54 protein-coding genes (1 of these 54 only partly in view) are annotated in these 55,056 nt (G+C 69.5%); 21 read left to right on the plus strand and 33 right to left on the minus strand.

Features of this window, described 5'->3' with window-relative positions; genetic code table 11:
- The first annotated feature begins 124 nt into the window (after positions 1–124).
- Positions 125–1,180 carry a diguanylate cyclase gene (locus RTL41_RS16610; protein WP_312166193.1) on the plus strand — a complete coding sequence of 352 codons (1,056 nt, stop codon included), beginning with the start codon at positions 125–127 and terminating at the stop codon, positions 1,178–1,180.
- An 81-nt stretch (positions 1,181–1,261) separates the two neighbouring features.
- Positions 1,262–2,059: an enoyl-CoA hydratase/isomerase gene (locus RTL41_RS16615; protein ID WP_312166194.1), complete on the plus strand. Its 798-nt coding sequence runs from the start codon at positions 1,262–1,264 to the stop codon at positions 2,057–2,059.
- Positions 2,060–2,071: 12 nt separating this feature from the next.
- Here the strand turns inward: RTL41_RS16615 and RTL41_RS16620 are convergent, their stop codons facing one another.
- Genes RTL41_RS16620 through RTL41_RS16660 form a run of 9 tightly spaced genes read right to left on the minus strand, consistent with a single transcriptional unit; the run spans position 2,072 to position 9,313 of the window.
- Positions 2,072–2,473, minus strand: coding sequence for an iron-sulfur cluster assembly accessory protein (locus RTL41_RS16620; protein ID WP_312166195.1), 402 nt, complete (start codon positions 2,471–2,473; stop codon positions 2,072–2,074).
- Between the two features lie 18 nt (positions 2,474–2,491).
- On the minus strand, positions 2,492–2,854 hold the full coding sequence (locus RTL41_RS16625; protein WP_312166196.1) for an SUF system Fe-S cluster assembly protein: 363 nt from the start codon (positions 2,852–2,854) through the stop codon (positions 2,492–2,494).
- Positions 2,855–2,862: 8 nt separating this feature from the next.
- Complete coding sequence (locus RTL41_RS16630) at positions 2,863–4,077, minus strand: cysteine desulfurase (protein WP_312166197.1); 1,215 nt, start codon at positions 4,075–4,077, stop codon at positions 2,863–2,865.
- Between the two features lie 2 nt (positions 4,078–4,079).
- The gene (sufD, locus tag RTL41_RS16635) at positions 4,080–5,111 is read right to left on the minus strand and encodes a Fe-S cluster assembly protein SufD (RefSeq protein ID WP_312166198.1); all 1,032 of its coding nucleotides are present in this window, start codon (positions 5,109–5,111) and stop codon (positions 4,080–4,082) included.
- Entirely contained in the window at positions 5,108–5,854 is a 747-nt protein-coding gene (sufC, locus tag RTL41_RS16640; RefSeq protein ID WP_312166199.1) for a Fe-S cluster assembly ATPase SufC, read from the minus strand. The genes sufD and sufC overlap by 4 nt, the downstream gene beginning before the upstream one ends.
- Complete coding sequence (locus RTL41_RS16645) at positions 5,854–6,228, minus strand: hypothetical protein (protein ID WP_312166200.1); 375 nt, start codon at positions 6,226–6,228, stop codon at positions 5,854–5,856. Before RTL41_RS16645 ends, sufC begins: the two co-directional genes overlap by 1 nt.
- A gap of 26 nt (positions 6,229–6,254) precedes the next feature.
- A complete protein-coding gene (gene sufB, locus RTL41_RS16650) occupies positions 6,255–7,724 on the minus strand; it encodes a Fe-S cluster assembly protein SufB (protein WP_312166201.1) in 1,470 nt (489 codons plus the stop codon).
- Between the two features lie 12 nt (positions 7,725–7,736).
- On the minus strand, positions 7,737–8,870 hold the full coding sequence (locus RTL41_RS16655) for a cysteine desulfurase family protein (protein WP_312166202.1): 1,134 nt from the start codon (positions 8,868–8,870) through the stop codon (positions 7,737–7,739).
- A complete protein-coding gene (locus RTL41_RS16660) occupies positions 8,867–9,313 on the minus strand; it encodes an Rrf2 family transcriptional regulator (RefSeq protein WP_312166203.1) in 447 nt (148 codons plus the stop codon). Before RTL41_RS16660 ends, RTL41_RS16655 begins: the two co-directional genes overlap by 4 nt.
- Positions 9,314–9,493: 180 nt before the next feature.
- Here RTL41_RS16660 and RTL41_RS16665 point away from each other — a divergent pair, with 180 nt between their 5' ends.
- On the plus strand, positions 9,494–10,144 hold the full coding sequence (locus RTL41_RS16665) for an alpha/beta hydrolase (RefSeq protein ID WP_312166204.1): 651 nt from the start codon (positions 9,494–9,496) through the stop codon (positions 10,142–10,144).
- 60 nt (positions 10,145–10,204) lie between these two features.
- Here RTL41_RS16665 and RTL41_RS16670 read toward each other — a convergent pair whose 3' ends face one another.
- Positions 10,205–11,503 carry an amidohydrolase gene (locus RTL41_RS16670; protein ID WP_312166205.1) on the minus strand — a complete coding sequence of 433 codons (1,299 nt, stop codon included), beginning with the start codon at positions 11,501–11,503 and terminating at the stop codon, positions 10,205–10,207.
- Between the two features lie 16 nt (positions 11,504–11,519).
- Positions 11,520–12,632 carry an anhydro-N-acetylmuramic acid kinase gene (locus tag RTL41_RS16675; protein ID WP_312166206.1) on the minus strand — a complete coding sequence of 371 codons (1,113 nt, stop codon included), beginning with the start codon at positions 12,630–12,632 and terminating at the stop codon, positions 11,520–11,522.
- A 189-nt stretch (positions 12,633–12,821) separates the two neighbouring features.
- Here RTL41_RS16675 and tyrS point away from each other — a divergent pair, with 189 nt between their 5' ends.
- The 4 genes from tyrS to RTL41_RS16695 all read left to right on the plus strand — a co-directional run bounded on the left by tyrS (position 12,822) and on the right by RTL41_RS16695 (position 16,538).
- A complete protein-coding gene (gene tyrS / locus RTL41_RS16680) occupies positions 12,822–14,132 on the plus strand; it encodes a tyrosine--tRNA ligase (RefSeq protein ID WP_312166207.1) in 1,311 nt (436 codons plus the stop codon).
- A gap of 69 nt (positions 14,133–14,201) precedes the next feature.
- Positions 14,202–14,666 (plus strand): peroxiredoxin, encoded by a 465-nt coding sequence (locus RTL41_RS16685; protein ID WP_312166208.1) that lies wholly within the window; start codon positions 14,202–14,204, stop codon positions 14,664–14,666.
- A gap of 293 nt (positions 14,667–14,959) precedes the next feature.
- Complete coding sequence (locus tag RTL41_RS16690) at positions 14,960–16,123, plus strand: M23 family metallopeptidase (protein WP_312166209.1); 1,164 nt, start codon at positions 14,960–14,962, stop codon at positions 16,121–16,123.
- On the plus strand, positions 16,104–16,538 hold the full coding sequence (locus tag RTL41_RS16695) for a polymer-forming cytoskeletal protein (RefSeq protein ID WP_409418346.1): 435 nt from the start codon (positions 16,104–16,106) through the stop codon (positions 16,536–16,538). The genes RTL41_RS16690 and RTL41_RS16695 overlap by 20 nt, the downstream gene beginning before the upstream one ends.
- 30 nt (positions 16,539–16,568) lie before the next feature.
- On the opposite strand, the gene RTL41_RS16700 is transcribed toward RTL41_RS16695, so the two are convergent.
- The 4 genes from RTL41_RS16700 to RTL41_RS16715 all read right to left on the minus strand — a co-directional run bounded on the left by RTL41_RS16700 (position 16,569) and on the right by RTL41_RS16715 (position 22,737).
- On the minus strand, positions 16,569–17,276 hold the full coding sequence (locus RTL41_RS16700) for a 2-phosphosulfolactate phosphatase (RefSeq protein WP_312166210.1): 708 nt from the start codon (positions 17,274–17,276) through the stop codon (positions 16,569–16,571).
- Between the two features lie 390 nt (positions 17,277–17,666).
- A protein-coding gene (gene prfB, locus RTL41_RS16705; protein ID WP_312166211.1) for a peptide chain release factor 2 occupies positions 17,667–18,789 on the minus strand; the annotation gives its coding sequence in 2 pieces (ribosomal slippage) (positions 17,667–18,719 and positions 18,721–18,789; 1,122 coding nt in all).
- A 274-nt stretch (positions 18,790–19,063) separates the two neighbouring features.
- Positions 19,064–21,487: a penicillin-binding protein 1A gene (locus tag RTL41_RS16710; protein ID WP_312166276.1), complete on the minus strand. Its 2,424-nt coding sequence runs from the start codon at positions 21,485–21,487 to the stop codon at positions 19,064–19,066.
- 59 nt (positions 21,488–21,546) lie between these two features.
- On the minus strand, positions 21,547–22,737 hold the full coding sequence (locus RTL41_RS16715) for an N-acetylmuramoyl-L-alanine amidase (RefSeq protein WP_312166212.1): 1,191 nt from the start codon (positions 22,735–22,737) through the stop codon (positions 21,547–21,549).
- A gap of 420 nt (positions 22,738–23,157) precedes the next feature.
- On the opposite strand from RTL41_RS16715, the gene RTL41_RS16720 reads away from it, so the two are divergent.
- The 4 genes from RTL41_RS16720 to RTL41_RS16735 all read left to right on the plus strand — a co-directional run bounded on the left by RTL41_RS16720 (position 23,158) and on the right by RTL41_RS16735 (position 29,721).
- On the plus strand, positions 23,158–25,827 hold the full coding sequence (locus tag RTL41_RS16720; RefSeq protein WP_312166213.1) for a ribonuclease E/G: 2,670 nt from the start codon (positions 23,158–23,160) through the stop codon (positions 25,825–25,827).
- 117 nt (positions 25,828–25,944) lie between these two features.
- On the plus strand, positions 25,945–27,348 hold the full coding sequence (locus RTL41_RS16725; protein WP_312166214.1) for a M48 family metalloprotease: 1,404 nt from the start codon (positions 25,945–25,947) through the stop codon (positions 27,346–27,348).
- Positions 27,349–27,387: 39 nt separating this feature from the next.
- Complete coding sequence (locus RTL41_RS16730; protein ID WP_312166215.1) at positions 27,388–28,140, plus strand: DsbA family protein; 753 nt, start codon at positions 27,388–27,390, stop codon at positions 28,138–28,140.
- A 90-nt stretch (positions 28,141–28,230) separates the two neighbouring features.
- Positions 28,231–29,721 (plus strand): FAD-dependent oxidoreductase, encoded by a 1,491-nt coding sequence (locus tag RTL41_RS16735; RefSeq protein WP_312166216.1) that lies wholly within the window; start codon positions 28,231–28,233, stop codon positions 29,719–29,721.
- Here RTL41_RS16735 and RTL41_RS16740 read toward each other — a convergent pair whose 3' ends face one another.
- From RTL41_RS16740 to thiS, 4 genes are all read right to left on the minus strand, one after another.
- Positions 29,722–30,519: an SDR family oxidoreductase gene (locus tag RTL41_RS16740; RefSeq protein ID WP_312166217.1), complete on the minus strand. Its 798-nt coding sequence runs from the start codon at positions 30,517–30,519 to the stop codon at positions 29,722–29,724.
- A gap of 61 nt (positions 30,520–30,580) precedes the next feature.
- Positions 30,581–31,231 carry a DsbA family protein gene (locus tag RTL41_RS16745; protein WP_312166218.1) on the minus strand — a complete coding sequence of 217 codons (651 nt, stop codon included), beginning with the start codon at positions 31,229–31,231 and terminating at the stop codon, positions 30,581–30,583.
- The gene (locus RTL41_RS16750) at positions 31,231–32,019 is read right to left on the minus strand and encodes a thiazole synthase (RefSeq protein ID WP_312166219.1); all 789 of its coding nucleotides are present in this window, start codon (positions 32,017–32,019) and stop codon (positions 31,231–31,233) included. Before RTL41_RS16750 ends, RTL41_RS16745 begins: the two co-directional genes overlap by 1 nt.
- Position 32,020: 1 nt before the next feature.
- A complete protein-coding gene (thiS, locus tag RTL41_RS16755) occupies positions 32,021–32,221 on the minus strand; it encodes a sulfur carrier protein ThiS (protein WP_312166220.1) in 201 nt (66 codons plus the stop codon).
- A gap of 87 nt (positions 32,222–32,308) precedes the next feature.
- Between thiS and RTL41_RS16760 the strand changes: the two genes are divergently transcribed.
- Genes RTL41_RS16760 through aat form a run of 4 tightly spaced genes read left to right on the plus strand, consistent with a single transcriptional unit; the run spans position 32,309 to position 35,313 of the window.
- Entirely contained in the window at positions 32,309–32,758 is a 450-nt protein-coding gene (locus RTL41_RS16760) for a type II 3-dehydroquinate dehydratase (RefSeq protein ID WP_312166221.1), read from the plus strand.
- 10 nt (positions 32,759–32,768) lie between these two features.
- Positions 32,769–33,248: an acetyl-CoA carboxylase biotin carboxyl carrier protein gene (gene accB / locus RTL41_RS16765; RefSeq protein ID WP_312166222.1), complete on the plus strand. Its 480-nt coding sequence runs from the start codon at positions 32,769–32,771 to the stop codon at positions 33,246–33,248.
- Between the two features lie 4 nt (positions 33,249–33,252).
- Positions 33,253–34,605 (plus strand): acetyl-CoA carboxylase biotin carboxylase subunit, encoded by a 1,353-nt coding sequence (gene accC, locus RTL41_RS16770; RefSeq protein ID WP_312166223.1) that lies wholly within the window; start codon positions 33,253–33,255, stop codon positions 34,603–34,605.
- Positions 34,606–34,665: 60 nt separating this feature from the next.
- Positions 34,666–35,313 carry a leucyl/phenylalanyl-tRNA--protein transferase gene (gene aat, locus RTL41_RS16775; RefSeq protein ID WP_312166224.1) on the plus strand — a complete coding sequence of 216 codons (648 nt, stop codon included), beginning with the start codon at positions 34,666–34,668 and terminating at the stop codon, positions 35,311–35,313.
- Here aat and RTL41_RS16780 read toward each other — a convergent pair.
- Together RTL41_RS16780 and RTL41_RS16785 are read right to left on the minus strand one after the other, a co-directional pair.
- A complete protein-coding gene (locus RTL41_RS16780; RefSeq protein ID WP_312166225.1) occupies positions 35,253–35,909 on the minus strand; it encodes a DUF2155 domain-containing protein in 657 nt (218 codons plus the stop codon). The two genes, aat and RTL41_RS16780, sit on opposite strands and share 61 nt — an antisense overlap.
- 2 nt (positions 35,910–35,911) lie before the next feature.
- Positions 35,912–36,310 carry an NADH:ubiquinone oxidoreductase subunit NDUFA12 gene (locus tag RTL41_RS16785; protein WP_312166226.1) on the minus strand — a complete coding sequence of 133 codons (399 nt, stop codon included), beginning with the start codon at positions 36,308–36,310 and terminating at the stop codon, positions 35,912–35,914.
- Between the two features lie 168 nt (positions 36,311–36,478).
- On the opposite strand from RTL41_RS16785, the gene RTL41_RS16790 reads away from it, so the two are divergent.
- From RTL41_RS16790 to RTL41_RS16800, 3 genes are all read left to right on the plus strand, one after another.
- On the plus strand, positions 36,479–38,968 hold the full coding sequence (locus tag RTL41_RS16790) for a ribonucleotide reductase (protein WP_312166227.1): 2,490 nt from the start codon (positions 36,479–36,481) through the stop codon (positions 38,966–38,968).
- 72 nt (positions 38,969–39,040) lie between these two features.
- Positions 39,041–39,529, plus strand: coding sequence for a pentapeptide repeat-containing protein (locus tag RTL41_RS16795; RefSeq protein WP_312166228.1), 489 nt, complete (start codon positions 39,041–39,043; stop codon positions 39,527–39,529).
- 103 nt (positions 39,530–39,632) lie between these two features.
- Positions 39,633–40,505: a pentapeptide repeat-containing protein gene (locus RTL41_RS16800; RefSeq protein ID WP_312166229.1), complete on the plus strand. Its 873-nt coding sequence runs from the start codon at positions 39,633–39,635 to the stop codon at positions 40,503–40,505.
- A gap of 58 nt (positions 40,506–40,563) precedes the next feature.
- Here the strand turns inward: RTL41_RS16800 and aspS are convergent, their stop codons facing one another.
- The 7 genes from aspS to lepB all read right to left on the minus strand — a co-directional run bounded on the left by aspS (position 40,564) and on the right by lepB (position 49,389).
- On the minus strand, positions 40,564–42,393 hold the full coding sequence (gene aspS, locus RTL41_RS16805; RefSeq protein WP_312166230.1) for an aspartate--tRNA ligase: 1,830 nt from the start codon (positions 42,391–42,393) through the stop codon (positions 40,564–40,566).
- A 93-nt stretch (positions 42,394–42,486) separates the two neighbouring features.
- Complete coding sequence (locus RTL41_RS16810) at positions 42,487–43,815, minus strand: serine hydrolase domain-containing protein (RefSeq protein ID WP_312166231.1); 1,329 nt, start codon at positions 43,813–43,815, stop codon at positions 42,487–42,489.
- A gap of 72 nt (positions 43,816–43,887) precedes the next feature.
- Entirely contained in the window at positions 43,888–46,137 is a 2,250-nt protein-coding gene (gene parC, locus RTL41_RS16815; RefSeq protein WP_312166232.1) for a DNA topoisomerase IV subunit A, read from the minus strand.
- 71 nt (positions 46,138–46,208) lie between these two features.
- Positions 46,209–46,940 carry a DNA repair protein RecO gene (recO, locus tag RTL41_RS16820; RefSeq protein ID WP_312166233.1) on the minus strand — a complete coding sequence of 244 codons (732 nt, stop codon included), beginning with the start codon at positions 46,938–46,940 and terminating at the stop codon, positions 46,209–46,211.
- 45 nt (positions 46,941–46,985) lie between these two features.
- A complete protein-coding gene (era, locus tag RTL41_RS16825; RefSeq protein ID WP_312166234.1) occupies positions 46,986–47,921 on the minus strand; it encodes a GTPase Era in 936 nt (311 codons plus the stop codon).
- Positions 47,918–48,616 carry a ribonuclease III gene (gene rnc, locus RTL41_RS16830; protein ID WP_312166235.1) on the minus strand — a complete coding sequence of 233 codons (699 nt, stop codon included), beginning with the start codon at positions 48,614–48,616 and terminating at the stop codon, positions 47,918–47,920. The genes era and rnc overlap by 4 nt, the downstream gene beginning before the upstream one ends.
- Complete coding sequence (gene lepB, locus RTL41_RS16835; protein ID WP_312166236.1) at positions 48,613–49,389, minus strand: signal peptidase I; 777 nt, start codon at positions 49,387–49,389, stop codon at positions 48,613–48,615. Before lepB ends, rnc begins: the two co-directional genes overlap by 4 nt.
- A gap of 245 nt (positions 49,390–49,634) precedes the next feature.
- Here lepB and RTL41_RS16840 point away from each other — a divergent pair, with 245 nt between their 5' ends.
- Complete coding sequence (locus RTL41_RS16840; RefSeq protein WP_312166237.1) at positions 49,635–50,528, plus strand: EamA family transporter; 894 nt, start codon at positions 49,635–49,637, stop codon at positions 50,526–50,528.
- A 109-nt stretch (positions 50,529–50,637) separates the two neighbouring features.
- Here the strand turns inward: RTL41_RS16840 and acpS are convergent, their stop codons facing one another.
- From acpS to pyrE, 3 genes are read right to left on the minus strand one after another with little or no spacing between them, the layout of a single operon-like run.
- A complete protein-coding gene (acpS, locus tag RTL41_RS16845) occupies positions 50,638–51,036 on the minus strand; it encodes a holo-ACP synthase (protein WP_312166238.1) in 399 nt (132 codons plus the stop codon).
- On the minus strand, positions 51,033–51,791 hold the full coding sequence (locus tag RTL41_RS16850) for a pyridoxine 5'-phosphate synthase (protein WP_312166239.1): 759 nt from the start codon (positions 51,789–51,791) through the stop codon (positions 51,033–51,035). Before RTL41_RS16850 ends, acpS begins: the two co-directional genes overlap by 4 nt.
- Entirely contained in the window at positions 51,788–52,372 is a 585-nt protein-coding gene (pyrE, locus tag RTL41_RS16855; protein ID WP_312166240.1) for an orotate phosphoribosyltransferase, read from the minus strand. Before pyrE ends, RTL41_RS16850 begins: the two co-directional genes overlap by 4 nt.
- Before the next feature lie 78 nt (positions 52,373–52,450).
- Here pyrE and RTL41_RS16860 point away from each other — a divergent pair, with 78 nt between their 5' ends.
- Together RTL41_RS16860 and RTL41_RS16865 are read left to right on the plus strand one after the other, a co-directional pair.
- On the plus strand, positions 52,451–53,143 hold the full coding sequence (locus RTL41_RS16860) for a glutathione S-transferase family protein (protein ID WP_312166241.1): 693 nt from the start codon (positions 52,451–52,453) through the stop codon (positions 53,141–53,143).
- 161 nt (positions 53,144–53,304) lie between these two features.
- Positions 53,305–53,676: a hypothetical protein gene (locus RTL41_RS16865; RefSeq protein WP_312166242.1), complete on the plus strand. Its 372-nt coding sequence runs from the start codon at positions 53,305–53,307 to the stop codon at positions 53,674–53,676.
- On the opposite strand, the gene RTL41_RS16870 is transcribed toward RTL41_RS16865, so the two are convergent.
- Together RTL41_RS16870 and RTL41_RS16875 are read right to left on the minus strand one after the other, a co-directional pair.
- On the minus strand, positions 53,673–54,938 hold the full coding sequence (locus tag RTL41_RS16870) for an amidase (RefSeq protein ID WP_312166243.1): 1,266 nt from the start codon (positions 54,936–54,938) through the stop codon (positions 53,673–53,675). The two genes, RTL41_RS16865 and RTL41_RS16870, sit on opposite strands and share 4 nt — an antisense overlap.
- Positions 54,932–55,056: the end of a D-aminoacylase gene (locus tag RTL41_RS16875; protein WP_312166244.1), read on the minus strand. It continues 1,603 nt past the right edge of the window; the window shows 125 of its 1,728 coding nt (coding positions 1,604–1,728); its start codon lies beyond the right edge, outside the window; its stop codon occupies positions 54,932–54,934. Before RTL41_RS16875 ends, RTL41_RS16870 begins: the two co-directional genes overlap by 7 nt.

The raw sequence follows: 55,056 nt of genomic DNA on the forward strand, positions 1-55,056 counted from the left end.
CCCTATGAATCAGACATCTCACATCGTGAGAATCCTGAATGTCGATATCGCCTAGTCTTCGCCACGGGACAGGAGGTTGCTGCGAAAAATTCGCAACACCCTTTGGGATTTCGGGGAAGACAGAATGTCGGGCGATATCGAAACCAAGCTGCGAGGTCCGGGCGCCTATGCCTTGGCCAGGCAGACCATGGACGCCATGGAGGCGCACAAGGTCTGGCCGACGGCAGTGAACTTCGAGCTCTGGACCCATTTCATCGCCGCGCCGGACAGCGCGCTGGGCCGCGAGATCGCCCGCATGCTCTCCTCGGGCGAGGCGTTCACCGACACCGTCGCCGACGAACTGGCCGCCACCTACCTGCCCAAGGCCAAGCTGAACGATCACATCCGCGACGCCGGCGACGCCCTGACCAAGGAACTGGACTCCGTCAGCCGCGCCATCGAATCCGCGCAGAAGTCGAGCGAGGCCTACAGCCAGACCCTGGCGGACGCCTCCAAGTCCCTCACCGCCGCGGGCGACGCCCTCGACCTCCAGGCCACCGTCGAGACCCTGGTGGGCGCCACCAAGCGCGTCCAGCGCGAGAACAAGTCCCTCGAGCGCCGGCTGAGCGAGTCCACCGCCCAGGTCACCAAGCTGCGCGAGCACCTCGAACAGGTCCGGCGCGAAGCCACCACCGACGGCCTGACCAACCTCGCCAACCGCAAGGCCTTCGACGAGGAACTGGAGCGCGCCTGCGCCGACGCCGACGAGCAGTCCCAGAGCCTGACCCTCGCGGTCATCGACATCGACCACTTCAAGTCGTTCAACGACACCTGGGGCCACCAGACCGGCGACCAGGTCATCCGCTACGTGGCCAGCGTCATCGGCCGCGTCGGCGCCCCGCCGCGCTTCGCCGCCCGCTACGGCGGCGAGGAGTTCGCCCTGATCTTCCCGCGCGAAAGCGCCGAACTGGCCGTCGGCGTGCTCGAGGAGATCCGCGAGGAAGTCTCCTCCCGCATGCTCAAGCGCCGCTCCACCAACGACGACCTGGGCGCGATCACCGTCTCGGCGGGCCTGGCCGAGCTGCGCAAGGGCGAAACCGCCCATGGCCTCATGGAGCGCGCCGACAGCGCCCTCTATGTTTCCAAGCGCTCGGGCCGCAATCGCGTCACCAGCGCCGAGAAGACCGCCGCCGCCGCCTGAGCGGCCGGCCGGTGATTTTCCCCTAGCCTGACGCGGCGACATCCGCCTTTAAGTTCCGCCAGGACCTTGAGGGAGGACGCCATGAGCTATTCGAAGATCAAGACCTCGGTGGACGCCGGCGTCGGCGTGATCACCCTGGCCGATCCCTCCACCCTCAACGCCGCCGGCCTCGACCTGATGGACGAGCTGAAGCAGGCGTTCGACGCCATGAAGGCCGACGCCTCGGTCCGCTGCGTGGTCCTCACCGGCGAGGGGCGCGGCTTCTGTTCGGGCGCCAACCTCTCCGGACGCGGCCCGGCCCCCGAGACGCCCGATCCGGAGGGCCCCGACGCCGGCGCCTCGCTGGAAGCCGTCTACAACCCCTTCGTCACCTCGCTGCGCGACTATCCGGTCCCGATCGTGACCGCGGTGAACGGCGTCGCCGCCGGGGTCGGCTGTTCGCTGGCCCTGATGGGCGACATCATCGTCGCGGCCGAGAGCGCCTATTTCCTGCAGGCCTTCCGCCGCATCGGCCTGGTGCCGGACGGCGGCTCGACCTATCTGCTGCCGCGGCTGATCGGCAAGGCGCGGGCGATGGAGATGGCGCTGCTGGGCGACAAGGTCCCGGCCAGGACCGCCCTCGAATGGGGCCTGGTCAATCGCTGCGTCGCCGACGACCAGTTGATGCCCGTCGCCCTGGAACTGGCCAAGGCCCTGGCCACCGGCCCCAAGGCCCTGGGCGCCATCCGCAAGCTGGTCTGGGAGAGCCTGGACCAGGAATGGGCCGCCCAGCTCCACGCCGAGCGCATGGCTCAGAAGTCCGCCGGCCGCACCGAGGACAGCCGCGAGGGCGTCCTCGCCTTCCTCCAGAAGCGTCCCGCCGAGTTCAAGGGACGCTGAGGCCGGCGCGGATCAGGCGTCGGCGGCCTTGGCCGGCTCGATGGTGACGCTTTCGCCGCAGCCGCAGGCGTCGGTCTCGTTCGGATTGCGGAACTGGAATTTCGACGAGAGCTTGGTGGTCACGTAGTCGATCTCGGTGCCGACCAGGAACAGCACCGCCTTGGGCTCGATCAGGATCCTGACGCCCTTGTCCTCGACCACCTCGTCCAGCGGGTCGGCGTCCTCGGCATATTCCAGCACGTACTCCTGGCCCGCGCAGCCGCTGTTCTTCACCCCGACCCGCAGGCCGGCATAGGGCCTCTCGGCCTTGGCCATGATCTCGCGCACGCGCTCGGCGGCCGCGTCGGTCAGGGTGACGACCTTCGGCCGGGGACGGCGCGCCCGAGGCGCGGGTGTCAGGTTCAGATCGCTCATGCTCCCCTCCATATGGGGTCAGAACATGTTGAGTTGAAGCTTGGCCTCGTCCGACATCCGCGAAGGATCCCACGGCGGGTCGAACACCAGCTCGACGCTGACATTGCGGATGCCCGGGATTTCGCGCACCGCGTCCTGCACCCAGCCGGGCATGTCGCCGGCCACCGGGCAGCCCGGCGCGGTCAGCGTCATGTCGATCGCCACGTCCTTGTCGTCGGAGACGTCGACCTTGTAGATCAGGCCCAGTTCATAGATGTCGACCGGGATCTCGGGGTCGAACACCGTCTTCAGTTTCTCGATGAGCTGATCGGTCAGCGCGTCCAGCTCGGCTTGCGAAAGCGGCGTGGTCGCGGTCGGCTCGATGGCGGCGGCGTCATCCATGTTCAAACTCAAGCGAAAAAGGCCTGGGTGCGGGTCAGCGCGTCGACGAATGCGTCGGCCTCCCCTTCCGTATTATATAGGGCGAAGGAAGCTCTGGCGCTCGCGGTCAGGCCGAAACGCCGCATCAGCGGTTCGGCGCAGTGGGTTCCGGCCCGCACGGCCACGCCATAGCGGTCGAGGATCTGGGCCACGTCGTGGGCGTGGGCGCCGTCGACCGTGAAGGCCATGATCGCGCCCTTCCCCGGCGCTTCGCCGATCACCCGCAGCCAGTTGTAGCCCTTCAACCCCTCGCGGACGCGCGCATAGAGCCGCGCCTCGTGCTCGGCCGCGGCCTTGCGGTCGATGGTGTTCAGCCATTCGATGGCCGCGCCCAGGCCGATCGCCTCGATGATCGGCGGCGTGCCGGCCTCGAACCGGTGCGGCGGGTCGGCATAGGTGATGGCCTCCAGCCGCACCTCGCCGATCATCTCGCCGCCGCCCTGGTACGGCGGCAGCGCGGCCAGCGCCTGCGCCTTGCCATAGAGCACGCCGATCCCGGTGGGGCCGTAGAGCTTGTGGCTGGAGAAGACGTAGAAATCGACGTCCAGCGCCTTCACGTCCACCTCCAGGTGGACCACGCCCTGACAGCCGTCGACCAGCACCTGGGCGCCCGCCGCATGGGCCATGCGGGCGATTTCGGCGACCGGATTGACCGTGCCCAGCACGTTGGACATCTGGGTCAGCGCCACGACCTTGGTCCGCGGCGTCAGCAGGTCGGGGATCGCCGCCAGGTCCAGGGCCCCGTCGTCCAGCACCGGAATGAACTTCAGCACCACGCCCTTGCGCTCGCGCAGGAAGTGCCAGGGGACGATGTTGGCGTGATGCTCCATCACGGTCAGCAGGATCTCGTCGCCGGCGGCCAGCCCCGCCCCGATCCCGGACGCGACCAGGTTGATCGCCTCGGTCCCGCCCTTGGTGAAGACGATCTCGTGCTCGCCGGCGTTGATGAACCTCGCCACCGACTTGCGCGCCGCCTCGTAGGCGTCGGTCGTCTCGTTGGCCAGGGTGTGCAGGCCGCGGTGGACGTTGGAGTACGAGCCCTCCATCACCGCGGTCATGGCCTCGATCACCGCCCGCGGCTTCTGGGCCGAGGCGGCGCTGTCGAGATAGACCAGCGGCTTGCCGTTCACCTGACGCTGCAGGATCGGGAACTGCGCCCGCACGGCTTCGACGTCAAAGGCCATGCTCAGACCTCCAGCCGCTGGTCGGCCCAGGCCTGCGCGGCCTCGCGCACGGCCGCGTGCTCGATGCGGTCGATCACCTCACCGACGAAGGCGGCGGTCAGCAGCGCCCGCGCCAGGTCTTCGGGCATGCCCCGCTGCTCGGCGTAGAACAGCGCGTCCTCGTCCAGCGCCCCGACCGTATTGCCGTGCGCGCACTGGACGTCGTCGGCGAAGATCAGCAGTTCGGGCCGGGCGTCGATCTCGGCCTTGTCGGACAGGATCAGCGCGTGGTGGCCCATGCGCGCGTCGGTGCGGTCGGCGCCCTCGGCGACGACGATGCGGCCCTGGAACACGCCGCGCGACTGGTCGCGCACCACGCCCTTGGTGAGCTGGGTGGTGGTCCCGTCGACGCCCTGGTGCTCGACCACGGTGGTCAGGTCGGCGTTGTGCTGGCCTTCCAGCAGATAGGCGCCGTCCAGCCGCAACTGCGCATGGGCGCCCGGATGGGCGACCTTCGTCTCGATCCGCTGGCGGCGCGCGCCATGGGTCAGGACCGTCTGGGCGTAGGCGGCGTCCGCCGCCAGCTCGACGCTGGCGTCCACCACCGACACGCCCTCGGCATGATCGGCCGCGAACACCACGCGTTCGACCTTCGCGCCCTTGGCCAGCTTGATGTTGACCATGGTGTTGGCCAGGTAGCCGCCGGCCGCGCCCTCATAGCTCTCGACCAGGGTCAGCTTCGCGCCCTCGCCCACCGACACCCAGAGCTCGGCGTTGTGCGCGCCGGCCTCGGCCGTGGACAGGAACCGCCAGGCCACGAACCTCTCTTCGCCGGCCGCGACCTCCAGGTCGGTGGAGCCGCGGCCGTTGACCACGGCGACCTCCACCGCGGCCTGGCCCGCCAGCGGGCTTTCCCAGGCCCAGGGGCGGCCCTCGGGCGAGGCGGCCGGCATCTGGCGGATCAGCCCGCGCAGGTCGGTCCAGCGCCAGTCCTCGTCCCGCCGGCTCGGCAGCAGGCTGGCGTCGCCGGAGGTGATGGCCTGCGCGACGCTCACGCGGCCCTCGCGTACTTGTCGTAGCCTTCGCGCTCCAGCTCGAGCGCCAGCTCCGGCCCGCCGGACGCGACGATCCGGCCCGCCGACAGCACGTGCACGCGGTCGGGTTTGATGTAGTCCAGCAGCCGCTGATAGTGGGTGATCACCAGCATGGCGCGGTCAGGCGCGCGCATGGCGTTGACCCCGTCGGAGACGATCTTCAGGGCGTCGATATCGAGCCCGGAATCGGTCTCATCGAGGATCAGGAAGCGAGGCGAAAGCATCGCCATTTGAAAGATTTCCATCCGCTTCTTCTCACCGCCCGAGAAGCCGACGTTCAGCGCCCGCTTGAGCATGTCGAAGTCGATCTTCAGCGACGCGGCCGTCGCCTTGGCCAGCTTCAGGAACTCCGGCGCGCTGACCTCCGGCTCGCCGCGCGCCTTGCGCTGGGCGTTCATGGCGGTGCGGATGAAGGTCAGGGCCGGGACCCCGGGAATCTCCAGCGGATACTGGAAGGACAGGAACATGCCCTTGGCGGCGCGCTCGGCCGGATCCAGGCTCAGCAGGTCCTCGCCGTTCAGCGTCGCGGTCCCGCCGGTGACCTCATAGCCGTCGCGGCCGGTGAGCACGTAGGACAGGGTCGACTTGCCGGCCCCGTTCGGGCCCATGATTGCGTGCACCTCGCCGGCCGGGACGTCCAGCGACAGGCCCTTGAGGATCTCGTTGCCGTCGACTTCGGCGCGCAGGTTGGAAATCGAAAGCATCAGTTGGTCTCGTCGGCCAGGTATTGGGCCATCACTTCCAGCGCTTCTTCGACCGTGCTGACGGTCTGCTGCTTGCGCGGCGCGGCGGTCGCGGTGGTGGCGGTGCGCTTGTCCGCGGCGCGGACGCTGGCGGTCCCCGCTTCGAAATAGGCGTCGATCAGGTAGTCGTCGTGGTTGAGGCTGACCGTGTAGCGGCGCAGCGCCAGGGTCAGGCCCTTTTCGCGCAGGAAGCCCTCGTCCTCGGCCAGCGCGTTGTACAGTTGCTCGGCCCGCGCCAGGTCTTCCTGCTGCTGCCGACGCTCGGCCTCTTCGCGGGCATGGCGGGCCGCGTCGCGGCGGGCGTGCTCGGCTTCGAAGGCGCGGCGAAGGGACATATGGCGGGTCTCTGCGTTTGCGAGGGTCATCCGACGGAGCCCTCCAGGGAGATGGCGACGAGCTTCTGGGCTTCCACGGCGAATTCCATGGGCAGCTCCTGCAGCACGTCCTTGACGAAGCCGTTGACCAGCAGTTGGACGGCCTCTTCCTGCGAAAGGCCCCGCTGCATCGCGTAGAACAACTGGTCTTCCGACAGCTTGGTCGTGGTCGCCTCGTGCTCGAACACGCAACTGCCGTTGCGCGCCTCGACATAGGGCACGGTATGGGCCGCGCAGGTCTTGCCGATCAGCAGGCTGTCGCATTGGGTGAAGTTGCGCGCGCCCTTGGCCTTGGGATGGGCCGAGACCAGGCCGCGATAGGTGTTGGACGACTTCCCGGCGCTGATGCCCTTGGAAATGATCCGCGAGCGGGTGCCCGCGCCCAGGTGGATCATCTTGGTGCCGGTGTCGGCCTGCTGGCGCCCGTTGGTGATCGCGATGGAGTAGAACTCGCCCACGCTCCCGTTCCCCCGCAGCACGCAGGACGGATACTTCCAGGTGATCGCCGAACCGGTCTCGACCTGGGTCCAGGACACCTTCGAGCGCTCGCCCCGGCAGTCGGCGCGCTTGGTGACGAAGTTGTAGATGCCGCCCTTCCCGGTCTCCGGATCGCCCGGATACCAGTTCTGGACCGTCGAGTACTTGATCTCGGCGTCGTCCAGCACGACCAGCTCGACCACGGCGGCGTGCAGTTGGTTCTCGTCGCGCATCGGCGCGGTGCAGCCTTCCAGGTACGAGACGTAGGCGCCCGCGTCGGCGATGATCAGGGTGCGTTCGAACTGCCCGCTGTTCTCGGCATTGATGCGGAAATAGGTCGACAGCTCCATCGGGCAGCGCACGCCGGGCGGCACGTAGACGAAGCTGCCGTCCGAGAACACCGCCGCGTTCAGGCAGGCGTAGTAGTTGTCCGACACCGGCACCACCGAGCCCAGGTACTTCTTCACCAGCTCCGGGTGCTCGCGGATCGCCTCGCTCATCGAGCAGAAGATCACCCCGGCCTCGGCCAGCTCCTTCTTGAAGGTGGTCACCACCGAGACGCTGTCGAACACCGCATCGACGGCATAGCGCGGCGCGCCCTGCACCCCGGCCAGCACTTCCTGCTCGCGCAGCGGGATGCCCAGCTTCGCATAGGTCGCCAGGATGTCGGGATCGACCTCGTCCAGGCTCTTGGGCCCGTCCTTGCCCTTGGGCGCGGCGTAGTAATAGGCGTCCTGGTAGTCGATCGGCGGGAAGTCGACCTTGGCCCAGTTCGGCTCGTCCATGGCCAGCCAGCGCTCGAAGGCGTCCAGCCGCCATTGCAGCATCCACTCCGGCTCGTCCTTCTTGGCCGAGATGAAGCGCACGATGTCGGCCGACAGCCCCTTGGGCGCGAACTCCTGGTCGATCTCGGTGACGAAGCCGTGCTTGTACTTCTCCAGGCTTTCGACGTGTTCGACGGTCTGCTTGACGGCGGCCATACTCTTACCTCCTCACGCCGCCGGCGCGCGGTGACGCGCGGCGTGACGGGAATGAACTTGCTCCCAGGCGGCGACGAACGCCGCCCAGTCTTCCTGCGTGGTGGCCCAGCCGCCGGACACGCGGATCGCGCAGCCGGCCAGGTCGGTCAGGCCCATGGCGGTCAGCACGTGGCTGGCCTTCACCTTGCCCGACGAACAGGCCGAGCCGGCGCTGACCATGATCCCGGCCAGGTCCAGGGCCATGACCTGCAGCTCCGAACCCCAGTCCGGGGTCGCCACGCACAGCGTGCCGGGCAGCCGCGGCGAGGCTTCGCCGATCACCACCGCCCCGGCCGCCTTCAGGCGCTGCGCCGCCGCGTCGCGCCAGCCGGCGTCGATCTCGCGGTCGCGCAGCGCGGCCAGGGCCGCGGCGCCGAAGCCGGCGATCCCGGCGACGTTCTCGGTGCCGGCCCTGCGGCCACGCTCCTGCCCGCCGCCATGCTGGCGGCGCACCAGGGTCGCGCGCGGCCCGAAGGTCAGCGCGCCGACGCCCTGCGGCCCGCCCAGCTTGTGGGCCGAGGCGACCAGGGTGTCCGCGCCCAGGGCGCGGCTGTCGGTCATGATCTTGCCGGCGCTCTGGATGGCGTCGACGTGCAGCCAGCCCTCGGCGGCGCGCACGATCTCGGAGGCCTCGCGGATCGGCTGGATGACGCCGGTCTCGTTGTTGGCGTGCATCAGCGCCACGAACGGGCGTCCGTCCGCCGCATCCCAGCGCGCCAGCCGCTCGGCCAGCCACGCCAGGTCGGCGACCCCGCCCGCGCTCACCGGCAGGTATTCCACCGCCGCGCCGCCGGCCTTGGCGGTCTCCAGCACGCTGTCATGCTCGATGGCGCTGACGATCAGGCGCTTGGATCCCGTCGCCACGGCGCTGTCGATGGCCAGGGCGTTGGCTTCGGTGCCGCCCGAGGTGAACACCACGGTCGAGGCCGGGCCGCCGATCAGGGCGGCGACGGCGTTCCTGGCCTCCTCGACGATGGCCCGCGCGGCCCGGCCGCTGGCGTGCACGGACGAGGGGTTGCCGCCGATCGCAAAGGCGCGCGCCACCGCCTCGGCGGCCTGCGGCCGCACCGGCGCGGTGGCGTTGTAATCCAGATAGACCCCGCTCATGCGGCCGCCTCATGGGGCGCGAAACGGCCGTTCACCAGGTCGGCCAGGCTGACCGAGGCCAGATAGGTGTGCAGGTGCCGGCCCATGTCCTCCCAGAGGTCATGGGTGATGCAGCGCTCGCCCTTCAGCATGCAGCCCTTGCCCTGCATGCCGCAGCGGGTGGCGCGCAGGGGTTCGTCCACGGCCAGGACGATGTCGGCGATGTTGGTTTCGTCGGCGCTCCTGGCCAGCCGATAGCCGCCGCCCGGCCCGCGCAGGCTCTTGACCAGGCCGCGGCGGCGCAGGCGCGCGAAAAGCTGTTCCAGGTAGGAGAGCGAAATCTGTTGCCGCGCGGCGATTTCGGCCAGGGTCACGGCGCGATCGCCCTCCGCCAACGCGGCCTGACGGCGCGCGAGGTCGGCCATGGCCATCACCGCATAACGTCCCTTGGTCGAAAGGCGCATATCGCTCCTTGAAAGCTCTCAGCAGCCCGATTGCTTTTTTTCGAGCATTTGGCGCGGCCCGTATGTTACAGGCCCCGGCTTGTACGGGGCTTGTCGCCGGAACCGGCCGACGGTCGCGATCTAGGAAGACCGAGCGCGTTAGTCAAGTATTTGGACGTCGCGCCTGACGAGAGGAATGGCATGCCAGAAGTGGTTCTGACCGGCGCGGCCGGGCGGATCGAGGGTCGCTACACCCAGGGCAAGAGCCCGACGGCGCCGATCGCGCTGATCCTGCACCCGCACCCCAAGGCTGGCGGGCAGATGAACCACCCGGTGGCGGTGCAGCTCTTCCACCTGTTCATGAAGCGCGGCTTTTCGACCCTGCGCTTCAATTTCCGCGGCGTCGGCCGCAGCCAGGGCGAGTTCGACTCAGGCATCGGCGAACTGGCCGATGCGGCCACCGCGCTCGACTGGCTGCAGGCGACCAACCCGGCCGCCTCGCAATGCTGGGTCGCCGGCTACTCGTTCGGCGCCTGGATCGGCATGCAACTGCTGATGCGCCGGCCCGAGACCGACGGCTTCATCAGCGTCTCGCCGCCGACCAACATGTACGATTTCAGCTTCCTGGCCCCCTGCCCGGCCTCGGGCCTGATCCTGCACGGCGGCGCCGACACCGTCGTCCCGCCGATCGAGGTCGAGCGCGTGGTCTCCAAGCTGCGCACCCAGAAGGGCATCGTCATCGACCACGAGGTCGTCGAAGGCGCCTCGCACTTCTGGGCCGAGCACCTGCCGGAAGTCGAAAAGCGCGTCGGCGCTTATCTCGACAAACGCATCGAAGCCGACCCGATCTGATCGGGCCGCGAGCGCAAGAAGATCAAGGGCCGAGGCTCACGCCCCGGCCTTTTTCTTTGCCTACTTCGCCGCCAGATAGTCCAGCGCCAGCAGCGCCTGCGCCCGCACGCCGGTCTCCATCGCCTTCTCGTCGACGTCGAAGAACGGCGAGTGGTTGCCGCCCTTCGGGTCGCCGACGCCCAGGTGATAGAAGAACCCGGGGATCTCCTTCTGGAAGTAGGAGAAGTCCTCGGCCCCCATGATGTAGTCGATGTCGTCGGCCACCTGGCCCTGGGCCGCGCGGGCCAGGGTCGGCTTCATCTGCGCCGAGAGCGCGCGGTTGTTGTCGGTCACCGGGTTGGGCTGGCCCCAGTCGATCTTGCCGCTGGCGCCATAGCGCTCGGTGATCGAGGCCACCGCCTTGTCGGCCCGCGCCATCACGTCGGTGCGCATGCCCGGATCGAAGGTCCGCAGCGTCCCGGTCATCGCCATGGTCTCGGGGATGATGTTGTAGCGCATGCCGCCCTGCAGGGTGGCGATGGTCAGCACCGTCGGGGTCTTGGAGACGTTGATCTGGCGCGAGGTGATCTGGTTGAAGGCCGTCACGATGTCGGCGGTCAGCGACGACATGTCGATCCCCTGCCAGGGCATCGAACCGTGCGCCTGCTTGCCCTTCAGGTGGATCTCGAAGCGGTCGGAGGCGGCCATCATCGGGCCGGGCCGCCAGACCAGCATGCCCACCGGGCCGGGGAACGCGTGCAGGCCGAAGATCGCGTCGACCTTGGGGCTGGTCAGCACGCCTTCCTTGACCATCAGTTGGGCGCCGCCCTCCTCGCCCGGGGGCGGGCCTTCCTCGGCCGGCTGGAAGATGAAGACCACCGTGCCTTCGATCTGGTCCTTCATGCCGGCCAGGATCTCGGCGGTTCCCATCAGGATCGCCACGTGGCTGTCGTGGCCGCAGGCGTGCATCACCGGCACCGTCTGGCCGAGATACTGGCCCGTGGCCTTAGAAGCGAACGGCAGGCCGGTCTGCTCGGCCACCGGCAGGGCGTCCATGTCGGCGCGCAGGGCGACGACCTTGCCCGGCTTGGCGCCCTTCAGGATCCCCACCACCCCGGTCTTGCCGACACCGGTCCGCACCTCGAAGCCCAGCTTGCGCAGGTGGTCGGCGACGATCTTGGCGGTGCGGACCTCGCTGTTGGACAGCTCGGGATGCTCGTGGAAATCCCGCCGCCAGGCGACCACCTTGGGCTGCAGGGCCGCGGCCTTGGCGAACACCGCCGCGTCATAGGGCTTGGCCGCCGGAGCTTCCTGAGCCGACGCCGTCCCCGTCATCGCCACCGCCGCGGCGACGCCCGCCAGCCAAACCCGTTTCGACATGCTCGCTCCTACAATTCTAGCGGTTCGGGCGGGCGATGCGCCCGCCGGTCATCGGCGCGCTGACGCCGGTTGTCCTGGGAAAAGAGATCGGCAGGCCGCGCACGGTGCGCGCCGCCAGATAGGCGAAGGCCTCGGCCTCGATCGAGTCGCCGCGCCAGCCATGGTCTTCGGCCCTGGTCACCGGGACCGCCAGCCGCTCGGCGAACGCCTGCATCAGCACGGGATTGTGGCGGCCGCCGCCGCAGACGATCAGCTCCGTGGGCGTGCCGCCCATCACGCCGAAGCCCAGCTTCAGCGCCTCGGCGGTGAAGGCCACCAGCGTCGCGGCCGCATCCTCCAGCCGCAGCGCCTCCAGCGGCTCCAGCGAGAAGTCGTAGCGGTCCAGCGACTTGGGCGGCGGCGCCTGGAAATAGGGATGCGCCAGCAGCCCCAGCAGCACGCCCTCGTCCGGCTGGCCGACGCTGGCGTACTTGCCGCCCTCGTCGAAGCGCCCCGCCCCGCGCGACTGCATCAGGAGGTCGATCATCCCGTTGCCCGGGCCGGTGTCGAAGGCCGCGATCTCCTCGCCCCCCGACCAGAAGGTCACATTGGCCACCCCGCCGACGTTCAGCACCGCCAGCGGCGCGGCCATGCCTGCGCTCCTGGCCCGCGCCAGGTGGTAGATCGGGGCCAGCGGCGCGCCCTCGCCGCCCGCCGCCACGTCGGCGGTGCGGAAGTCGTAGGCCACCGGCACGCCCGCCGCGTCGGCCAGCCACTGGGCGTCGCCAAGCTGCACCGTGCGGCCCACGCGCCCCGCCTGCGGCCGCTCGTGCAGCACGGTCTGGCCATGCATGCCCATCAGGTCGATGTCGGACCAGGTCAGGCCGTTCCGCGTCAGGAACCCCTCGGCCGCCTCGAAGTGCTCGCGGGCCACCGCCTCGGCCGCGGCCTTGAACACATCGGGCTCGGGCGCGCCGCGCGGCCAGTTCAGCGCCGCCGCCGTCGCCTCCAGCGCGATCGAGCGGGTCTCCTCGCTCAGCTTGCGCTCGCCGGCCGGCCCGAACGCGAAGATCGTTTCCCCGTCCGTCTCCAGGATCGCCATGTCGCAGGCGTCCAGGGACGTGCCGGTCATGAAGCCCAGAACACGCATGCCAGCTTGACTGCCACGCTCCGCGCGCCGTAGCTAGCGCTCATGATCATCCGCGCCCCCCTCGCCGGCCGCTATTACCGCCTGCCCTGAAAGCAGGCGCGGAACGATCCCTTGCGCCACCCGTAACGGTCGGCGCCCGCATCTCCACGATGAACAGACGGTCTCCGGCCCCCAATAGGAGCCTGTCAGATGCCGTCCGAAGTGCTAGAGCGCCCAGCGCAACATCTTGAGTCAAAGCCCATGTCCGCCGACCAGCCCTTCAAGTCCGAATTCCTGCGCACCATGCAGGAGCGCGGCTACATCCATCAGATCACCCACCCGGTCGAGCTGGACGAAGCCGCCGCCCAGGGCCCGATCACCGCCTACATCGGCTTCGACGCCACCGCCGCGTCGCTGCACGTCGGCCACATGATCCAGATCATGATGCTGCGCCGCCTGCAGCAGGCCGGCCACAAGCCCATCGTGCTGATGGGCGGGGGCACCACCAAGGTCGGCGACCCGACCGACAAGGACGGCCAGCGCCCCCTGCTCACCCACGAGCAGATCCAGGGCAACATCGCCACCATCAAGGGGACGTTCCAGCGCTTCCTGACCTTCGGCGACGGGCCCGCCGACGCGATCATGGTCGACAACGACGAGTGGCTGTCGAAGTTCGGCTACGTCGAGTTCCTGCGCGACTACGGGGTCCACTTCACGGTCAACCGCATGCTGGCCTTCGACAGCGTCAAGGCCCGGCTCGACCGCGAGCAGCCGATGACCTTCCTCGAGTTCAACTACATGCTCATGCAGTCGGTCGACTTCCTGGAGCTGGAGCGCAAGTACGGCTGCGTGCTGCAGATGGGCGGCTCGGACCAGTGGGGCAACATCGTCAACGGGGTGGAGCTGATCCGCCGCGTCGACGCCAAGCCGTCCTTCGGCCTGACCACGCCGCTGCTCTCGACCGCCTCGGGCCAGAAGATGGGCAAGACCGTCGGCGGCGCGGTCTGGCTCAACGCCGACATGCGCAGCCCCTACGACTACTGGCAGTTCTGGCGCAACACCGAGGACGCCGACGTCGGCCGCTTCATGCGCCTGTTCACCGACCTGCCGATGGACGAGATCGCCCGCTACGAGGCGATGCAGGGCGCCGACATCAACGAGGCCAAGAAGGTGCTGGCCAACGAGGCCACCCGCATGCTGCACGGCGAGGAAGCCGCCGCCGCCGCCGCCGAGGCCGCCCGCGTGGCCTTCGAGGTCGGCTCGGTGTCCGGCGACATGCCGACCCACGAGATCGACGCCGCCGAGCTGGAAGCGGGCGTCATGCTCGCCGCCCTGGCCGCCGACGCCGGTCTGGCGGGCTCGCGCGGCGAGGCCCGCCGCCTGGCCCAGGGCGGCGGCCTGCGGGTCAACGACAAGGCCGAGGCCGACGCCGGCCGCACGATCACCAAGGCCGACCTCGTCGACGGCGTGATCAAGCTCGCCGCCGGCAAGAAGAAGATCGTCCTGGTGAAGCCCGTCTGACCTCTGATCGTCATGGCCGGGCTCGTCATGGCCGGGCTCGTCCCGGCCGCCCGTCGCTGGAGAACCGCATTGTCCGACCTGACCCAAGGCGCCGCCGCGCCGGATTTCGAACTGCAGGGCGCGAGCGGCCCGGTGAAGCTGTCCGACTTCGCCGGCCAGCCGCTGGTGGTCTATTTCTATCCCAAGGACGACACCTCGGGCTGCACCAAGGAAGCCCAGGAATTCAGCGCCCTGGCGGCGGAATTCGCCAAGGCCGGCGTCGCCCTGCTGGGAGTTTCCAAGGACAGCCTGGCCAGTCACGCGAAATTTACGGCGAAATACGACCTCGCCGTTCCTCTCGCCTCCGACCCGGAGGGCGCGATGATCGAGGCCTATGGTTCCTGGGTCGAGAAGAACATGTACGGCCGCAAGTACATGGGCGTCGAGCGCTCGACCTTCCTCATCGACGCGACCGGCAAGCTGGCGCGAATCTGGCGCAAGGTCCGCGTCCCCGGCCACGCCGCCGACGTGCTGAAGGCCGCGCAAACCCTTTGACGGCCAAGCTCCGCGCGGTGCGGCCGCTCGCCGCACCGCGACGCCAGGGCGCACCATCGACGGGAACCGTCGGCGACGCCGGCTGTTGTAGATTTGTCGCGCCGTCCCTTTATCCAGCCTGGGGTCGCCGCGCTTCTCTCTCGTGACCTAGCGTGGCCGTTCAGGCCTTGTTAACCACGATCATCGATGCTGACGCGCCGCTCGGCTCGCCCACGTTGCAGTGCGAAGGTGCTTGCGCGCGCGCCAATTCTCATTGCATATCGCGCCGTTCCCCAGCGTTCGTAACCGATACGGTGAGAATGACACGCTTCGCGCGCCTTCGCCGATCGCTTGTAGAGCTGTTTCCCGAGCGACACCTCTACATCCGCTCCGGCGGTGAAATGCGTTCCTTCGTGCTCACGACCGGCCGCCAGATGGCGATCGCCGGAGGCGTCGCCGCCGGCGCGCTCTGGATGGGCGTCAGCACCGCCTCGATGATGGTGGGCGCCATGGCGGTGTCCAGCCACGACCAGGAACTGGCCCGGATGCAGGCCAAGTCCGAGCGCCTCGTCGCCGACCGCGAGGCCCGCCTGAACAGCGCCATGGTGCAGCTCAACCAGGCCGAAGGCGGCATCGGCGCCCTGGCCGCCAGCGTCGAAAGCCGCCACGCCGCGCTCGCCATGCTGCTGACCGAGTTCAAGGGCCAGCCCGGCGCCCAGGCCGCCCTCGCCCCCGCCATCGCCAGGGCCACCAGCGCCTCGGCCGAGGTCAGCCCCCTGCGCCGCATCGAGCTGGTCCGCGCGGGCCAGGAGCGCCTGATCGACGCCGCCGACGACTTCGCCAAGACCCGCGCCGACCGCCTGCGCCTGGCCTTCCGCCTGGCCGGCCTGACGCCGTCGTCCTTCGTGCCCAAGGGCGGCTCGCTCGGCGGCCCGCTGATCGAGGCCAAGGATCCGCGCGCCCTGGCCGCCGTGCTCGACGTGGACGAGTCCTTCGCCGAACGCATCCAGCATGCGGCGACCAACCTTTCCGAGGCCGGCGCCCTGGTCGATGCGGCCGCCAGGCTGCCCTTCGCCCGCCCGACCACCGCCGCGGCCCAGACCAGCAGCTACGGCGTGCGGTTCGACCCCTTCACCCGCCGCCCGGCCTTCCACTCGGGCCTCGACTTCGCCGGTGCGACCAACACCCCGATCTACGCCACCGCGCCGGGCGTGGTGTCGTTCACCGGCGTCCGCTCGGGCTATGGCAACACCATCGAGATCGACCACGGCCGCGGCTTCAAGACCCGCTACGCCCACCTCCAGGCCATCGGCGTGCGTCCGGGCGAGCGCGTCACCGTCGGCAGCCGCATCGGCGGCATGGGTTCCACCGGTCGGTCCACCGGGCCGCACCTGCACTACGAGGTCTGGGTCAATGGTAAGGCCCAGAACCCGTCGCGTTTCGTAAAGGCTGGCGATTATGTTCTCCAAGGCGACTAAGGCGGAAAAGACCACCGACGCGTCCCTCTCGGCGGCCGGCGATCGCAAGGCGCCCAAGCCGGCTTCCCTCGTCAGCCAGGACATCACTCTCGAAGGCGGCATCGTCGGCGAGGGCGAACTGCACGTCGACGGCGTGATCCGCGGCGACGTCCGCGTCGGCCGCCTGACCCTGGGCGACACCGGCCATATCGAAGGGTCGGTCCAGGCCGAGACCGTCGACATCCGCGGCCGCATCATCGGCACGGTGACCGCCAAGCAGGTGCGCCTCTACGGCACCGCCTATGTCGACGGCGACATCACCCACGAGCAGCTCTCGGTCGAGACCGGCGCCTTCTTCCAGGGCCGCAGCCTGAAGTTCCAGCGCCCCGCCCCGGTCGCCCTGGCCGCGCCCGAACCGGAAGTCCAGAGCGCGTAGACGCTCAAGCCGGATCCGGTCGTCCCGGCCCTACGCGGCGTTCTCGTAGGCCCCGTTCTTCAGCACCGGCGCACAGTGGCTGACGTTCAGCTCGGCGGCGATGTCCACGTCCATCGCGTGCTCGCGCTCGATCAGCTCCACGCCTGAGCGACAGGTGCGCAGCGTCGCCTCCAGGTGCGGGCGCGCGCTCAGGAAGGCGTGCCGCGCGACCACCGCCTCGGGCTCGCCGTCGAACCCCAGGGCCTCGATCACCGCGCCCGCCCCGATCAGGTCCTCGATGGCCGGGCGCAGGGAACCGTCGGACCAGCGCTCGCCGGCCGGGACCACCGCGATGTCGCGTCCCTCGGCCAGGGCCAGCGCCTTGGCCGCCACGGCGTTGGCGTTGCGCAGGCAGCCGGCCAGCACGCTCGCCCGTCCGCAGGCCAGCGACAGCCGCGAGCCGTTCGGCGAGGGCAACAGCAGCCGCTCCCCCGGATTGAGCTTCATCAGGCTGGCGGGCGACAGGCTGAGCTGTCCGCCGGCCCTGCGGCTGGCCGCCAGCCTTGCGCCGACCCGCTCGGCCTCCTGCCGGGCGGCGTCCTCGTCGCCATAGGGAAACGGGTGGATCCGCGCCTGGCGATGCACCGCCACGTCCACCGCCGTCGAGAACGACAGCACGTCGACGACCACCACGACCGCGACGCGATCACGGAACAGCTCGACCCCGTTCAGCCCCCACTCGCAATGGACCTTCTGCATCGCGCGCCTCCGTCTTCGATCGAACGCCGTTCCCGGCGCAAATGCAAACGTGGCCTTGGCCCCTTTTCCTCCCCCTTCATGGGGGAGGGGGACCGCGAAGCGGTGGAGGGGGCGGCGGCTGGCAATGAGCTTGCGGCTCGCCCCCTCCACCCCCCTTCGGGCGGTCCCCCTCCCCCGCTAACGCAGGGGAGGAAAACGGGGCCAAGGCCATATGCGATCGCCCCGCCTTCTCCGATCGTCATCCCCGGCCGCGTAGGCGTGCCGGGGATCCATACGCGCCTGGGATTGCCGGCGGACCTCGGCGTCCATGGATGGCCGGGCGGCCCGGCCATGACGAGCCATAGGAACATTCATACGCCATCGACCTCCCCATGAAGGGGAGAGAAATCCCTACGTCCCCGCGCCCTCGCGGGTGCTTCCGACGCGCTGCGCCAGGGCCGCGCCCATGAACTCGTCGAGGTCGCCGTCCAGCACCCCTTGGGTGTCGGAGGTTTCGACGTTGGTCCGCAGGTCCTTGACCATCTGATAGGGCTGCAGGACGTAGGACCTGATCTGGTGGCCCCAGCCGATGTCGGTCTTCAGGTCGTTCATGGCCTGGGCCTCGGCCTCGCGCTTCTGCAGCTCCAGCTCGTAGAGCCGGGCGCGCAGCATCTTCCAGGCCTCCTCGCGGTTCTGGTGCTGCGAGCGGCCCATCTGGCAGGCCACCACCACGCCGGTCGGAACGTGCGTCAGGCGCACCGCGGAGTCGGTCTTGTTGATGTGCTGGCCGCCGGCGCCGGACGCCCGATAGGTGTCGGTGCGCACGTCGGAAGGATTGATGTCGATCTCGATGGTGTCGTCGACCACCGGATAGACCCAGACCGAGGCGAAGCTGGTGTGCCGCTTGGCCGCCGCGTCGAACGGCGAGATGCGCACCAGCCGGTGCACGCCGGCCTCGCTCTTCAGCCAGCCATAGGCGTTCGGCCCCTTGATCTGCAGGGTCACCGACTTGATGCCGGCCTGTTCGCCGGACGTCTCTTCGAGGAAGTCGACGCTCATCCCGTGGGCGCTGGCCCAGCGGGTGTACATCCGCATCAGCATCCCGGCCCAGTCGTTGGACTCGGTGCCGCCGGCGCCGGAGTTGATTTCCATGAAGGCGTCGTTGCCGTCCGCCTCGCCCGACAGCAGGGCTTCCAGCTCGGCGCGCGCGGCGCGTTCCTTGATGGCCTTGAGCTGTTCGCGGGCCTCATCGAGGGTGGCTTCGTCGCCCTCCTCGTCGGCCATCTCGGCATAGCCGACGGCGTCGGCCAGGTCGCGTTCCAGCGACTGCACCGCCTCGACCGAGGCGGCCAGCTTGGAGCGTTCGCGCGTGATCGCCTGGGCGGCCGCCGCATCGTCCCAAAGGGTCGGGTCTTCGACGCGGGCGTTCAGCTCATCGAGCTTTCTTAGGGCCGGTTCCCAGTCAAAGTCGCCTCCTGAGCAGTTCGATCGACTGCTCGATGTCGGCCTTGGCGGCCTCGACATCCACTCTCATGGGAATCTCCGAACCAGAAATGTTCTGGGGCCGCGGCAGATAGCGCGCGCCGGCCCGCATTACAATGGCGGTGACCTGATTGCTCCCCCTCTGGGGCAGGGCGATCGCATATGAATTTTCTCTATGGTTCGTCATCGCCGGGCCGTCAGGTCCCGGCCATCCATGGACGCTGTGGTCTACCGGCGATCCCAGGCGCGTATGGATCCCCGGCGCGCCTACGCGGCCGGGGATGACGATCGCAGGACACGGGTTCATAGGTGCTGCTCCGTGGAACTCAGTACAGCCCGCTCATGTCGTCCTGCTTCTTCGGCGGCGGCGCGGCGGCCGGGGCCGGCGTCGTCAGCTTTCCGTCCGGCCAGACCTGGTCGTAGGGCTGGGGCCCGCCGATCGGCATGCCTTCCGCCGGCGCCACGATCACCTTCGGCTCCGTCCCGGGCCGGAACGCCTCGCGGATGCCGCGGACGGTCGCGAACTTGGCGTTCGCAGGCGCCTTGAACTCGTCCTTGGGCAGCCCCTTGGTCGCTTCCTGCATGAACTCGATGAAGATCGGCACCGCCGCCTGGGTGCCGGTTTCGCCCTCGCCCAGGCTGCGGTTGTCGTCGAAGCCGACGAACACCCCGGCCACGATCTGCGGCGTGAAGCCGACGAACCAGGCGCTGCGGTACTCGTTGGTGGTGCCGGTCTTGCCGCCCACCGGCCGGTTCAGCACCAAGGCCGAGGTCGCCGTGCCGCGCTGGACCACGCCCTGCAGCATCGATGTCACCTGGTAGGCGGTGATCGGGTCCATGACCTGCTCGCCGCCGGGCGCCACGCGCGGGCTCTCGTCGCCGTTGAAGCCGGCCTCGCAGCGCGGGCAGTCGCGCTTGTCGGCCCGGAAGATGGTCTCGCCGTTGCGGTCCTGGACCAGCTCGATCAGGTGCGGCTCGATCCGCCGGCCGCCGTTGACGAAGGTGGCGTAGGCCGCGGTCAGCTTGAACGGCGTGGTCTCCCCCGCTCCCAGCGCCATGGCCAGCACCCTGTCCATGCTCTTCACCACGCCCATCTTCACGGCCAGGTCGCTGATCTTCTTCATGCCCACGCCCTGGGCCAGGCGCACGGTCATGGCGTTGCGCGACAGCTCCAGGCCCCTGCGCAGCGTCAGGGCGCCGTAATAGCGGCGGTTGTAGTTCTCGGGCGTCCAGGTCTGGCCGGAGGCGCCCTTCAGCGTGATCATCGAGTCCATCACCACGCTCGAGGGCGTGTAGCCGTTCTCCAGGGCCGCGGCGTAGACGATCGGCTTGAAGGCCGAGCCGGGCTGGCGCATCGCCTGGGTCGCCCGGTTGAAGTTCGACAGCGAGAACGAGTAGCCGCCGACCATCGCCAGCACCCGGCCGGAATAGGGCTCCATCGCCACCAGCGCGCCGTTGACCGCCGGGATCTGCCGCAGCCGGAAACCGCCGCCGTTCTCGACCGGCTCGACGAACACCAGGTCGCCCGACCGCAGGCCCTTGCCGGCCCGCGCCCAGGCGACGTCCTGCGCCACGATGGCGCCCGAGCCGCCGTCCCCGGTCACCCGGACGCGGACATTGCCGCCCGAGGCCTCGGTGATCAGCGCTGCGCGCCAGCCGCGGCGTTCCGACGGCGGGCTCTTCTGCTTGGCGACCTCTTCCCAGCCCTCGGCGGTGTCGACATGTCCCCAGGCGCCGCGCCAGCCGTGACGGCGGTCGTACTGCTCCAGGCCGTTCATCAGCGCCACCCGCGCGGCCGTCTGCAACTGCGGATCGAGGGTGGTGCGCATGTAGTAGCCGCCCTCGTTGAGGCGCTCGCCCATGGTCGCCAGGCCCCGGCGGCGCACTTCCTCGACGAAGAAGTCGGCGTCGCGGTACTTGGCCCGGGTCGGGGCCTTCTGGACCTTCAGGTCCTCGCGCTTGGCCGCCTCGGCCTCGGCGCGGCTGACCCAGCCCAGCTCGGCCATCTGGTCCAGCACCCAGTTGCGGCGGGCCATGGCCTGCGCCTTACGGCGGGTCGGATGGTAGTTGTCCGGGCCCTTGGGCAGCGAGGCCAGATAGGCGCATTCGGCCAGGCTCAGGTCGGTGATCGACTTGCCGAAATAGTTATAGGCGGCCGCGCCGACGCCATACGAGCGATAGCCCAGCCAGATCTCGTTGAGATAGAGTTCGAGGATCTGCTCCTTGTTGAGCGTCTGCTCCAGCCGCCCGGCCAGGATCGCTTCCTTCAGCTTGCGGCCGACGGTGGCGTCGCTGGTCAGCAGGACGTTCTTGGCCACCTGCTGGGTGATGGTCGAGCCGCCCTCCAGCCGCCGCCCGTTCACCGCGTTCATGACGTTCTTCACCATGGCCCGGGTCAGGCCCATGGCGTCGACGCCGCCGTGGCTGAAGAAGTTGCGGTCTTCCGCCGCCAGGAAGGCCTGGGCCAGCCGCGGGGGCATGTTGTCGTACGGCACGTAAATGCGGCGCTCGCGCGAAAACTCGCCGATCAGCACCCCGTCCCAGGCATAGGCGCGCGTCGCCGTCGGCGGCCGATAGTCGGCCAGGTCCGAGGCGTCGGGCATGTCGTGGAACAGCCACGCGGCGTAGATGGCGATGGCGAATCCGGCCAGCGCGATAGCGCTCAGCACCGTCACGCCGGCGACCGCGATCCATCTCTCGGGGGGCTTCAAACTGACCGACCTCCGCGGGGGCGCTCCCCGTCCGCTCAGGCTGGTCTAGCGTGCATCGCGCCGGGCGCCAACGGCCCTGCGTCGGCTTGGCGCGCCGCTCACTTGGCGGCGAGCTTGGTCGGCTGGCCGAAATAGTCGTCGATGGCCTCGGCGACCGAGCCCATCAGCCGGCCGCGCTTGGCCGGATCGCGCAGCACCGCCTCGTCGGCGGCGTTGGTCAGGAAGCCCATTTCCAGCAGCACCGCGGGCACGTCCGGGGCCAGCAGCACGGCCAGCCCGGCCTCGCGATGGCTGCGGCGCAGCAGCGGCTGATGGTCGCTGACCCGGCTCAGCAGCACCTCGGCGAAGGTCGCCGAGCGGTTGCGGGTCATGCGCTGGGTCAGGTCCAGCAGGATGGTCGAGACCCCATGGTCGCCGTGGGTGCCGGCCTGCATGAACCAGTCGTCCTTGCTGACGAACTTGGCCGAGCGCGCCGTCGCCCGGTCGGCCAGGGTGTAGACGCTGGCCCCGCGCAGGGTCGGGTCGGTCCCCGAGTCGGCGTGCAGCGAGATGAACAGGTCGGCGTCGGCCCGGCGGGCGATCTGCACCCGCACCGCATGGTCGACATAGACGTCGGCGTCGCGGGTCATCACCACCTTGTAGCGGCCGCTCTTCTCGAGCTGGCTCTTCAGCGAGCGCGCCGCGGCCAGGGTGACGTCCTTTTCGGCGCCCTCGGCGCCCTTGGTGCCGGGGTCCTTGCCCCCGTGGCCGGCGTCGATGACGATGACCTTCTTGAGCGGCAGCGCGGCCTTCACCGACTTGGCCGGCGCGGAAATGAACCGCGGCCCGTCGCTGTCGGCGACCTTCACGCTCGACGGCTCCTTGGCCGCCAGGTCGATGACATAGCGGTAGTTGGCGACGCCGTCGGCCGGCGGCAGCAGGAAGCGGCGCTTGATCACCGCGTCGGCCGCCAGGTCGATGCGCAGCCGCGCGCCGCCGGCGCTGTCGTCGACGACCCAGGCCTTCACCAGGCCAAGGCCGCCGCCCTGCAGCTCGCTGTCCACCGACACGCCCGGCAGGTTCAGCACCACGCGGCGGTCGCCCTGGCCGTCCGACGTCACCTTGCCGGTGGCCGATTTGTCGAGATCGATGACGATGCGGGTCTCGGCCCGGTCGCCGCCCAGGCGAACCTTGAGCACGTCGGCCTTGGCGCCGGCCGCCTGCGCGCCCGCGACGATCGCCAGGCAACAGACCATCGCGCCGACAGCCGCCAGCACGCTTCGTCCGCCGATCCTGAACCCGCCGCCCATACGCGCAGCCCCATTACACTTCTTGCACAGTCCTACCCATATAGACGCGGGCGGCGTGGACAAACGGTTAACCGTCTCCTTACGCCAGCCCATCGCGGCACGGCGGCTTTCCTTTTCGTCGCCAGTGTTGCAATGTCCGCCCGCGCTGAACCGTGCGCGCCTTGCGTCGCAAGGCTGCGGTTCGCGCGACAAAACCCGCGTCGGCCTCGCCCCCTTCGGCGGCCACGCGTCATCCGATCCGCGCCTTATCGTTGGGCGCGCCTGGGAACACACCAATGGGCAGCGCCGCTCGAGCCCTATTTCGGCCTACCGCCCGCCTTGTCGGCTTCGACAAGGCGATAGGCGGTGGCGTGCGCGCCCTCCTGACAGACCGGCGGCGCCCGAGCCGAGAGTTCGCGGCGCGCCTCGGAGACGTACTTAATGTCCAAGAAGATGTTGATCGACGCCGCACACGCCGAAGAGACGCGTGTCGTGGTGGTCGACGGACCACGTGTTGAAGAATTCGATTTCGAGAGCCAGAACCGCAAACAACTCAGAGGCAATATCTACCTGGCCAAGGTGACGCGCGTCGAGCCGTCGCTTCAGGCAGCCTTCATCGAATACGGCGGCAATCGCCACGGTTTTCTGGCCTTCAACGAAATCCACCCGGATTACTACCAGATCCCGGTCGCCGACCGCGAAGCGCTCATGCGTGAAGAGGCCGACGAAGAGGACGATGTCGAGCCCCGCGCGCGCGGCGGCGAAGACGAGGACGAAGACGTCGTCGACACCGACGACGACGACGTCATGGAAGAAGAGGTCGCCCGTCGCCGCCGGCGGCTGATGCGCCGCTACAAGATCCAGGAAGTGATCCGCCGCCGGCAGATCATGCTGGTCCAGGTCGTCAAGGAAGAGCGCGGCAACAAGGGCGCGGCGCTCACCACCTACCTGTCGCTGGCCGGCCGCTACGGCGTCCTGATGCCCAACACCGCCCGCGGCGGCGGCATCAGCCGCAAGATCACCGCGGCCACCGACCGCAAGCGCCTGAAGGGCGTGGTCCAGAGCCTGGACGTGCCGGAAGGCATGGGCCTGATCGTCCGCACGGCCGGCGCCAAGCGCACCAAGGCCGAGATCAAGCGCGACTACGAGTATCTCCTGCGCCTGTGGGAGAACATCCGCGACACCACCCTGCACTCCGTCGCCCCCGCCCTCATCTACGAGGAAGAGGACCTGGTGAAGCGGACCATCCGCGACCTCTACGACAAGGACATCGACGAGGTCTGGGTCGAGGGCGAGGCCGGCTTCAAGGAAGCGCGTGAGTTCATGCGCATGCTGATGCCCTCCCAGGCCAAGAAGGTGCTGCCCTACCGCGAAGCGACCCCGCTGTTCGTCAAGCACCGGGTCGAGGACCACCTCTCGCAGATCTATTCGCCGGTCGTGCCGCTGCGCTCGGGCGGCTACCTGGTGATCAACCAGACCGAGGCCCTGGTCGCCGTCGACGTCAACTCCGGCCGCGCCACCCGCGAGCGGAACATCGAGGCCACCGCCCTCAAGACCAACATGGAGGCGGCCGAGGAGGCCGCCCGCCAACTGCGCCTGCGCGACCTGGCCGGCCTGATCGTCATCGACTTCATCGACATGGATGAGTCGAAGAACAACCGCGCCGTCGAGAAGAAGCTGAAGGACGCGCTGAAGGACGACCGCGCCCGCGTCCAGATGGGCAAGATCTCGACCTTCGGCCTGATGGAGATCAGCCGCCAGCGCCGCCGCTCGGGCGTCCTGGAAGGCACCACCCACGTCTGCGAGCATTGCGCCGGCACCGGCCGGGTCCGCTCGGTCGAGTCGAGCGCCCTGTCGGCCCTGCGCGCCGTCGAGATCGAAGCCCTGAAGGGCGGCGGCGAGGCGACCCTGAAGGTGCCGCGCGCCGTCGGCCTCTACATTCTCAACGAGAAGCGCAACCACCTGGCGCGTCTGCACGAGAGCCTTGGCCTGTTCATCACCATCACCATCGATGACGCCCTGGCCCACGCCGACCACGAGATCGAGCGCACCGCCAGCGAGACCAAGCCCGAGCACGCCGCCCTGGTCCATCACGCCCCGATCCAGCCCTACCAGCCGGTCGAGGACGACTTCGACGACGAAGCCTTCGAAGACGAAGAGGACGTCGAGGGCGAGGAAGAGGACGAGGTCGACATCGACCGCGAGGCCACCGACGACGACGAGGCCGAGCAGCGCTTCCAGGACCACGAGGCCGAGGGCGAGGAACGCGGCGGACGCCGTGGCCGCCGCCGTCGCCGCCGCGGACGCCGCGACGGCGAGCCGGTCGAGGCCCGCGAAGGCGGCGAGCGCCCCGCTGCGCCCCGCCCCGCCGACGATCGCGAGACCGAGGAAGGCGCTCGCCGCCGTCGCCGCGGGCGTCGCGGCGGACGTCGGATGCGTGATGACGGCCGTCCGGCCGACATGTTCTCGTGGACCCGCCCCTGGGTGCCCTACGGCGACGATCCCTTCGTCTGGCATGATCCGTCGGAAGACTTCCCGGCGGCCCGCACGCCCGCCCCGGTTCCGGCCAACGACCCTGCGCCGGTTCCCGCCGCCGCCGAGGTCGCTGCCCCGGCGCCGAGCGTGAGCGACGACCAGCCCGAGGTCGAACTCGACGTCTGGGTCGAACTGCCCGCCGCCGAGGACAAGCCCAAGAAGACCCGCTCGCGTCGCGGCCGTGGTCGCGGCAAGGCCGACGAGGCGCAAGCCGCCCCCGAGGCCCCCGAAGCCCTTGAGACGGTCGAAACCGTCGAGGCCGTGGAGACTGTCGAGGTCGCTCCCGAGCCTGCGCCGGAACCGGCGCCCGAGCCCGTCGCCGCCGACAAGCCCGCCGCGAAGAAGCCGCGCGCCCGCAGGACCAAGGCGGCCATCGCCGCCGAGGCCGCGGCGGCCGCTGCTGAAGTCGTCGCCGAGCCGGTCGAGACCGTCGTCGAGACTGCGCCCGAACCCGAGCCTGCGCCGGAACCCGTGGCCGAGCCGGCCCCGGTCGCGCCCGTCGCGCGTGAGCCCGATCCCAACGAGATCAACGCTCCCCCGCCCGTGCCGAAGAAGGGCTGGTGGCGCCGGGGCTAACCCTGGGCTGTGACTTCGGAAACCGGCTCGCGCCCTGCGAGCCGGTTTCCAGTCCGTCTGAAGCGCGTTAGGCTTCTTTCCATGGGGCTTTGTGGGGGGCGCTTGGAGTTGTTCGGAATGGCGTCCCCTGCCCGTTCGGTTTCGAAGACCGCCTTGGCCGCGGTCACCGCGCTCTGCCTCGTCTTGCAGGCCGCGCCGGTCCGGGCCGAGGAGAGCATCTCGCTCATCCGCGACACCGAAATCGAAGAGATCCTGCGCAAGGACTCCGAGCCGATCTTCAAGGCCGCCGGCGTCGACTCCAAGTCCATCAACATCCTGCTGATCGGTTCGAAGGACCTCAACGCCTTCGCCGGGCCGGGCACGATGGGGGTGTTCACCGGCCTGATTCTCGAATCCGAGAACCCCAACCAGCTCCAGGGCGTCATCGCCCACGAAGTCGGCCACCTGGCGGCCGGCCACTCGGCCCGCTCGGGCGAGATGACCGCCGCGGGCATGAAGCCGTTCCTGCTGACCATGGGCCTGGGCGTGCTCGCCGCACTCGCCGGCTCGGGCGAAGGCGCCGCCGGCCTGATCGGCAGCGCCAGCTACTTCGGCACGCTCGGGGCCATGGGCTACAGCCGCGAACAGGAAAGCCGCGCCGACCAGGCCGGCGCCGCCATGCTGGAACGCGCCGGCCTCTCGGGTAAGGGCCTCGTCGAATTCTTCGACAACTTCCGCTACCAGGAGGTCTTCCAGGAAGCCCGGCGGTTCGCCTATTTCCGCTCCCACCCGCTCTCGTCCTCGCGGATCGAGGCGCTGCGGCACCGGGTCGAGCAGAACGCCCACTACGACACGCCCGACCCGCCCGAGGCGCTCGCCGAGCACGAGATCATGAAGGCCAAGCTGGACGGGTTCATCAACCCGACGACGGCCATCACCAAGTACGGCGAGAAGGACACGTCCTACCCGGCGCGCTACGCCCGGGCGATCGCCTACTACCAGATGAAGCAGCCCGATCAGTCGCTGAAGATGATCGACGCCCTGCTCGCCGAACAGCCGGACAACCCCTACCTCTGGGAGCTCAAGGGCCAGGTGCTCTTCGAGTTCGGCCGCGCCCAGGAGGCCGAGGCCCCCCAGCGCAAGTCGGTCGAGTTGAAGCCCGACGCCCCGCTGCTGCGCATCAACCTGGGCCAGACGCTGATCGCCCTCGACGACAGCGCCAAGGTCGAGGAAGGCGTCGGCGAGCTCCGCAAGGCGCTGACCCAGGAACACGACAACGCCACCGCATGGCGGATCCTCGCCCAGGCCTACGACAAGCAGGGCAAGGAGGGCCTGGCCCGCCTCGCCACCGGCGAATACTTCTTCGCCGTCGGCGACCCCCGGCAGGCGCGCGTCTTCGCCATGCGCGCCCGCGAAAAGCTCGACAAGGACACCCCCGAATGGCGCCGCGCGACCGACATCGTCCTGACCTCGAATCCCAGCAAGGACGACCTCAAGGATCTGGCGTCCGAGGGCTCGATCAACCGCCGCTCGTCACGCTGAGCCTTCGCAAAGCCCCGCTTCTCCCTTATTTGGCCTGACATGACCAAGATTTCCCGCGGCGTCCTCGTCGCCTGCGCCGCCCTCGCCCTGCCCCTCGCCGCCTGCCAGAAGCAGCCGGACGACTTCGGCCAGAAGGTCCGCGCCTATCTGCTCGAACACCCCGAGGTGATCGAGGAGGCGGTGCTGAAGCTGCAGCAGAACAAGGAGGCCGCCGCCCAGGAGGCCGCCAAGGCCTCGCTCGCCAAGTACCGCGAGCAGCTTGAGCGCGACCCGCGGGACTTCGTCGCCAACCCGGACGGCAAGATCACGGTCGTCGAGTTCTTCGATTACCGCTGCGGCTACTGCAAGGTCAGCGCGCCCGAGGTGCTGAAGCTGATCAAGGAGAACCCGGACGTCCGCTTCGTGTTCAAGGAGTTCCCGATCTTCGGCGCGGAGAGCAACATCGCCGCCGAGGTCGCCTTGTCGCCGGCCGGCATGCCCAAGAACATCGAGCTGTTCGAGCGCTTCATGGCCGAGAAGGCCCTGGACGAAGCCGCCATCGACCGCCACCTGCGCGCGGTCGGCGTCGATCCGGCCGCGGCCCGCGCCGGCGGCGCCTCTCCTGAGGTCAAGAAGCACATCGCCGACACCCGCGCCCTGGCCCAGGCCCTGGACATCGAGGGCACGCCGGCCTTCATCGTCGGCGACCGCGTGATTCCGGGCGCCGACGTCCCGGCCCTGCGCGCCGCCATCGCCGAGGCCAAGACCGGCAAGCTCAAGACCGTGCCCTCGCCCCAGATCGACAAGGGCTGAGCCCGCTCGCCAAACTCGGGCTTTGCGCCGCCGGACGACGCAGCTAGGCTTCTCTCAGTGCTTTGAGAGTCTGTCCTCACGGCGAGCCGAATGCACGAGCGAGTGCTGATTATCGGGGCTGGTATCGGCGGCCTGTGTACGGCGCTGGCCTTGGCGCCGACCGGCCGCGATATCGTCATTCTCGAACGCGATCCGGCGCCGCCCCACGGCGACGCCGACCAGGCCTTTTCGAACTGGACCCGCCGCGGCGTCGGCCATCTGCGCCACAGCCACGCCTTCCTGGCCCGGCTGCGCACGATCATCCGCAACGAACATCCCGAACTGCACGCCGATCTGCTGGCCGCCGGCTGTCGCGAGCTGGGCTTCGAGCGCATGCTCACCGACCTGCACCGGCTGGACTACCGGCCCCGGCCGGGCGACCGCGACTTCGTGGTCCTGACCAGCCGCCGCACCACGCTGGAACTGGTCATCCGCCGCTATGTCGAGCGCTATCCCAACGTGCGGATCGACTCCGAGACCTTCGTCCGCAAGCTCCTGACCCAGTCCGATCCCCAGGGCCTGCGCGTGGTCGGCGTCTCGGTCGCCGACGCGAACGGCGCGCGCGACATCATCGGCGACGTGGTCATCGACGGCGGCGGCCGCACCTCGTCCTGCATCGAACAGCTCGTCGAGGAAGGCGCGGCGATCACCGAGGAGAGCGAAAGCGCGGGAATCGTCTACTTCACCCGCCATTTCCGCCTGAACCCCGGCGTGCAGGAGCCGCCCCGCACCAAGGCCGGCGCCACCGGCGACCTGGGCTTCCTGAAGTTCGGCCTGTTTCCGGCCGACAACGGCTGCTTCTCCATCACCCTCTGCACCCCCGAGCCGGAGCTGGAGCTGCGCAAGGCGATCGTGCGGCCCCAGGTGTTCGACGCCATCTGCGCGCGCCTGCCCGGCCTCGCGCCCTGGGTCGATCCGGCGGCGTCCGAGGGGGGCAGCCGCGTGTTCGGCATGGGCGAGCTGCAAAGCCGCTGGCGCGACATCGGCGGCGGCGAGACGCCGGCCGTCCTCGGCTACTTCGCGGTCGGCGACGCCCTGGTGCGCACCAATCCGCTCTACGGCCGCGGCTGCTCGTTTGCGGCCGTCAGCGCCTATATCCTGCGCGACGTGCTGGTCTCCACCGGCGACCCGACCGACCGCATCCAGGCGTTCCAGGCCCGGGTGACCGACGAACTGCGCCCCTACTATCTCAACATGCGCGACCAGGACCGCTCGGCCATCCGCCGCGCCCGCCAGCAACTGACGCCCGGCTATCGGCCCAGCCTGAAGAGCAGGCTGGTGAAGAGCTTCCTGGAGGACGGCGTCAACGTCGCCATCCGCTCGGACGCCGACCTGCTGCGCGAGGCCCTGCGCGGCTTCCACATGCTGGAACACCCCTCGGCCTGGCTCAAGCGCCCGGACAACCTCGCCAAGATCCTGCGCTACTGGGTCACCGGCAAGGACCAGAAGGCCGACGCCTACCCGCCCAAGCCGGGCCCCGGCCGGACCGAGATGTTCCAGCTCCTCGGCCTCTCGGCCGAGGCCGACATGAGCCGCGCCTAGCTACTCGCTGGCGGCGTTGAACAGCCCGCCCTGGGCCATCTGATCGCGCACGGTCTCGGGCGAGAGCGTCGCGGCCCTGTCCAGCTCGACCAGCTCCGGCGGCACGTACCAGTGCAGCTTGTCGGCGTGGTAGGCCTCCCACACCGCCTTGGCCACCTCGACCGGCGGGATGGCGCGGAACATGCCTTCCTTCGGCGCATTGGCGATCGCCTCCGGCGGCAGGATCGGCGTGTCGATCAGGCCCGGCAGCACGTCGGCCACCCGCACCCCATAGGCCTTGAACTCGACGGAGAGCGCTTCGGACAGCCCCTTCACCGCGTGCTTGGTGGCCGAATAGACCGCGATATTGGCCATGCCGAAGGTGGCCGAGGACGACGAGGTCGTGAAGCACAGCGAATTCGGCGTCGCCTTCAGCAGGCCGATCGCCTCGTGGATGCCGATCAGCACCCCCATCAGGTTGACCTGGACGACGGCGATCACGTCCTCGAACGGCTGCTCGGCGAACGGCCCGCCCCGCCCGATCCCGGCGTTGTTGTAGAGCAGGTCCAGCTTGCCGCCGGTGGCCTCCCCGAACTCCGCCAGGGCGGCGCGATAGTCGTCGCGGTCGGTGACGTCCAGCCGCCGCACCAGGCAGTTGTCCGCGCCCAGTTCGGCCTGCAGGGCGCTCAGGCCCGCCTCGTTGACGTCATAGCCGCCGACGAACCAGCCCTTGCCCGCGAACAGCCTGGCGGCCTCGCGGCCCATGCCCGAGGCCGCTCCTGTGATGAAGATCGACTGGCGTCCGTTGGACTTGCCCATGCGCCCCTCCTGTTTTCGAGGAGCCTAGAGCGCCTTCCGCCACGGAACGCCGCTGAATTCTTCAGGCGCGTTCGCGCAGGCCGCGTTGCTTGAGGCGCCACACCAGGACGTCGAAACGGTCCTGGCCGAAGAACGGCTCGCCTTCGAAGACCATCGTCGGCACACCCCAGTGGCCGGAGGCGCGGTGAGCCTCCTGGTTGGCCTCGATCTCGGCGGCGATCTCGTCCGCCTTGCCGGCCGCCTCGGCCTGGAGCTGCGCCATGTCGAGGCCGGCCCGCTCGATGGCGCGGGCCAGCTTGTCGCCCTCGTTCCAGGGCATGTCCTGGCCGTTCCAGATCAGGCGCGAGACCTCGTCATAGAAGGCCAGGGCCTGCGGCTTGTGCGCCGCCATCACGCCCAGCGGCATCAGCAGGTCCAGATGCGGCTGCTCGGCCGCGCCGTTGAGGTTCTGCCCGATCACCACCGGATCGGGATTGGGCCAGGCCAGCGGCAGGCCCAGGAAATCCCCCAGCCGCCGGACGTCGCGCACCAGGTACGGCACGAACAGCGGGTCCTGCTTGGTGAAGAAGCCTTCGGAGCGCACCGCCAGCGGATAGACCGGCCGCATGCGGACGTCGACGTCGTAGGTCTCGGCCAATTCCCGCAGGCGTGGGGTCACCAGGTAGGAATAGGGACTGCGGAAGGACCAGTAGACGTCGACGCCAAGGCTCATCAGATCAGACCGGATAACGGGGATGATGGGTCAGCATACATACGTTTTGGCATACGTCCTGCCAAAAATGCTTCCCGCCCCGCGATCACGGCATGTTTCATGGCGCCCGCCATGCGGATGGGGTCCTGCGCCCCGGCGATGGCGGTGTTCATCAGCACCGCGTCGCAGCCCGTCTCCATGGCCAGCACCGCGTCCGACGCCGTGCCGACGCCCGCGTCGACCAGCACCGGCACGCTCGACTGCTCGATGATCAGCCCGAGGTTCAGGAAGTTCTGGATGCCCCGTCCCGACCCGATCGGCGCGGCCGCCGGCATGATCGCCGCCGCGCCGGCGTCCTCCAGCTTCTTGGCGTAGACCGGGTCGTCCGAGCAGTAGACCATCACCTGGAATCCGTCGGCGACCAGCAGCTTCAGCGCCCGCAGCGTCTCCTCCATGTCCGGCAGCAGGTGCTTGGTGTCCGACAGCACCTCCAGCTTCACCAGGTCCCAGCCGCCCGCCTCGCGCGCCAGGCGCAGGGTGCGGATCGCGTCCTCGCCGGTGAAGCAGCCGGCGGTGTTGGGCAGGAAGGTGAAGCGGTCGGGCTTCACATAGTCGACCAGCATCGGCTGGTTGGGGTCCGACAGGTTCACCCGGCGCACGGCAACGGTGACGATCTCCGCGCCGGCGGCCTCGGCCGCGGCGGCGTTTTCGGCATAGTCCTTGTACTTCCCCGTCCCGACGATCAGCCGCGAGGTGAAGGTCCGGCCCGCCACGCTCCAGGTGTCCTCCTTGTGGATAGACCCGTCCATGTCAGCCGCCTCCGATAAAATGCACGATCTCGATGCGGTCGCCGTCGGCGAGCGCGGTCTGTCCATAGGCCGATCGCGGTACGATCTCCAGGTTGCGCTCGACCGCCACCTTGCGGGGATCCAGGCCCAGTTCGCTCACCAGGGCGGCCACGCTCGACACCCCGGCGAAGGCCCTTTGTTCCCCGTTGATGGTCAGCGTCATGACGCCCTCGTGAAGCTTGAAGTTTCCGAATGCTTGTGACCCCCGCCGCCGCCCGTTACAAGACGGCGGAATCGACGGCGGAGCCGAATGTCGAAACCGATCTATGTGCTTAGCGGGCCCAACCTCAACCTCTTGGGGGTCCGGGAGCCGGAGATTTACGGAAAGGAGACGCTGGAGGACGTCCGCACCCGTTGCGAACGCCGCGCCGGCGCCCTCGGTCATGCCGTGGTCTTCCGCCAAACCAACCATGAAGGCCAGCTCATCGACTGGGTGCAGGAAGCCCGGACCGAGGCCTGCGCCGTAGTGATCAATCCTGCGGGCTATGGTCACACTTCCGTGGCCCTGCTGGACGCGCTCAAGACACTCGATATTCCTGTGATCGAATGTCACCTCTCCAACCCGGCGGCGCGCGAAGCGTTCCGCCGTGAAACCTATGTGTCCCTCGCCGCCACCGGGGTCGTCTCCGGCTTCGGCGGGGCGAGCTACGAACTGGCCGTCGAGGCCGCCGCGGGCCTGGCCCGTCAAAGCCAAAACTAAGGATTATCAAATGGCTAGCAGTCCCAAGGCCCCCGCCGACCCGATCGACGCGCGTCTGGTGCGCAAACTGGCCGACATTCTCACCGAGACCGGCCTTTCCGAGATCGAAGTCGAGCACAACGACCTGAAGATTCGCGTCGCCAAGACCCTCACCGTCGCCCAGGCCCCGGTTCAGTACGCCCACGCGCCCGCCCCCGTGGCCGCCGCCCCGGTCGTCGCGGCCGGCGAGGCCGCGCCCGCCGCCGCCGAACGCAAGGGCGATGTCGTCAACTCCCCGATGGTCGGCACCGTCTACCTGCAGCCGCAGCCCGACGCCCCGCCCTTCGTCAAGGTCGGCGACACCGTCACCGCCGGTCAGACCCTGCTGATCGTCGAAGCCATGAAGACGATGAACCCGATCCCGGCCCCGCGCGGCGGCAAGATCGTCGAGATCATCGTCCAGGACGCTCAGCCGGTCGAGTTCGGCGAGCCGCTGATCGTCATCGAGTAGGTCGATGTTCGACAAGATCCTCATCGCCAACCGCGGCGAAATCGCCCTGCGGGTCCACCGGGCCTGCAAGGAGATGGGCATCGCCACCGTGGCGGTCCATTCCGAGGCCGACGCCGGCGCCATGTGGGTGCGGCTGGCCGACGAAAGCGTCTGCATCGGCCCCGCCCCCGCCGCCAAGAGCTATCTGAACATCCCCTCGATCATCGCCGCGGCGGAGATCACGGGCGCTCAGGCGATCCATCCAGGCTACGGATTCCTCTCGGAAAACGCCCGCTTCGCCGAGATCGTCACCGCCCACGGCTTCACCTTCATCGGCCCGACCGCCGAGCACATCAAGATGATGGGCGACAAGATCACCGCCAAGCAGGCGGTGAAGGACGCGGGCATCCCCGTGGTCCCCGGCTCCGACGGCGCGGTGACCACCGAGGAGGAAGCCTTCGAGGCGGCCAGGAAGATCGGCTTCCCGGTGCTCATCAAGGCCGCCGCCGGCGGCGGCGGGCGCGGCATGAAGGTCGCCCAGACCCAGGAGGACCTCTACGAAGCGGTCTCCACCGCCCGCGCCGAGGCCCGCGCGGCCTTCGGCGACGACGCGGTCTATATGGAGCGCTACCTCCAGACCCCGCGCCACATCGAGATCCAGGTCATCGCCGACAAGTTCGGCAATGTCTGCCATCTGGGCGAACGCGACTGCTCGCTGCAGCGCCGCCACCAGAAGGTGCTGGAAGAAGCCCCCTCGCCGGTCATCGACGCTGCGGCCCGCGCCAAGATCGGCAAGGTCGTGGTCGATGCGATCAAGGCCATCGGCTACCTGGGCGTCGGCACCATCGAGTTCCTGTACGAGAACGGCGAGTTCTTCTTCATCGAGATGAACACCCGCCTGCAGGTCGAGCATCCGGTCACCGAGGCCATCACCGGCATCGACCTGGTGCGCGAACAGATCCGCATCGCCGCGGGCCTGCCGCTGTCGTTCAAGCAGGAAGACGTCGTGTTCGAGGGCCACGCCATCGAATGCCGGATCAACGCCGAGAACCCGAAGACCTTCGCGCCTTCGCCCGGCCTGGTCAGCGACTTCCACGCCCCGGGCGGCCTGGGCGTGCGCCTCGACAGCGCGCTCTACGCCGGCTACTCGATCCCGCCCTATTACGACAGCCTGGTCGGCAAGCTGATCGTCCATGGCCGCGACCGCGAGGAGTGCATCGCCCGCGTCAACCGCTGCCTGGGCGAGATGGTGGTCGGCGGCATCGAGACCTCGATCCCGCTGTTCCAGGAACTGCTGCAACAGCCCGACTTCCTCTCCGGCGACTACAACATCCACTGGCTGGAACGCTGGATGAAGTCGCAACAGGACGAGGCCTGATCCCTTCCCTCCCCTTCATGGGGAGGGAAACGCCTCCCGAAATCCCCTAGTCTGCGCCGCATGAAGCGTTTCGGCCCCCGCGAGCTCCTGCAATGCTACGCCCGCGGCGTCTTTCCCATGGCCGACGCGCGCGAAGACGACCGCGTCTTCCTGATCGACCCGGAGAAGCGCGGCATCGTCCCGCTGGACAGCTTCCACGTCTCCCGCCGGCTGGCGCGCACGGTCCGCGGCGATCCGTTCGAGATCCGCATCGACACCGCCTTTCGCCAGGTGGTCGTGGAGTGCGCGGCCCCCAAGCCCGGCCGCACCGAGACCTGGATCAACGGGGTCATCGAGGACCTCTACGCCCAGCTCTTCGAGATGGGCCACGCCCACAGCGTCGAGTGCTGGGCGGACGGCGAGTTGGTCGGCGGCCTCTATGGCGTCTCGCTGGGCGCGGCGTTCTTCGGCGAGAGCATGTTCAGCCGCCGCACCGACGCCTCCAAGGTGGCCATGGTCCATCTCGTCGCGCGACTGCTCGCCGACGGCTTCCAGTTGCTGGACGCCCAGTTCATCACCGATCACCTGACGACCTTCGGCGCGGTCGAGGTCCCCAGGGCGGAATATCACCGCCGCCTGGCCCGCGCGCTCGAGGCGCAGGCCGATTTTCAGCGCACGGCGGTCGGACCCGGCGTCGCCGCCCTGCAGGTGATCAGCCAGGCGTCGTAGATCGGGTGCTCCAGCGGGTTCAGGCCCGGCGAGGAGGCGTACATCCAGCCGCGGAACGCCTGGCGCGGCGGCGGGGTCGGCTTGCCCGGCGCTGCGCGCGGCTGCGACTCCACCGTGACGTGGGCGATGGCGTCCTCGACCGCCTCGTCCGAGGCCGACCGCTCGCAGGCCTTCACCGTGAACACCAGGTTCTTGTAGCGGACAGGGCGGCCGACGGCGGCCTCGAAGCGCATGGACTCGGCCGAGACCTTGTCCAGCGCCTGGATCACCGCGACGTCATAGCGGGCGCGCTTGGCCGCCTCGGTCGGCTTGACGGCCACCTGCGCCTTGGGCGGCGGCGCGGCCTCGACTTCTTCGGCGGAAATGGGGGGCGCGGCCACCGGCGGCGGCGCAGCGACCTGGGCCGGGGGCGCCTCTTCGTCGGGCGGCGGCGATCGCGGCGCCTGGGCCCCGCCGTTGGGACCCGGCGTCGCTGGAGCCGGGACCTGCAGCAGAGGCGGCTGTCCCTGTTGGGGGGCGGGCTGCGCGCTCACCATGCCGGCGCCCGCCAGGGCGCCCAGCACGGCCAGTCCGGCAAGGATGCGGCCCCGCGACATGCCTATTCGGGCCGCCAGGCCTCGTAGTCGCCCGACGCCTTCTGACGCTCGCCGCCGCGCGCGATCGAGCCCTGCGGCTTCCAGGCGTGGACGGTGCCGGTCAGGTTCGGGATGTGATCGCGTTCCCAGGCCTGGCGCTTCAGCGGCGCCGTGGTCGGCGGCTCGTCGAAGGTGTAGTGCAGCCAGCCGTGCCACTCGGAGGGAACCTTCGAGGCCTCGGCATAGCCGTTGTAGATCACCCAGCGGCGCTTGCGGCCCTTGTCGTACGAGTCCTTGTCGTCCTTGGCCTCGTAATAGCTGTTCCCCAGCTCGTCCTTGCCGATGAACACGCCACGGCGGCCCACGGTGTTGCGGATGCCGATGGTCGCGCCGTTCCACCAGGTGAAGATATTCTTGAGCACGTTTGGGAATTCCAGACAGACGGGAAGCGGGCGGACTATAGGCGCCCGGCCCCTCAGCGTCCAGCGGCGCGAGAGCCGCAATATCTTGGGGATTGAAGCCTCCCGAACCGCAACATCTATTGCCCGCGTTAACGACGCTGCTAGACTCGCCCCTCGGGAGAACCGGATATGGCGGCCGAAGCGGCAAGGATCGAACGACGGACCCTCGAACGCGCGTCCAGCGTGGCCGAGGTGCTGGCCCCTGCCTCCTGGACCGACGCCCGCGTCGAAGCCTGGCTGGACTGGCTCGGCGAGGAAGCCGACCTCCCCGCCGCGATCTTCCGTTTCGCCGAAGACCTCGTCCAGTTGGGCGATGCGCGCGGCCTCTTCGAGACCGCCCGCGCCCGCGCCGCCTTCCGCCGCGACCTCGGCGCCGCCATGCTGGCCGGCCAGATCGCCATGACCGCGGCGCGTCCCGATCCCGCCACCCCGGTCGTCCAGACCGGAGAGGCCGAATGCGCCGGCGCCCTGGCCGCGCTGCGCGCCCAGCACCGCGGCCGCGCCATGGCCAGGGCCGCCGCCCGCGAGATGGGCGCGCGCCTTCAGGCGGTGATGGATTCGATCCTGCGCTGCCAGGGCGACCCCGCCGCCTGCGCTGACCTGCGCGCCAACGCCAACCTCGCCCGCAGCGCCGAGGCCGCCCGCGCGGTCGGCGCCACGGATTCGATGATCCTGGAGGCCATCAGCCTGGCCAAGGCCGGCGAGCTCGAATGGGCCGCCGCCGACCCCGACTTCGGCGAGATCGAGGGGCTCGAACTGATCTGCGTCGCCCGCGGCGCGCCGGAACAGGCCCTCGCCGCCGCGGCCTGGGAAACCGGCGCCGTGGCCGTCGCCCTGACTCCGGAAGCGGCCCAGGGCGTGGCCCGCGCCTGGGGCGGCGCGCGCGGCGCGATCGACCTGATGAGCTTCGGCGCGGGCCAGGACTTCGACGCCTCGGCCTTCGCCTCGAACGTCGCCCTGCTCTCCACCGCCCTGGCCGCGGTCAGCGGCGAGCGCAGCGCCTCGCTCGGCCTGGCCGGCGTCGCCGACTGGCTGGTGGCCCAGGGCCTGGCCTACGACTCCGAAGCCGGCCGCACGGCGATCCGCGACCTCTACCGCCACGCCGCCTCGGCCTGCGTCGCCTCGGGCGCCAAGCTCAACGGCGGCTTGGCCATCTTCGATGATCCGGAGCTGACCCTGCGCCTGGGCGGCGCATCGGCCTCCGCCTCCCCCTGGCTCGGCCCGGTGACGGTCGCCCAGACCGAGGACGGCGTCCTCACCCGCGTGATGTCGGAAGCGGCCCTCACCGGCCTGACGGCGCTCGGCGCCGATCTCGCCCAGGCCCGCGCCTGGCTGCTGGGCGGACAGGACCTGTCCGAGGCCCCGGCCATCGACCACGCCGCCCTGGCCGCCCGCGGCTTCACCGAGCACGAGATCGCCCAGGCCGAGGCCGCCCTGCCCTTCGCCGCCAGCCTGCCGCAGGCCTTCGCGGCCATCGACGCCGGCTTCCTCTGCGATGTCCTGGGCGCCACCGAGGCCGACCTCGCCGATCCGGACCTGAACGTCCTGAAGCTCGCCGGCTTCGACGACGCCGAGATCGCCCAGGCGCAGGCCTACGCCCTCGGCTCGGGCTCCCTGGCCGACGCCGAATTCCTCACCGCCGCCCAGCAGGCCGTCTTCCAGAGCGCCGACGACCTGGGGCCTGAGCCCTATTTCGCCGTCCTGGCCGTCATCGCCCACGCCCTGGCGGTTCCGGCCATGGCCGACCTGGAGCTCGAGTGGGACACGGTTCCGGCCGACGCCGCCGCGCTCATCGCCCTGGCCGCCCGAGCCAAGGCGCCGGCCCTGCGCGTCCGCCGCGCCGCCGCGCCCGCCGGCCTGGTCCTCGACCTGCCCAAGGCGACGGAGCTTCCGCCCCGCACCGCGCGCGAGCCCGAACCGGAGGCCAGGGCCCCGCAGCCGGAACGGATCGTCGAGCGCATCGTCGAGCGCGACCGCACCCGCCGCAAGCTGCCCGACCGCCGCAAGGGCTACATCCAGAAGGCCAGCGTCGGCGGCCACAAGGTCTATCTGCACACCGGCGAGTACGAGGACGGCGAGCTCGGCGAGATCTTCATCGACATGCACAAGGAAGGCGCCGCCTTCCGCTCGCTGATGAACAACTTCGCCATCGCGATCTCCATCGGCCTGCAATACGGCGTGCCGCTGGACGAGTTCGTCGACGCCTTCGTCTTCACCCGCTTCGAGCCGGCCGGCCCGGTCACCGGCAACGACTCCGTCCGTTCGGCGACCTCGATCCTCGACTATCTGTTCCGCGAGCTGGGCGTCTCCTACCTGGCCCGCCACGATCTGGCCAACGCCGACCCTGACGAGCTCAACGCCGACGGCCTGGGCGAAGGCAAGCACGACGACGAGGACGGCCCGCAGCCGGCCAGCCACTTCATCTCGCGCGGCTTCGCCCGCGGCGCGGCGCCCGACAACCTGGTCTTCCTGCCCAGCGCCGCCGCCCGGCCGCCCGCCGCCGAGGCCGACGTCTGCGCGGCCTGCGGCGACATCGCCGTGGTCCGCAAGGGCGCCAGCCTGATCTGCGAGACCTGCGGGACCAGGGCCTCCCCGCAGGACGGCGACATGACCGGATGACGGTGTTCGTTTCCGGTCACCTCGCCTTAAAGCTTCACAGCTAAGCAAGGAGCCCTTGTCGGAGGGTTCCTCATGAAACCGATCGCCCTGATCGGCGTGCTCGCCGCGCTCGCTGCGGCCGCGCCCGCCAGCGCCCAGAACGCCGGCCAGATCGGCCAGGCGCGCCGCGGCGCCAGTTGTCCCAAGTGCAACCTCTTCCAGGCCGACATGGCCGGGCTGGAGATGCGCGGCCAGAACTTCAGCGGCGCGCGCCTGCGTCAGGCCGACCTCTCGCTCTCGGTCATGAACCGGGTGAATTTCGCCGGCGCCGACCTGCGCGACGTCGAAGCCTATGGCGCGGTGTTCTCCAGCGCCAATTTCGCCGGCGCCGACCTGACCAATTCCAGCTTCGTGGGGACGCACCTCAGCGGGGCGAATTTCGCCAGCGCCAAGCTCAGCGGGGCCAATTTTTCCGGCGCCGAGATGGATGGCGCACGCGGGTTGTCGCAGGCCCAGCTCAACCAGGCGTGCGGCGACGGCTCCACCCGTCTTCCGGGCGGCCTGCGTATCCCGAGTTGTTAGCTAAGCTGCTGACAATTACCGCGAATTAAGTAGCGTCCACAGGGTGTCGAGAGCACATGCTCGCACCATGGACCAACAACGCCAAGCTTCGATGTCCCCACTGATGCGTTCCGCGCCCGCCCTGGGAGTCCTGCTCGCCGCCATCCTGGCCGCGGCTCCGGGCGTGGCCAGCGCCACCATGGGCGACAAGGACGTGGCGCGGATGGTCACGTTCGGCGGCGCCTGCGCCAAGTGCGAACTGTCGGGCCGCAAGCTGGCCGGCGCGCAGTTCATCGGCGCCAATTTCGCCCAGGCCGCCCTGGTCGGGTCCGACCTGCGCGACGCCCGCTTCCTGGGCGCGAACTTCAGCGGCGCCGACCTGTCGCGCGCCGACCTCAGCGACGCCCAGATGGTCGGCGCGAACTTCAACAGCGCCGTCCTGGCCGATGCGCGCCTGCGCGACGTCGAGGCCAAGGGCGTGAATTTCGGCGCCGCCGACCTCTCGCGGGCCGACCTGCGCGACGCCGCGGCCACCGGCGCCAACTTCAGCCGCGCGGTGCTCTCCAACGCCTCGCTGCGCGGCGCGGAGCTGAAGGCCGCCAATTTCGGCAAGGTCAATGCACGCAGCGCCGACTTCCGCGACGCCAGCATGACCGGCGCGAACCTGAGCGCCGGCGTGTTCGACCACGCCTCGTTCCGTGACGCCGACCTCTCCGCCGCCAACCTGGGCGGCGCCACCTTCGTCAGCGCCGACTTCCGCGGCGCCAGCCTGTCCGGCGCCGACATCGGCGGCGTCGACCTCTCCCGCGCCAAGGGCCTGGAACAGGACCAGCTCGACAACGCCTGCGCCGACGGCTCGACCCGCCCGCCGCCCGGCCTGATCGCCAAGGCCTGCAGCCGGGGCGCCCGCGTGCGCATCGTCCGCAGCGCGCCGCCTGCGCCGCCCGCCGCGCCCGCGCCGCCGGCCCCGCCCCGCTACCTCGTCGCGCTGGACTGACGCGGGCGAAAAAAAGGGGGCTCTCGCCCCCTTTTTCCCGTAAAGCCCTGCCCGCCGCTCAGACCTTGATGGGCGGCGCCAGCCGGATGTGCAGCTCCTTGAGCTGCTTCTCCAGCACTTCCGAAGGCGCGTTCATCAGCAGGTCCTGGCCCTGCTGGTTCAGCGGGAAGGCGATGACCTCGCGGATGGCGGTCTCGCCGGCCAGCAGCATGACGATCCGGTCGATGCCGGGCGCCAGGCCGCCGTGCGGCGGCGCGCCGTGACGGAAGGCGTTCAGCATGCCGCCGAACTCCTCCTCGACGACGTTGGCGCCGTATCCGGCCAGTTCGAACGCCTTGACCATCACCTCGGGCAGATGGTTCCGGATCGCGCCCGAGCACAGCTCGTAGCCGTTGCAGACGATGTCGTACTGGAACGCGCGGATGGTCAGCGGGTCCTGGTTCAGCAGCGCGTCCAGGCCGCCCTGCGGCATCGAGAACGGGTTGTGCGAGAAGTCGACCTTCTGCTCTTCCTCGCTCCACTCGAACATCGGGAAGTCGACGATCCAGCAGAACTTGAACTGGTCCTCGTCGACCAGGTTCAGGTCCGTGCCGACCTTGGTGCGGGCCGCGCCCGCGAACTTCACGAACGCCTTCGGATCGCCGGCGACGAAGAAGGCGGCGTCGCCCTGCCCCATGCCGATCTGGGTCATCAGCGCGGTGGTCGCGTCCGGGCCCAGGTTCTTGGCGATCGGGCCGCCCCAGCCGCCCTGGTCGTCGGACCAGAAGATGTAGCCCAGGCCCGGCTGTCCCTCGCCCTGCGCCCAGCTATTCATGCGGTCGCAGAACGCGCGGCTGCCGCCCTTCGGGGCCGGGATCGCCCAGACCGCGTTCTTGGCGTCTTCCAGGATGCGGGCGAACAGGCCAAAGCCGCCGCCGCGGAAGCGCTCGGAGACGTCCTGCATGACGATCGGGTTGCGCAGGTCCGGCTTGTCGGTGCCGTAGCGGGCCATCGACTGCACATAGGTCAGGCGCTCGAAGCCCCTGTGCTCGATGGTCTTGCCGAAGTCGTCCTCATAGGACATCGGCTGGTCGATCGGCGAGACGCGCTTGCCGCCGCCGAACTCCACGAAGACGCCGTGCATCACCGGCTCGATGGCGGCGAACACGTCCTCCTGCGTCACGAAGCTCATCTCGACGTCGAGCTGGTAGAACTCCAGCGAACGGTCGGCGCGCAGGTCCTCGTCGCGGAAGCAGGGCGCGATCTGGAAGTAGCGGTCGAAGCCCGAGACCATCAGCAACTGCTTGAACTGCTGGGGCGCCTGCGGCAGCGCGTAGAACTTGGTCGGGTGCAGGCGCGAGGGCACCAGGAAGTCGCGCGCGCCTTCCGGCGACGAGGCCGTCAGGATCGGCGTCTGGTACTCCAGGAAGCCCTGCTCGATCATGCGGTTGCGGATCGAGTGGATGACCTTCGAGCGCAGCACGATGTTCCGGTGCAGCGTCTCGCGGCGCAGGTCCAGATAGCGGTGCTTCAGGCGGATCTCTTCGGGGTATTCCGGCTCGCCGAAGACCGGCAGCGGCAGTTCGGCGGCCTCGGACAGCACCTCGACCGAACGCACGCGCACCTCGACCTCGCCGGTCGGCAGGTTGGCGTTCACGGTCTCGGGGCTGCGGGCCACGACCTCGCCGTCGACCTTGATCACGCTCTCGGCGCGCAGGCGCTCGATGACGTCGAAGCCGGGGGTTTCCGGGCTGATCACCAACTGCGTCAGGCCGTAGTGGTCGCGCAGGTCGATGAAGACCAGCCCGCCATGGTCGCGCTTGCGGTGGATCCAGCCCGAAAGGCGGACGGTCTTGCCCGTGTCGGCGGCGCGAAGGGCGCCTGCGGTATGGGTGCGGTAGGCGTGCATGGGGAGTCGCTAAGGCTCTGAAAACAAGGCGCGGAAGGGCGCATGTAGGGCCTCGAAAGTCAAGGCGCAGCGCCCATTCCCTCCCCCTTGCGGTTACTTCGCCGGATCGACCAGGGCCTGGTAGACCAGCGTCCGCGAAAGCCCGCCCAGGTCGTCGCCGCCCGTGCCGCCATAGCGCTGGATCATGCCGACGAAGACCACGTCGTTGGCCCGGTCGACCCAGAACCAGGTGCCGGCCGCCCCGCCCCAGCTCATCGTGCCCTTGCCCTCCAGGCTGCCGGCCTTGCGGGGATCGTTGACCACCATGAAGTCGAGCCCGAAGCCCACCGCCTCGTTGAACGAGGAACTGGTCGAGCCGTTCGACGACACCAGCGCCGCCGCGGGAATGACGTTGGTCCCCATCAGCTCGACCGAAGCCGGCGACAGGATCCGCACGCCATCCAGTTCGCCGCCGTTGGCGATCATCTGGGCGAAGCGGGCGTAGTCGCGCGTGGTCGAAACCAGCCCGCCGCCTCCGGACTCCAGCACAGGCTTGCGAGTGAAGTCCTGGATCGGCTGGTTGAACAGGGTCTTGGCCTCTTCGATCCTGCCGGTGTCGGGATTGCCGATATAGACCGCCGCCAGCCGCGAGGCCTTGTCCGCGCCGGTGTAGAAGCCGGTGTCGTTCATCTTCAACGGCTTGAACAGGCGCGCTTCGAGGAAGTCGCCCAGGGCCTGGCCGGACAGCCGCTCGACCACCGCGCCCTGCAGATCGACGGCGACCGAATAGCTCCACTGCTCGCCCGGCGGGTACATCAGCGGGATCGCGGCGACCTTGGCCGTCAGATCCTTGAGGTCGCTGGCCCCCAGCACCCGCTGGTCGCGGAACATCTGATCGACCGGGTGCTTGTCGCTCAGCCCATAGCCGAAGCCGGCGGTGTGGCTCATCAGCTCGCGCATGGTCGGCGGGCGCTTCACCGGCTCCAGGACCGGCTGCCCCTTGGCGTCCAGGCCCTTCCAGACCTTCAGGTCCTTCATCTCGGGCAGGAACTTCGTGATCGGATCGTCCAGCCGCCACCTGCCCTCTTCGAACAGGATCATCATGGCGACGCCGGTCACCGGCTTGCTCATCGAGTAGATGCGGAAGATGGCGTCCTTCTCCAGGCCCGCGCCGGTCTCCAGGTTCGCCTTGCCGTGCGTGTTGAACGCCACCACCTGGCCATGCCGCGCCAGCAGGGTCTGCACGCCCGCCACGCGGCCGTCGGCCACCGCCTTGGCCATGGCCGCATCCAGACGCTTCAGCCGGGCGCTGTCGAAGCCGAGCGCCTCCGGGCTGGCGGCGGGCGCCAGCGCCGCGGCCGGCTCCTTCGCCCAGGCGGCGGGCGACGCGGCCCAGGTCAGCGAAACCGCGGCCAGAGCCGTCGCCAGCAGATGGCGCTTCATGAAACTTCCCCTCCCGAACATCGGTCGGCGAAGCTTAGCGTTGCAACGGACACCTACAAGGTGTCGGGGCGGTTATTTCGGCTTGAACCGCTTGCTGGTCGGAAAGCCCTTCGGCGCCAGCTTGCCGGCCGCCGCGCGCCGCCCCAGCCACTCGCGCCACTCGCCCCAGACCCGGGTGCGGCCGGCGGTGTCGATCCAGGTCGCGCCGTCCTCGGCGTTGAACACCACCGCGTCGCGCAGGCCGCCCTCGCGGTAGGTCTGCAGCTTCACGCCCTTGCCGCGCGGCATCTCCGGCAGCTCCGACAACGGGAAGATCAGGATCTTGCCGTTGTCGCCGATCACCCCGAAGTGGTCGCCGCTCATCGGCATGGCGAAGGCCGCGCCCTTGGCCCCGGCGTTCAGCACCTGCTTGCCGGCGCGGCGGAAGCTGACCGCCTCCTCCTCGGGCAGGATGAAGCCGTAGCCCTCCTTCGAGGCGATGACCCGCTTGGTCCCCGGCTTGTGGGGGAAGATGTCGACGATGTCGGTCTTGTCGTCGAGGTCGAGCATCAGCCGCAGCGGCTCGCCGTGGCCGCGCGCACCCGGCAGCTTGTCGCAACCCAGCGTGAAGAACCTGCCGTCCGAGGCGAAGATCAGCAGCTTGTCCGTCGTCTCGGCCGCGACGATGAAGCCGAGCTTGTCGCCTTCCTTGAACTTCAGTTCCGAGGGGTCCTCGACCTTGCCCTTGGCCGCGCGGATCCAGCCGCGCTCGGACAGGATCACGGTGATCGGCTCGCGCACGATCATCGCCTCCATGGCCGCCTCGGCGTCCACCACCGGGGCGGTGTCGAAGATCGAGCGGCGCTTGCCGAGATTGGTGTCGGGCCCCAGGATCGCCCGCACGTCCTTCAGGCCCACCCCGACCAGCCGCCATTGGGCGCGGTCCGAGGCCAGCATCTTCAGGAGGCCGTCGCGTTCCTCGGCCAGTTCGGCGTGCTCGCGCCGCAGCTCCATCTCCTCCAGCTTGGCCAGTTGGCGCAGGCGGGTGTTGAGGATGGCGTCGGCCTGGATGTCCGACAGCTCGAAGGCCTCGATCAGCCGGGCCTTGGGCTCGTCCTCGTAGCGGACGATGCGGATCACCTCGTCCAGGTTCAGGAAGGCGATGACCAGGCCGTCCAGGATGTGCAGGCGCGCTTCGATCTTATCCAGACGGAAGCGGGCGCGGCGCACCACCACCTCGCGGCGGTGGTCCAGGAACGACTGCAGCAGTTGGCGCAGGCCCATGACGCCCGGCGCGCCCTTGGCGTCCAGCACGTTCATGTTGACCGGGAACCGGCTCTCCAGCGCCGAGAGCTTGAACAGGCTCTCCATCAGCACTTCGGGCTCGACATTGCGGTTCTTGGGCTCCAGCACCAGCCGGACGTCCTCGGCGCTCTCGTCGCGCACGTCGCCCAGCAGCGGGGCCTTCTTGGTCTCGATCAGGTCGGCGAGCTGTTCGACCAGGTCGGCCTTCTTCACCTGGTACGGGATCTCGGTGACGACGATCTGGTAGGTCCCGCGCCCGGTCTCTTCCTTTTCCCAGCGCGCCCGCACCCGGACGCCGCCGCGGCCGGTCGCATAGGTCTCGAGCATGCTCTCGCGCGACTCGACGATGACACCGCCGGTCGGGAAATCGGGGCCCTGGACGTGTTCCATCAGCCGCGCGGTGTCGGCGTTGGGGTCCTCCAGCAGCACCAGGCAGGCGTCGATCAGCTCGGCGGCGTTGTGCGGCGGGATCGAGGTCGCCATGCCCACGGCGATGCCGCTGGAGCCGTTGGCCAGCAGGTTCGGGAACCCGGCCGGCAGCACCACCGGCTCTTCGTCCTCACCGTCATAGGTCGGGCGGAAGTCGACCGCGTCCTCGTCGATGCCGTCCAGCAGCAGTTGCGCGGCCACGGTGAGCTTGCATTCGGTGTATCGCATGGCCGCGGCGTTATCGCCGTCGATGTTGCCGAAGTTCCCCTGGCCGTCGACCAGCGGATAGCGCTGGGCGAAGTCCTGGGCCAGGCGCACCAGGGCGTCATAGACCGCCGTATCGCCGTGCGGGTGGTACTTGCCGATGACGTCGCCGACCACGCGGGCGCACTTCTTGGCCGTGGTGTTGGGGTCCAGCCGCAACTGGCGCATGGCGTACATCAGCCGCCGGTGCACCGGCTTCATCCCGTCGCGCACGTCGGGCAGCGCCCGGCCGGTGATGGTCGAGAGCGCATAGGCCAGGTAGCGCCGCGACAGGGCCTCGGTCAGCGGCTCGTCGATGATGCGGTCGCCGTCCCCGTCTCCGGGCGGTGGGATGTGCTTGGTCATGGTCGAATCAAACTCGCAGTTCAGTCCCGTTCTAGCGGGCGCCGCGACGGAAGTCGCCGCGACGCATGGGGCTAGAGCCGCTCGGCCTCGCCCAGCCGCTCGATCAGCCACACCCTCGCCGGGGGCAACGGCCGGTTCAGGGGGCCGAACACGAACAGCTCCAGGAAGTGGGCGGTCAGGTCGAGGCCCGCCCTCACGTCGCCCGCCGCCAGGCCCGTCTGCGCCGAGAGCATGAACGGCGGCAGCGGCAGCAGCCGGTCCTTGTAGGGCTCGCCGGCCTTGCGGCTCACCGCCCGCCCGGTGCGGGGGCTGACATAGATCAGGTCATCGACCTCGCCGGTCGCCGCGCACTTCGAAAGGTCCAGGCCGAAGCCCAGCTCCTGCAGCAGCCCGGCCTCGAAGCGCACGAACACCGCCGGCCAGATCTCCGGCAGCATCAGCGAGGCCGTCAGGGCCTCGAACGCCAGGAACACGCCCGGATGCGGCTCGCGCTCGGGCAGGGCCGCGGCCGCCACCGCCGCGGCCGCCGACAGTCCCGCCAGCGCCATGCGGTCGTCGAACAGGGCCGAGGGCCCCTCGCCCACCGGCTCAAGCTGGGCCGAGCCGAGCTGGTCCGACACCCGCGCCCGATAGTGGACGATGGTCCGCGCCCCGGCCTGCAGGAACGGCTTCATCCGCCGCGAGGCCCCGCCGGCGACGTGCGCGGCGTACTTGCCGTGGTGGGCGGTCAGCAGTTCGACGATCGCCCCGGTTTCCCCATGGGCGCGGGCCGAGAGCACATAGGCGTCGTCTTCGAATTCCATCAGCCAGCTTCTTGCTCGCCCTTCGCCGACAACCGGCCTGGAGCCTCAGACGTCGAAATCCAGGCCCACGTCGCCATAGAATTCCCGCTTGTCGGCCCAGCGCTCGTCCACCTTCACGTGCAGGAACAGGTGCACCGGCCGGTCGAACAGCTCGATCAGTTCCTCGCGCGACTTCTGGCCGATCCACTTCAAGGTCTGGCCGTTCTTGCCCAGGACGATCGGGCGCTGGCTCTCGCGTTCCACATAGATCGACTGCTCGATCCGCACCGAACCGTCCGCGCGCTCCTGGAACGCCGTGGTCTCGACCGCGGCGGCGTAGGGCAGTTCCTCGTGCACGCGCAGGAACAGCTTCTCGCGGGTGATCTCGGCGGCCAGCAGCCGCGCCGGCAGGTCGGCGGTCTGCTCCTCCGGATAGAGCCACGGCCCCTCCGGCATCAGTTCCGCCAGCCGCGCCTTCAGGTCGTCCACGCCCTGGCCGTCGGCGGCCGAGATCATGAACACCTCGGAATAGACCCCGGTCTCGAACAGCCGCTGGGCGAGGCCCAGCAGGCGCTCGCGCTTCAGCCCGTCGATCTTGTTCAGCGCCAGGATGACCTGCTTGCCGGCGGTCTTCAGGCCCTCGACGATGGTCTGGACGTCGGCGGCGGAGCGCTTGTCGGCCGACTTCGCGCCGGGCTCCTCGGCGGCCAGTTCGGCCTGCACGTCGACCAGATGGACGGTGACGTCCGCCTCGTCCGCCCCGCCCCAGGCCGAGCGCACCATGGCCCGGTCCAGCCGGCGGCGCGGCGAGAAGATGCCGGGGGTGTCGACCAGCACGATCTGCGCCTCGCCGGCCATGGCGACGCCGCGCACGGGGAAGCGGGTGGTCTGGACCTTCTGGGTCACGATGGTGACCTTCGCCCCCACCAGCCGGTTGGTCAGGGTCGATTTGCCCGCATTCGGGGCTCCGATGATCGCGGCGAAGCCGGCGCGGGTGGTCATTGAGGTCCTTCGCGTTTGAGCAGCATCAGCGTGGCCGCGGCCTTTTCGGCCTCCTGACGGGAACGGCCTTCGGCAAGTTCGGGTTCATATTCGCCCACGGTCACCGAGACCGTGAACGAGGGGGCGTGGTCGGGCCCTTCGCGGCCGACCACCTGGTAGAGCGGCAGCGGCAGGCCGCGGCCTTGCGCCCATTCCTGCAGTTGCGTCTTGGGATCCTTCATCCGCGGCTCGTCCAGCATGGCGAACTCTTCGGTCCAGAACTCCAGGAAGAACGCCCGGGCGGCCTCCAGGCCCGCGTCGATATAGATGGCGCCGATCAGCGCCTCGCAGGCGTCGCCCAGCACGGTGTCCTTGTCGCGCGCGCCGATCTTGCTGGCGCTCGGCGCCATGCGCAGGGCGCTGGGCAGTCCGATTCTCCGGGCGACCCGGGCGCAGGCGTGATAGTTGACCAGCCCGGCCATCAGCCGGCTCATCTCCCCTTCCCGCGCCTCGGAATTGAGCGCCATCAGCCGCTCGGCCGCCAGCAGGTTCAGCACCCGGTCGCCCAGGAACTCCAGCCGCTCGTAGTGGCGCACCTTCAGCGCCCCGTCGCCGACGCTGGCGTGGGTCAGGGCCCGTTCCAGAAGCTCGCGGTCGTGGAATACGTGGCCGATGCGGCCTTCAAGCTCGGCGACCGCGACTTCTCGTCTGTTCATTGGAGGATGTTGAAGAACCGGCTGGGCCGGGCGTTCAGCACCCAGGTCCAGGGCTTGAACAGCGAGGCGCCCGGGTTCCAGGACAGGAGGATGATCTGCGCCTTGCCGACCAGGTTCTCGGCCGGAACGAAGCCGACGCCGATCTCGGTCGGCACGCGGCTGTCCAGCGAGTTGTCGCGGTTGTCGCCCATGAAGAAGTAGTGGCCCTCGGGCACGATGAAGACCGGGGTGTTGTCCACCTCGCCATCGGGTCCGAAGTCATAGGTGGTGAAGGTCTTGCCGTTCGGGAACGTCTCCTGGAACCGCTGGACGTTGCGCGTGAAGCCGTAACCGGAATCGATCATCACCGGAGGCAGTTCCTTGTCGACCACCTCCTTGCCGTTCAGCCACAGGCGGCCCTGCTGCATCTGCACCCGGTCGCCCGGCAGGCCGATCAGGCGCTTGATGTAGTCGGTGCGGCCGTCGCGCGGCAGCTTGAAGACCACGATGTCGCCGCGCTCCGGGGTGCGCTCCATCACCCGGCCCTTGAAGATCGGCGGGCTGAACGGGATCGAGTGGCGCGAATAGCCGTAGGAGTACTTCGAGACGATGATGTAGTCGCCTTCCAGCAGGGTCGGCTCCATCGACGCCGACGGGATCGTGAACGGCTGGAAGAACAGCACGCGCAGGAACAGCGCGATGAGCAGGGCGTAGGCGACCGTCTTCACGATCTCCACGAAGTCGTTCACCCCGCTGGCCTTGTCAGGATGTGCGGTCTCTGCGCGGTCGGTCATCTTAAATCCTTGGCCCGAAGCAGCGGACAGTTTGCCTAGCTAGACGTTGCATTGGCCTTGAGCAAGCGCGCGGCGGCGGACTCTCGTCACGGCCCGATACGCCCTTTTTACGGCCGATCAAGCAAACTCCAGGCCAGGGTTCGACTTTCCCGTCCCCGCCCCCTGCGACGAGATATCCAGCCCCTATGGAAGGCGGGCCAGCTTTCCTGCGTTGCCGAGTGCGCCCCTTGGCCTATCTAGGGCCCATGACTCGTCCCGGCCTCCCCCTGACCCACGTCCTGCTGGCGCTCGCCGTGGTCGCGGTGTGGGGCACGAACTTCGTGGTCATCCGCATCGGCCTGGACCATCTGCCGCCGCTGACCTTCGCGGTCCTGCGCTTCACCTTCGCCCTGCTGCCGGCGGTGTTCTTCCTCAGGAAGCCCGACGTGCCGTGGAAGAACCTGGCCGCCTATGGCGTGCTGATCGGCGCGGGCCAGTTCGGCCTGCTCTATATCGCCATCAACGGCTTCATCTCGCCGGGCCTGGCCTCGCTGGTCGTCCAGACCCAGGTGTTCTTCACCATCGGCCTGGCCATGTGGCTGACCAAGGAACGCATCCGCACCTTCCAGATGGTCGCCTTGGGCCTGGCCGCGCTCGGCCTGCTGGTGATCGTCGCCCATACCGACGCCTCGGCCACCCCGCTGGGCCTGGCGCTGGTGCTGGCCGCCGCGGCCAGTTGGGCCGGCGGCAACGCCTTCTCGCGGGCGGCAGGCCAGGTGAACATGCTGGCCTATGTCGTCTGGGCCAGCCTGTTCTCGGTCCCGCCCCTGCTGGTCCTGGCCCTGGCCTTCGAAGGCCCCGCGGCCATCGTCCAGGGCGTCCGCGCCGCCGACGCCGCGACCTGGGCCGCCGTGCTCTGGCAGTCGGTCGGCAACACCCTGTTCGGCTACGCCGCCTGGGGGTGGCTGCTCTCGCGCCACCCGGCCGCCACCATCACGCCCATGGCCATGCTGGTCCCGGTGTTCGGCATGGGCGCCTCCGCGGTCTTCCTGGGCGAGAGCCTGCCGCCCTGGAAGCTGCTGGCCGCCGCCCTGGTCATGAGCGGCCTGGCGCTGAATATCTTCTGGCCCAGGCTGGAACGGCGCCTGGCCCAGGCTTAGGCTATCGGGGCGAGGAGATCGCCCGCGAGACCTTCTTCATGCGACCCGCGCCAGATGGCCTGAGCGGGGCGCCTAGATCCTCCCCCAGTGGGGAAGCATCTGGCCAGCCCTACTCCGGCAACGCCTCGATGATCACGAACGCCTGCGCGTAGGGGTGGTCGTCGGTCAGCGACAGGTGGATCACCGTCCTGTGGCCCGGCGGCGTCATCTTGGCCAGCCGCTCGGCGGCGCCGCCAGTCAGGGCCATGGTCGGCTGGCCCGAGCGCATGTTGACCACGCCCATGTCGCGCCAGAACACCCCGGCCCGCATGCCGGTGCCCAGCGCCTTGGCGCAGGCCTCCTTGGCCGCGAACCGCTTGGCGTAGCTCGAGGCCCGATCCGGCTTGCGCTCCGAGCGGGTGCGTTCGATCTCGGTGAAGATGCGGTGGGTGAAGCGCTCGCCGAACCGCTGCAATGTGTCGGATATCCGACGGATGTCGGACAGGTCCGAACCGATCCCGATGATCACGCCGCTCTCCCGGCGCGCGCTTCATCCATCAGCGCCCGCATGCGATGGATCGCCGGTCCCAGCCCCACGAAGATCGCCTCGCCGATCAGGAAGTGGCCGATGTTCAGCTCCATCACCTCGGGAATGGCCGCGATCGGCTTGACGGTCTCGTAGTCGATGCCGTGCCCGGCGTGGACCTCCAGGCCCAGCCGTCCGGCCTCCGCCGCCGCGGCGCGCAGCCCCTCCAGCAGGCCCGGCGCCTCGGGCGAGCGTTCGCGCACCGCGTCGCAATAGGCCCCGGTGTGCAGTTCCACCACCTGCGCGCCCATGCTCCTGGCGGCGGCGGCCTGGGCCGGGTCGGCGTCGATGAAGCACGAGACCCGCACCCCCGCCGCGACCAGCTTGGCCACCACTGGGGCGATCTGATTGTGCCCGCCGACCACGTCGAGCCCGCCCTCCGTCGTGCGCTCCTCACGCCGCTCGGGCACCAGGCAGGCCGCGTGCGGCAGGTGGGCCAGGGCGATGGCCTCCATCTCCTTCGTCACCGCCATCTCGAAGTTCAGCGGCCGGCCGCGCCTGCGGGTGATGACCGCCAGCGCCTCGATGTCGGCGTCGGAGATGTGCCGGCGGTCCTCGCGCAGGTGGGCGGTGATACCGTCCGCCCCCGCGGCGATGGCCAGCTCGGCCGCGCGGACGGGATCGGGATAGCTGCTTCCACGGGCGTTCCGGATGGTCGCCACGTGGTCGATGTTCACGCCCAGCCGCAGCCTGCTCACTTGCTCAGTCTCCGGCTGCCCGGGTCCTCGACGGGGATCGCCGCCAGCTCGGGCGGCAACTGGTCGGCCGGATAGGCCGGCACGTCCAGCCGGGCCAGGGCCACGAACGGCGCGCCGGGATCGGCCCGGCCGCCGGAGCGGTCGACGATGCAGGCGGCGACCACCACGTTACCGCCGGCCTTCTTGATCGCATCCACGCACTCGCGCGACGACAGGCCGGTGGAGACGATGTCCTCGACCATGGCGATCCGCGCGCCCGGCGGGATCTCGAACGCCCGGCGCAGCTTGAACTCGCCGCCCTCGCGCTCGACGTACATCGAGGCGACGCCCAGTTGCCGCGCGGTCTCGTAGCCCGGGATGATGCCGCCGACCGCCGGCGAGATGCAGAGGTCGACCTCGCCCACCGCGTCCCTGATCTTCTCGGCCAGCGCCTTGCACAGGCGCGCGGTGCGCTCGGGATACTGGAACACCAGGTTCTTCTGCAGGAACGTCCCTGAATGCAGGCCGCTCGACAGCACGAAATGGCCTTCGCGCAGCGCGCCCGAGGCGCGGAACTCTTCCAGGACGTCTTCAGTGTTCATGTGGGGGTCTCCTCACTTGCGGATTACCGAACGCCCGCCATGCTGTCATCGACCAATTCGCACGGAGAGAACGGACCGGTGAAGCTCTTCCAGACCTACGACTCGCCGTTCCCCAGCCGGGTGCGGCTGTTGCTCTACGCCAAGGGGATCGAGGTCGAGATCATCCGCCCGCCCGGCTTCGGCGCCTCGAACGAGACCAAGGCCGAGTACCTGAAGGTCAATCCCATCGGCCGGGTGCCGACTCTGGTGCTCGACGACGGGCGGGCGCTGCCCGAGTCGGAGGTGATCTGCGAATACCTGGAGGACGCCTATCCCGAGCCCTCCCTGCGCCCGGCCGATCCGTGGGAGCGCGCCCGCATGCGCCTGCTCTCGCGCATCTGCGACTTCTATGTGGTGATGGCCATGGTCCCGCTGTTCACCCTGGCGGGCCGCTCGCGCCGCCATTGGGAGCCGGCGGTGGTCGAGGCCGCGGCCGGCAAGCTGGCCGACGCCCTGGCCTATCTGGAGACCTTCATCGGCGATCAGGGCTACGCCGTGGGGTGCAGCCTGACCCAGGCCGACGGGGCCATCGCGCCGCAACTGATCCTGGCCAGCGAGTGGATCCCCAGCGTGTTCGGCACGCCCGATCCGCTGACCGCCCTGCCCCGGCTGGCCGCCTATTGGCGCGCCGTCCAGGCCGATCCGATCGTCGCCCGCATCGCCGCCGAAACCCGCCAGGCCATCGCCGAGCAGCAGGAGGTCGCCCGCGACCGCGCTCGAAAAGCCGTCTAGAAAGCGCCCCCCTGGAGTTGTGATCGCCACGCAGCCTCGCCACATGAGCGCCCTAAACAAGCGCCAGCATGAACGGCAGATAACAGCGTCGTGCCGATTCCGTTCAGGGCGCGTCGGCAAAGTGGCCGCAACTGGGCGGCGGGCAATCTTGGGTGGTGGTGATGCGTAGCAAGGTCCTTCTCGCAGGGGCGCTCGGCGTGGCCGTCATCACCACCTTGTCCCTCGCCGCCGAAGCCTCCGCCGCCCCGCGCCAGCCGGTGGTGCTGGACCGTTTCGTCTACGGCGCCGAGGCCTGGGGCCGCTGGGGCCTGCAGCGCTTCAAGCCCGGCCGCCTGACCCAGTTCACCAAGTTCGCCCGTTGGAGCCTATCGCTCCGGCGCCAGAAGATCGACGCCTGCACCTTCAAGATCTTCTGCCGGCCCAAGCCGCACGAAGAGCTGACAGCGGCCGAGGCGACCACCCCGCCGCCGCCAAAGGGGGCCGGCCGGGTCTCTCCGGGCCTGCCCGCGCGCGTGCACTACGGCGCGCCCTAGGCTCCGAACCGCGACAGGTCCGGGCCGCGCCCGTTCCAGCCCGACACCGCCTCGAACGCCGCCGCCAGGGCCACCACCGAGGTCTCGGCGCCCATCCGCCCCATGACCTGCAATCCGGCCGGCAGCCCCTCGCCGGTCAGGCCCATCGGCACGCTGGCGGCCGGCAGGTCCAGATAGTTGCCGGCCCGCGTCATGGCCGAGAACGGCGAGGCGGTCTCGTCGATGGTCTCGATCGGCGGCGCGGGGATCGGCGCCGTGGGGCTCAGCAGCGCCGCATAGGGCGCCATCCAGTCCTGGAACTCCCGCTGGTCGGCCGCGCGCCGCACCAGCGCCTGGGCCAGTTCGGCGTCGCTCACCCCGCGCCCGCCTTCGAAGCGCTTGACCACCCAGCGGTCCATCACGTCGCGATTGGCCTCGACATGCGCCCCGCGCACGCGCCAGCCCTCGGCCGCCATCAGCCAGCCGTTGGGAATGAAGTAGTCTGCGAACGGCCGCGGCGTGCGCGCGGTGACGATCTCCACCCCCAGCTCCGCCAGCCGCGCCAGGGCGGCGCGATAGAGGCCGGCGATGTCCGGGTCGATGGCCGGCATGGCCCCCATCGGCAGCACCGCCACCTTCCAGCCGCGCACGTCCGCGCTCAGGGCCGCCCGGGCGTCGAACGGCCCGCGCACGACGCCGCCTCCATCCGGCCCCGAGATGATCTCCAGCACCCGGGCGGCGTCGGCCACCGACCGCGCCAGCGGCCCGACCGTGTCGAGGCTGGGCGCCAGGTCCTGCACGCCGCGGGTCGAGACCAGGCCCCTGCCGGGCTTCACCCCCACCACGCCGCTGGCCGCGGCCGGAATGCGGATCGAGCCGCCGGTGTCGGTGCCCAGCGCCACGTCGCAGAGCCCGCTCGCCACCGCCACGGCCGAGCCGCTCGACGATCCGCCCGGCGCGCGATGGACCGTGGCGTCCCAGGGGTTCCAGGGCGCCCCGACCGCGCGATTCGTCCCCCAGCCGCCAAAGGCCAGCTCCACCGTATGGGTCTTGCCCACCGCCACATAGCCGGCGTCCAGCAGCCGCTGCACCACCACCGCGTTCTGCGCCGGCGCAGGATCGAGCGGCACGACCCCGCCGCCGCCGGTCGGCACGCCGGCCACGTCGATCAGGTCCTTGATGGCGAAGCTCGGCCCATCGCCCGCCCCCAGCGGCGGGTCGAAGACCTGGGTGAAGGCGTGCAGCCGTCCGCCCAGCCTGCGGCGCTCGCTCACGCTCACCATGCCCAGCTCCAATCCTTGGCGGTCGGGCGGCAGCCGCCCTCGCTCCAGCCCTTCCAGGCCCTGCCGCGGACGACCTGGCCCGCCAACTGGCCGGTCGGGCTCCCGTCCTTCAGCGCCA

This window comes from Phenylobacterium sp. (genome assembly GCF_031984885.1).
Taxonomy (GTDB): Bacteria; Pseudomonadota; Alphaproteobacteria; order Caulobacterales; family Caulobacteraceae; genus Phenylobacterium.

Excerpts from the sequence above, each read along its gene's own strand:
- era (WP_312166234.1), bottom strand. The coding sequence starts at position 47,921 with ATGACCACCCGCGCCGGCTTCGCCGCGATCATCGGAGCCCCGAATGCG.
- RTL41_RS16730 (WP_312166215.1), top strand. The coding sequence starts at position 27,388 with ATGACCAAGATTTCCCGCGGCGTCCTCGTCGCCTGCGCCGCCCTCGCC.
- RTL41_RS16865 (WP_312166242.1), top strand. The coding sequence starts at position 53,305 with ATGCGTAGCAAGGTCCTTCTCGCAGGGGCGCTCGGCGTGGCCGTCATC.
- RTL41_RS16800 (WP_312166229.1), top strand. The coding sequence starts at position 39,633 with ATGCGTTCCGCGCCCGCCCTGGGAGTCCTGCTCGCCGCCATCCTGGCC.
- RTL41_RS16735 (WP_312166216.1), top strand. The coding sequence starts at position 28,231 with ATGCACGAGCGAGTGCTGATTATCGGGGCTGGTATCGGCGGCCTGTGT.
- RTL41_RS16725 (WP_312166214.1), top strand. The coding sequence starts at position 25,945 with ATGGCGTCCCCTGCCCGTTCGGTTTCGAAGACCGCCTTGGCCGCGGTC.
- RTL41_RS16840 (WP_312166237.1), top strand. The coding sequence starts at position 49,635 with ATGACTCGTCCCGGCCTCCCCCTGACCCACGTCCTGCTGGCGCTCGCC.
- thiS (WP_312166220.1), bottom strand. The coding sequence starts at position 32,221 with ATGACGCTGACCATCAACGGGGAACAAAGGGCCTTCGCCGGGGTGTCG.
- RTL41_RS16620 (WP_312166195.1), bottom strand. The coding sequence starts at position 2,473 with ATGAGCGATCTGAACCTGACACCCGCGCCTCGGGCGCGCCGTCCCCGG.
- RTL41_RS16610 (WP_312166193.1), top strand. The coding sequence starts at position 125 with ATGTCGGGCGATATCGAAACCAAGCTGCGAGGTCCGGGCGCCTATGCC.
- RTL41_RS16700 (WP_312166210.1), bottom strand. The coding sequence starts at position 17,276 with ATGCAGAAGGTCCATTGCGAGTGGGGGCTGAACGGGGTCGAGCTGTTC.
- RTL41_RS16780 (WP_312166225.1), bottom strand. The coding sequence starts at position 35,909 with ATGTCGCGGGGCCGCATCCTTGCCGGACTGGCCGTGCTGGGCGCCCTG.
- RTL41_RS16790 (WP_312166227.1), top strand. The coding sequence starts at position 36,479 with ATGGCGGCCGAAGCGGCAAGGATCGAACGACGGACCCTCGAACGCGCG.
- accB (WP_312166222.1), top strand. The coding sequence starts at position 32,769 with ATGGCTAGCAGTCCCAAGGCCCCCGCCGACCCGATCGACGCGCGTCTG.
- aspS (WP_312166230.1), bottom strand. The coding sequence starts at position 42,393 with ATGCACGCCTACCGCACCCATACCGCAGGCGCCCTTCGCGCCGCCGAC.
- RTL41_RS16625 (WP_312166196.1), bottom strand. The coding sequence starts at position 2,854 with ATGGATGACGCCGCCGCCATCGAGCCGACCGCGACCACGCCGCTTTCG.
- RTL41_RS16615 (WP_312166194.1), top strand. The coding sequence starts at position 1,262 with ATGAGCTATTCGAAGATCAAGACCTCGGTGGACGCCGGCGTCGGCGTG.
- RTL41_RS16740 (WP_312166217.1), bottom strand. The coding sequence starts at position 30,519 with ATGGGCAAGTCCAACGGACGCCAGTCGATCTTCATCACAGGAGCGGCC.
- accC (WP_312166223.1), top strand. The coding sequence starts at position 33,253 with ATGTTCGACAAGATCCTCATCGCCAACCGCGGCGAAATCGCCCTGCGG.
- RTL41_RS16750 (WP_312166219.1), bottom strand. The coding sequence starts at position 32,019 with ATGGACGGGTCTATCCACAAGGAGGACACCTGGAGCGTGGCGGGCCGG.
- parC (WP_312166232.1), bottom strand. The coding sequence starts at position 46,137 with ATGACCAAGCACATCCCACCGCCCGGAGACGGGGACGGCGACCGCATC.
- RTL41_RS16810 (WP_312166231.1), bottom strand. The coding sequence starts at position 43,815 with ATGAAGCGCCATCTGCTGGCGACGGCTCTGGCCGCGGTTTCGCTGACC.
- RTL41_RS16660 (WP_312166203.1), bottom strand. The coding sequence starts at position 9,313 with ATGCGCCTTTCGACCAAGGGACGTTATGCGGTGATGGCCATGGCCGAC.
- sufC (WP_312166199.1), bottom strand. The coding sequence starts at position 5,854 with ATGCTTTCGATTTCCAACCTGCGCGCCGAAGTCGACGGCAACGAGATC.
- RTL41_RS16695 (WP_409418346.1), top strand. The coding sequence starts at position 16,104 with ATGTTCTCCAAGGCGACTAAGGCGGAAAAGACCACCGACGCGTCCCTC.
- RTL41_RS16745 (WP_312166218.1), bottom strand. The coding sequence starts at position 31,231 with ATGAGCCTTGGCGTCGACGTCTACTGGTCCTTCCGCAGTCCCTATTCC.
- RTL41_RS16795 (WP_312166228.1), top strand. The coding sequence starts at position 39,041 with ATGAAACCGATCGCCCTGATCGGCGTGCTCGCCGCGCTCGCTGCGGCC.
- RTL41_RS16645 (WP_312166200.1), bottom strand. The coding sequence starts at position 6,228 with ATGTCCCTTCGCCGCGCCTTCGAAGCCGAGCACGCCCGCCGCGACGCG.
- lepB (WP_312166236.1), bottom strand. The coding sequence starts at position 49,389 with ATGACCGACCGCGCAGAGACCGCACATCCTGACAAGGCCAGCGGGGTG.
- RTL41_RS16665 (WP_312166204.1), top strand. The coding sequence starts at position 9,494 with ATGCCAGAAGTGGTTCTGACCGGCGCGGCCGGGCGGATCGAGGGTCGC.
- rnc (WP_312166235.1), bottom strand. The coding sequence starts at position 48,616 with ATGAACAGACGAGAAGTCGCGGTCGCCGAGCTTGAAGGCCGCATCGGC.
- RTL41_RS16760 (WP_312166221.1), top strand. The coding sequence starts at position 32,309 with ATGTCGAAACCGATCTATGTGCTTAGCGGGCCCAACCTCAACCTCTTG.
- RTL41_RS16655 (WP_312166202.1), bottom strand. The coding sequence starts at position 8,870 with ATGAGCGGGGTCTATCTGGATTACAACGCCACCGCGCCGGTGCGGCCG.
- pyrE (WP_312166240.1), bottom strand. The coding sequence starts at position 52,372 with ATGAACACTGAAGACGTCCTGGAAGAGTTCCGCGCCTCGGGCGCGCTG.
- aat (WP_312166224.1), top strand. The coding sequence starts at position 34,666 with ATGAAGCGTTTCGGCCCCCGCGAGCTCCTGCAATGCTACGCCCGCGGC.
- tyrS (WP_312166207.1), top strand. The coding sequence starts at position 12,822 with ATGCCGTCCGAAGTGCTAGAGCGCCCAGCGCAACATCTTGAGTCAAAG.
- RTL41_RS16675 (WP_312166206.1), bottom strand. The coding sequence starts at position 12,632 with ATGCGTGTTCTGGGCTTCATGACCGGCACGTCCCTGGACGCCTGCGAC.
- recO (WP_312166233.1), bottom strand. The coding sequence starts at position 46,940 with ATGGAATTCGAAGACGACGCCTATGTGCTCTCGGCCCGCGCCCATGGG.
- RTL41_RS16870 (WP_312166243.1), bottom strand. The coding sequence starts at position 54,938 with ATGGTGAGCGTGAGCGAGCGCCGCAGGCTGGGCGGACGGCTGCACGCC.
- RTL41_RS16715 (WP_312166212.1), bottom strand. The coding sequence starts at position 22,737 with ATGGGCGGCGGGTTCAGGATCGGCGGACGAAGCGTGCTGGCGGCTGTC.
- RTL41_RS16630 (WP_312166197.1), bottom strand. The coding sequence starts at position 4,077 with ATGGCCTTTGACGTCGAAGCCGTGCGGGCGCAGTTCCCGATCCTGCAG.
- RTL41_RS16720 (WP_312166213.1), top strand. The coding sequence starts at position 23,158 with ATGTCCAAGAAGATGTTGATCGACGCCGCACACGCCGAAGAGACGCGT.
- RTL41_RS16670 (WP_312166205.1), bottom strand. The coding sequence starts at position 11,503 with ATGTCGAAACGGGTTTGGCTGGCGGGCGTCGCCGCGGCGGTGGCGATG.
- sufB (WP_312166201.1), bottom strand. The coding sequence starts at position 7,724 with ATGGCCGCCGTCAAGCAGACCGTCGAACACGTCGAAAGCCTGGAGAAG.